Raw genomic sequence first — 56,453 nt, forward strand, 5'->3', positions numbered from 1 at the left:
CCCATGCCCTCCACGCCCCCCGCACCCACCCAACCCCCCTCCCACCAGGCGGCATCGGCCCCGGCACCCCGCGCCACCCCCTTCTCGCCCGACCCCGCCCTCTCCTGGAGCGCCTCGCTGCCCCCGCAGGCCGGGCCTCCCGGCAGCGGGCGGCCCGTCGTGTCGTTCGGGGAGCCCGAGGTCGGCTACCGGGAGCGGTCGTGGCTGTTGCGGATCCCGCCCAGGGTCGCCGCCGCTGCCGGGTCCGTCGTGCTCGGACTCGGTCTCATCGGCGGTGCCGTGACCGGGAGTTGGCTGATCGGGGACTCGGGCGAGGACGGCGGCGGCGATCGCTTCGCGCAGGCCGGTGAGCTCTGGCACAGCGTGCCCGTGGACCAGCTGTTCCCGCCGACCGTGGACGGCCAGGGCGCCGGCCCCGGCGGAGCCGACCGCACGTGGACGCGGATCGCCGTCGCCCCGGACAGCGGCTGCGCCGGCGCGTTCGACCCCCTGCTGCGCAAGGCCCTCGCGCCCGTCGGCTGCGAACGCCTGCTGCGCGCCACCTACACGGACGCCACCCAGAGCTACGTCACCACCGTCGGCCTTCTGTTCACCGACGGCGACGCCACCGCCATGCGCGAGCTCGACCAGCGCTTCACGAAAGAGGGCCTGGACAAGCGCACCGACCTGATGCCCCTCCCGTACGCCGCGAAGAACACCCTCGCCGCCGACTTCGGCGCACGGCAGCGGGGCTCGTGGACGATCTCCGTCCTCACCGAGGCCCCGGTCGTCGCCTACGCCGTCTCCGGCTGGGTGGACGGCCGAGCCGTCGACACCCCGGAGCCCGCCGCGCAGGCCATGGAGCCGGGCGACACCAGCCCCGCCGCGCAGGCCGGGCTCGGCAACGAGGCCAAGGGACTGGCCGACCGGGTGGAACGCGCCCTGCGCAAGACCGTCATCTCGCCCTCGGAGCAGCCCTCATGAGCCTCACGACCCACAGGGCAGGTCTCCGGAGTGTCACCACCCGCAGGGCAGGTCTCCTGAGCGTCCTCCTCGCCGCTTCCGTCGCCCTCGTCCCGCCCACCGCCGCGCACGCCGACGGCATCCGCGCCAAGCAGTGGGCCCTGGACGCCATGCACACCCAGCAGGCCTGGCAGACCACCAAGGGCGCCGGAGTCACCGTCGCCGTCCTCGACACCGGCGTCGAGAACGACCATCCCGACCTCGTCGGCAACGTCCTCACCGGCAAGGACATGATCGGCTTCGGAGCCGTACGGGGGCAGCGGCCCTGGGCCCGGCACGGCACCGCCATGGCCGGCATCATCGCCGGCCACGGGCACGGCGTCGGCAACGACGACGGTGTCATGGGCATCGCTCCCGAGGCCAAGATCCTCCCCGTCCGCGTGATCCTGGAGGACGACGACCCGGCCCGTGCCAAGGCCCGCAACACCCGGGGCAACGCGCTCGCCGAGGGCATCCGCTGGGCCGCCGACCACGGCGCCGACGTCATCAACCTCTCCCTCGGCGACGACTCGGCCTCCGCGCACCCCGAGGCCGGTGAGGACGACGCCGTCCAGTACGCCCTCAGGAAGGGCGCCGTCGTGGTCGCCTCGGCCGGCAACGGCGGCGAGAAGGGCGACCACATCTCGTACCCGGCGGCCTACCCGGGCGTCATCGCGGCCACGGCCGTCGACAAGTTCGGCACCCGCGCCTCCTTCTCCACCCGCCGCTGGTACGCCACGGTCGCCGCCCCCGGCGACGACGTCGTCATCGCCGATCCCGACCACAAGTACTACGAGGGCTGGGGCACCAGCGCAGCCTCCGCGTTCGTCTCCGGCGCGGTCGCCCTGATCAAGGCCGCGCACCCGGACCTGACGCCGGCCCAGATCAAGCGCCTCCTGGAGGAGACGGCCCGCAACGCCCCCGCCGGCGGCCGGGACGACTCCCGCGGCTTCGGCTTCGTCGACCCCGCGGCCGCGCTCAAGGCCGCGGCCCGGCTGCGGCCGTACGACCTCCAGTCGGCCGCCTACGGCAAGAAGTACTTCGGCTCGGGCCCGGACATCGCCACCTCGCAGGACGACACGGCCAGTTGGGCGGCCCCGCTGGCAGGAGGCGTCGGCGTCGGCCTGCTGGTCGTCGCGGTGGTCCTGTGGCGAGGCCGCCGACGCTCCCACGCGGACTTCTGACCGGGACCCCGATGCCTGCGTCCCTCAGGGGCGCGATCAGGCACCCGGCACCGCAGCCACCCGGCACCGCAGCCACCGGCACCAGTAGCCGCGCGGCACCCGCAGCCGCGCGTCAGCGCGAGACGGAGGCAGCCGACGCCCCGGCCCTCGCCTCCGCGGCGGTATCCGTATCCGTATCCGCCTCCGCATCCGTGAACACCGACACCGCCGCCTTCGCCGCCGCCTCCACCAGCGAAATCCCCTCCGCCTGCGTGGAGTTGCCGTTCGACAGCACGGCCACCAGATACGCCCGCCCGTCCACCGACACCCGGCCGATGCTGTTGACGTCCCACAGCCCGGTCGTACTGCGCGGCAGCCACCCGTTCTTCAGCGCGAACCCGGAGCCGTCGGCCGCGGCGGAGACCCCCCACCGCTGATCGGCCTCGATCTGCCCCATCAGCCCCTGGAGATACGACCGCGAGGCCCGGCTCAGTGCCGAGTCGTCCCCGAACACCTGCTGGAGCAGCGTGAGTTGATCGGCCGCCGTGGTCTGGGTCAGTCCCCACAGCGCGCCGTCACCCCCCTCGGTGCCGGTCAACCCGAACGTCTTGTTGGCGGCGTCGAGCCCCGCCGCCTTCCCGATCGCGTCCCACAGCGCCGACGCCGAGGCGTTGTCGCTGTTCTCGATCATCGAGGTGGCGTACGCCTTCTCCCCGGCGCTGAGCGGGGTCCCGGCCTCCTGGTGCCGGAGGAGCAGCGCGGCCAGGATGTCGACCTTCACGATGCTCGCCGTGTCGAAGGCGCTCTCGCCGTACACCGCGCTGTCGCCGGAGTCCATGTCGAGCACCGCCACCGACACCTTGGCCCGGCCCGTCACGGTCACCGACTTCATGGCACTCGCGAGCCGCTCGTCGAAGTCCACCACCGGCTCCGCCACGGCCGCCTCCTGAGTCGTGGTCGCCGGCGGCGGGGAGGCCGACGGCGTCGCGGCCGACGATACGGCCCCGCCCCCGGAGTGCGCCTGCGCCTTCATGCAGACCGTCCCCGCGGCCGTCGCACCGGCCACGACGACCGAGGCGAGCGCGAGGGACAGCAGGGGCCGGTGGGACCTGCGGGCGCGGCGACTGACGGCTCTGGAGGACTCCATGGCGCCGATGCTCGGGCCGCCGGCTGTGCGGGACGTTGGACGGACGTTAGAGCTGTGTCAGCGATCGCTGAAAAACCTGTGAAAGCCGTCACGGGCCGGTTTCCGGGCCCGCACAACAGCAAGAGCAACCCCCCGATAGGGTCGGTGACCGTGGCGAACAAGAACATTCCCGACCCCGGCTTCTCCGACGACGACGGCTCCGCCGATCCACGGCTGAGCGCGGCGCTCGCGGCCTGGGCCGGGGACCGCGCCGCCGTGGGCCCCGTCCTGGAGGCGCTCAAGGGCGCCCGGCTGCTCGTCCCGGTGGTCGCCGTGCTCGGCGAGGTCGAGGAGGACGAGAACGGACTGCGCCGCGAGAAGACCAGCGACATGGCCGTGCCGACGCTGAAGGCCGGATCCCGGACCGCGCTGCCCGCCTTCACGTCCACCGACTCCCTGGCCCGCTGGGACCCCGAGGCCCGCCCCGTCGCCGTACCCCTGCACCAGGCGCTCCAGGCGGCGGCGCACGAGAAGGCGGACACCGTCGTCCTGGACCTGGCCGGCCCGGTGCCCTTCGAGCTGACCGGTTCCGCCCTGCTCGCGCTCGCCGAGGGCCGCTCGAACGCCGATCCGCTGGCCGATCCGGCCGTGATCGGGGCCGTACGGGACGCCGTGGCCGCCGAGTCCGCCGTGCTGCGCGCGCACCTCGGGCCGGGGCAGGCGGACGGCACCCTCGCCCTCGTGCTGGAGCCGTCCGCGGCGCCCGCGGACGCCGTGCGGGCCGTCGCCGAGCGCCTGGCCGCCGACGAGACACTGAGGGCCCGCCTGGTACGCGGCCTCGACCTGGCAGTCCTGCCGGCCGGGGCCACGCCTCCGGGCGAGCCCTTGTACGTACGGGGATGAGCCGGTCGTAGGTCGGCCCGCCGGTGCGTACGGAGACGGGCCGTTCGGGGGTCGGCCCGCCGGTGCGTACGGCGACGGGTTCGTCATGTGCCGGCCCGGTCGCACGTAGGGAGACGGGTCGGTCGTGGGCCGGTCCGGTCGTACGTACGGGGACGACCTAGCCGTAGATCGGCCCGGTGTACTTCTCTCCGGGGCCCTGGCCCGGCTCGTCCGGGACCAGGGACGCCTCGCGGAAGGCCAGCTGGAGGGACTTCAGGCCGTCCCGCAGCGGGGCCGCGTGGAAGGAGCTGATCTCCGTCGTGGACGCGTCCAGGAGGCCGGCCAGGGCCGTCACCAGCTTGCGGGCCTCGTCCAGGTCCTTGTACTTGTCGCCCTCCTCGGTCAGACCGAGCTTCACGGCGGCGGCGCTCATCAGGTTGACGGCGACCGTCACGATCACCTCGACGGCGGGGACCTCCGCGATGTCGCGGGTCATCTCGTCGAAGCCGGGGGAGTCAGGGGACGCGGGAGGGGTGTCACTCATGTCCCACACGATAGGGCCCGGTGCAGGCCGGTTCGCACCACCCCCCGGATGCTGCTAACCTTGTGTGACGACCGGCCGGACACGCCTGTGTGAAAGTGTGACCGGCCCACAAGTGGAGGCTCCGATCTCCCACCCGACCGCCCTCCGGGGAGGCGGGTCACCCCGGTCAGGCGGCCACCATCGTTCCGTACGGACGATGGAGTCGCCCGAAAGCGCGCCCCGCGTCCTCGCGGCGGTGCTCCGGCAGTGTTTGGAGCCCCGTCTGTGATCGTCCGGGGCATTTTTTGTGCTTCGGCGCGGTTAGGTCTGTCGATAAGAGACAAACGCGGCTGTCCGCCAGACCGCCGTGTGGTGCTAACCGAGGAGGATCCATCAGCGCCGAGCCCCGCATCAACGACCGGATTCGCGTTCCCGAGGTGCGACTTGTCGGTCCCAGTGGCGAGCAGGTGGGCATCGTCCCGCTGGCCAAGGCACTGGAGCTTGCGCAGGAGTACGACCTGGACCTGGTCGAGGTCGCGGCGAACGCCCGTCCGCCCGTGTGCAAGCTCATGGACTACGGGAAGTTCAAGTACGAGTCGGCCATGAAGGCCCGTGAGGCGCGCAAGAACCAGGCGCACACGGTCATCAAGGAGATGAAGCTCCGGCCGAAGATCGACCCGCACGACTATGACACCAAGAAGGGTCACGTCGTCCGGTTCCTCAAGCAGGGCGACAAGGTCAAGATCACGATCATGTTCCGTGGTCGCGAGCAGTCCCGGCCGGAACTCGGCTACCGACTGCTTCAGCGTCTCGCGGAGGACGTGGCCGACCTCGGGTTCGTCGAGTCGAACCCGAAGCAGGACGGCCGGAACATGATCATGGTTCTCGGTCCGCACAAGAAGAAGACCGAGGCGATGGCCGAGGCCCGCCAGGCGCAGGAAGCCCGCAAGGCAGACGCGAAGGCCAACCCCGGCAAGTCGCAGAACGCCGCGGAGGCCGACCACGACGAGGTCGTGGCCGACGTCGAGGCCCCTGCCGAGGCATCCGCCGAGGCGTGATCCGAAGGGACGCGAGTCCCCGACGACATAACCGACACAACACGACGTTCCACCGTGCCCGGTTTCACGACCGGGCACCGGAACGCCACCGACGAGGAGAGAACGGCGCTATGCCGAAGAACAAGTCGCACAGCGGTGCCAGCAAGCGCTTCAAGATCACCGGCTCCGGCAAGGTGCTCCGCGAGCGCGCCGGCAAGCGCCACCTGCTCGAGCACAAGTCGTCCCGTGTGACGCGTCGCCTCACCGGCAACGCCGAGATGGCCCCGGGCGACGCCGCGAAGATCAAGAAGCTTCTCGGCAAGTGAGGCCGGGCGCCCAGCGCCTGAAGCACCTCTAGACCGGGACCCAATCGATACCGGGCCGTGTGAGTCCAACCACGGCCCCGCTACAAGGAGTTAACAAGTGGCACGCGTCAAGCGGGCAGTCAACGCCCACAAGAAGCGCCGGGCGATCCTCGAGGCGGCCTCCGGCTACCGCGGTCAGCGTTCGCGCCTGTACCGCAAGGCCAAGGAGCAGGTCACCCACTCGCTGGTCTACAACTACAACGACCGCAAGAAGCGCAAGGGTGACTTCCGCCAGCTGTGGATCCAGCGCATCAACGCTGCTGCCCGCGCCAACGGCATCACGTACAACCGCTTCATCCAGGGTCTGAAGGCCGCGAACATCGAGGTCGACCGCAAGATCCTGGCCGAGCTGGCCGTCAACGACGCGACCGCGTTCGCCGCGCTGGTCGAGGTGGCGCAGAAGGCCCTGCCGGACGACGTCAACGCCCCCAAGGCGGCCTGACGCCGCGCTGGGCCGAGGCCGAGTGACTGAACGGACCCGCGGGTTTTTTCCTGCGGGTCCGTTGCGTTGAGCAGCGGGTTCCTGCCTGCGGGTCCGTTGCGTCGAACCGATGGTGAGAGTGAGTCCGATGAGTGCTGCCCCCGAGCTGATCTCCCCCCGTTCCGCCCGCGTCTCGGCGGCCCGGCGGCTCGCCCGGCGGAACTTCCGGGGCAAGGAGCGGCTGTTCCTGGCCGAGGGGCCGCAGGCCGTGCGGGAGGCCGCGGGGCACGGACTGGTGGAACTGTTCGCCACCGTGGAGGCGGCGGAGCGGTACGCCGACATCATCGAGGCCGCGCGCGCCGTGGACGCCCGGGTGCACCTCGCCGCCGAGGACGTCATCGCCGACATCTCCACGACCGTCACCCCCCAGGGGCTCGTCGGGGTCTGCCGATTCCTGGACACCCCCTTCGAGGAGATCCTCGCCGCCCGGCCGAAGCTCGTCGCCGTGCTCGCCAACGTGCGGGACCCCGGCAACGCCGGCACCGTCCTGCGCTGCGCCGACGCCGCCGGCGCCGAGGCCGTCGTCCTGACCGACGCGTCCGTCGACCTCTACAACCCCAAGGCCGTACGCGCCTCCGTGGGCTCCCTGTTCCACCTGCCCGTCGCCGTCGGCGTGCCCGTGGAAGAGGCCGTCGAGGGGCTCAAGCGGGCCGGGGTGCGCATCCTCGCCGCCGACGGGGCCGGTACCGACGACCTCGACGACGAGCTCGACCAGGGCACCATGGGCGGCCCGACCGCCTGGGTGTTCGGCAACGAGGCCTGGGGGCTCCCGGAGGAGACCCGCGCCCTCGCGGACGCCGTGGTGCGCGTCCCGATCCACGGGAAGGCCGAGAGCCTGAACCTCGCCACCGCCGCCGCCGTATGTCTCTATGCGTCAGCCCGTGCACAGCGCGCCTCCGGAGGGTGCCGCTCCGTCACCGAGAACCAGTAGGGTGACCAGCTCGGGGGCCCCTCAGACGCCTGAGAGGTGGGGTGCTGGGATGAGTGTCGGCACGAGGAGCGCGCAAGGCGTGTCCGAGGCCAGCGCCGGTGGTCTCGTCGAGCTCGGCATCGATCCCGACCAGTTGCCCGACGGGCTGGTCGTCGCGGACGAGCAGGGCCGGGTGATCTGCTTCAACGCGGCCGCGGCCCGCATCACGGCCCTCCCCGCCGAGGACGCCCTCGGACAGCGGCTGGAGAAGGCCCTCCCCTTAGAGGACCTGGAGGGCCGGCGCTGGTGGCAGCTGACCGATCCCTACGGCGGTCTCGCCATCCGCAGCCGGCAGCCCGAGCGGAACCTGCTGCTGCCCGGCGGCCGTGAGGTCCTGGTCTGCGCGCAGTACGTGCGCACCGAGCCCACCGGACCCGTCCACCGGGTCGTCGTGACCCTCCGGGACACCGAGGCCCGCCGCCGTACCGAACGCAGCCACGCCGAGCTGATCGCCACCGTGGCCCACGAGCTGCGCTCCCCGCTCACCTCCGTCAAGGGCTTCACCGCGACCCTCCTCGCCAAGTGGGAGAGGTTCACCGACGACCAGAAACGGCTGATGCTGGAGACCGTCGACGCGGACGCCGACCGGGTCACCCGGCTCATCGCCGAGCTGCTCGACATCTCCCGCATCGACTCCGGGCGCCTTGAGGTGCGTCGCCAGCCCGTCGACATCGGCGCCGCCGTCGGCCGCCACATCCAGGCGTACGTCGCCGCGGGCCTCGCCGCCGACCGGTTCCTGCTCCGCCTGGAACAGCCGCTCCCCGCGCTCTGGGCCGATCCCGACAAGATCGACCAGGTGCTCAGCAACCTGCTGGAAAATGCGGTGCGGCACGGCGAGGGAACCGTCACGATTGACATCACGCCCACGGCGTCCCCCCGGGAGGGAGAGGACACCGGCACGTCGGTCACGGTGAGCGACGAGGGCCCCGGCATCCCGGAGGAGTCCATGAACCGCGTCTTCACCCGCTTCTGGCGGGGCAGCAAGCGCGGTGGCACCGGACTCGGGCTGTACATCGTCAAGGGCATCGTCGAGGCCCACGGCGGCACCATCACGGTCGGCCGCGCCCCCGAGGGCGGCGCGGAGTTCCGATTTACGTTGCCCGTGAGCGCTCCGGCCTATCTCACCTGAGATCCGCCCGAGCCGCCCGCGGGCTCATTCGTACACCCGGGTGCCGCTCTCGTACTGAGCGCCGGCCTGCGACGCCTGGCACCGCACCTCGCCGCGTTGCCGGAAGCCCCCAGTAGCTCCGCTACGAGGACCTTCCGGCGCCTTGCGACGCACGGCACCAGACGCCCCACGCTGATCGGACGCCCAGTCCGAGAGCGGCCCCCAACCCCGTTAGACTCGGCCTTTGGCACCCATGTGTCCTGCACACGGCCCTCTGCGCCGCTCACGGGGACCATCCGCCAGCCAACCGGAAGCACGGGAAGAGATGTCGGCACCGAATAAGTCGTACGACCCGGTAGAGGTCGAGGCCTTGAAACCGGAAGAGATCGAGCGCATGCGGGACGAGGCGCTCGCCGCCTTCGCCGCCGCGGACTCGCTCGACGCGCTCCAGGAGGCCAAGGTCGCCCACACCGGCGGTACCTCCCCGCTGGCCCTCGCCAACCGCGAGATCGGCGCCCTGCCCCCGCACGCCAAGGCCGCCGCCGGCAAGCTCGTCGGCCAGGCCCGGGGCGCGGTGAACAAGGCCCTCGCCGGACGCCAGTCCGAGCTGGAGGCCGAGCGGGACCAGCGCGTGCTGGTCGAGGAGGCGGTGGACGTCACGCTGCCGTACGACCGCGTACCGGCCGGCGCCCGGCACCCGCTCACCACCCTCTCCGAGCGCATCGAGGACGTCTTCGTGGCCATGGGCTACGAGGTCGCCGAGGGCCCGCAGGTCGAGGCCGAGTGGTTCAACTTCGACGCGCTCAACATCGGCCCGGACCACCCGGCCCGCGGCGAGCAGGACACCTTCTTCGTCCAGGCTGCACCTCATAGCGGCTCCGCCGCGGGCTCGCGCGGCACCGAGTCCGGTGTCGTGCTGCGCACCCACACCTCGCCCGTGCAGATCCGCTCGCTGCTCTCCCGTGAGCTGCCGGTCTACGTGATCTGCCCGGGCGTCGTCTACCGCACCGACGAGCTGGACGCCACGCACACCCCGGTCTTCCGCCAGGTCGAGCTGCTGGCCGTCGACGAGGGCCTGACCATGGCCGATCTCAAGGGCACCCTGGACCACATGGTCCAGGCGCTGTTCGGCGAGGGCATGAAGACCCGGCTGCGCCCGAACTTCTTCCCCTTCACCGAGCCGTCCGCCGAGATGGACATGGTGTGCTACGTCTGCCGCGGCGAGTCCGTCGGCAACCCCGACCGCCCCTGCCGTACCTGCTCCTCCGAGGGCTGGATCGAGCTCGGCGGCTGCGGGATGGTCAACCCCAAGGTGCTCACCGCGTGCGGCGTGGACCCGGAGAAGTACAGCGGCTTCGCCTTCGGGTTCGGCATCGAGCGGATGCTGATGTTCCGCCACAACGTCGAGGACATGCGAGACATGGTCGAGGGTGACGTCCGGTTCACCCGGCCGTTCGGGATGGAGATCTGATGCGGGTCCCGCTTTCTTGGCTGCGGGAGTACGTCGACCTGCCGGCGACCGAAACCGGCCGTGACGTCCAGGCCAAGCTCGTTTCCGCGGGTCTCGAGGTCGAGACCGTCGAGCACCTCGGCGCCGACCTCAAGGGCCCCCTGGTCGTCGGCCAGGTGCTGACCATCGAGGAGCTGGAGGGCTTCAAGAAGCCGATCCGCTTCTGCACGGTCGACGTCGGCCAGGCCAACGGCACCGGCGAGCCCCAGGAGATCGTCTGCGGCGCCCGGAACTTCTCCGTCGGCGACAAGGTCGTGGTCGTGCTCCCGGGGGCCACGCTGCCCGGCGGCTTCTCGATCTCCGCCCGCAAGACGTACGGCAAGACCTCCCACGGCATGATCTGCTCCGGCGACGAGCTGGGCATGGGCGACGACGGCAGCCACGGCATCATCGTGCTGCCCCCGGAGACCGAGGTCGGCAAGGACGCCATCGAGCTCCTGGAACTGGTCGACGAGGTCCTGGACATCGCCGTCACCGCCAACCGCGGCGACTGCCTGTCCATCCGGGGCGTGGCCCGCGAGGCCGCCATCGCCTACGGCCTGCCGCTGAGCGACCCCGCGCTGCTCGACGTCCCCGGCCCGAACGCCTACGGCTACCCGGTCGAGGTCTCCGACCCGCTCGGCTGCGACCGCTTCACCGCGCGCACCGTCACCGGTCTGAGCCCCGAGGCGCGCTCGCCGATCTGGCTCCAGCGCCGGCTCCAGAAGGTCGGCATGCGCCCGATCTCGCTCGCCGTCGACGTCACCAACTACGTGATGATGGAGCTCGGCCAGCCGCTGCACGCCTACGACCGTTCCCTGGTCCAGGGCACCATCGGCGTCCGCCGGGCGACCGAGGGCGAGCAGATCAAGACCCTCGACGGCGTCGAGCGGAAGCTGCACGCCGAGGACCTGGTCATCACGGACGAGCGGGGTCCGATCGGTCTCGCGGGTGTCATGGGCGGCGCCAACACCGAGATCGCCGACCACTCCGAGGCCGAGGGCACCACCGACGTCGTCATCGAGGCCGCCCACTTCGACGCGGTCTCCATCGCGCGTACGGCCCGTCGCCACAAGCTGTCCTCGGAGGCGTCCCGGCGCTTCGAGCGCGGTGTCGACCCGGCAGCCGCCGCGGCCGCCGCACAGCGCACCGTGGACCTCCTCGTGCTGCTCGCCGGCGGCACCGCCGAGGCCGGTGTGACCGAGGTCGTCGCCCCGTCGGCCCCGCACACCATCAGTGTCCCGGCGGACCACCCGGACAAGGTCGCGGGCGTCTCCTACGGCCGCGAGACCGTCGTACGGCGGCTCCAGGAGGTCGGCTGCGACGTGTACGGGCAGGACGAGCTGCTCGTCACCGTCCCGTCCTGGCGTCCCGACCTCCAGGAGATCAACGACCTGGCCGAAGAGGTCATCCGCCTGGAGGGCTACGAGAACCTGCCCTCCACGCTCCCCAGGCCTCCCGCGGGCCGCGGCCTGACCCAGCGCCAGCGGCTGCACCGCCGGGTGGGCCGGGTGCTGGCCGGTGCCGGGTACGTCGAGGCGCCGAACTACCCCTTCCTCGGTGAGCAGGTCTTCGACCAGCTGCTGCTGGACGCGGACGACCCGAAGCGCCGGGTGGTGAAGCTCACCAACCCGCTCAACGACGAGGAGCCCGCGCTCCGTACGTCCCTGCTGCCCGGCCTGTTCGGGGCGCTGCGCCGCAACGACGGGCGGGGCTCGCACGATCTGGCGCTGTTCGAGACGGGGCTGGTCTTCCTGCCGCGCGAGGAGCAGCGGATCGCCGCGGTGCTGCCGGTGGACCGGCGCCCCACCGACGAGGAGATCGCCGAGCTGGACGCCGCGCTGCCCGAGCAGCCTCGCCATGTGGCCGTGGTGCTCGCCGGTGCGCGCGAGCAGGCCGGCTGGTGGGGCAAGGGCCGTCCGGCCGACTGGGCCGACGCGGTCGAGGCGGCACGGGTGGTCGCCCGCGAGGCCGGGGCCGAACTGGTCGTCCGGGGTGGGCAGTACGGGCCGTGGCACCCGGGCCGGTGCGCCGAGCTGGTGGTCGGCGACACCGTCGTCGGTCACGCCGGTGAACTGCACCCGCGGGTCGTGAAGGCGTTCGGGCTGCCCGCGCGCACGTCGGCGATGGAGCTGGACCTGGACGCCCTGGAGGCGGCCGGCGACGACACCCCGCAGGCGCCGCGCATCTCCACGTTCCCGGTGGCCACGCAGGATGTCGCGCTGGTCGTGGACAAGTTCGTGCCGCATGCCGAGGTCGAGGCGGCGCTGCGTGACGGGGCGGGTGAACTCCTCGAGGGCATCCGGCTGTTCGACGTGTACGAGAACGAGGAGCAGCTGGGCGACGGGAAGAAGTCGCTGGCTTATGCGCTTCGGTTCAGGGCCGGTGACCGGACTCTGACCGTGGATGAGGCGTCGGCTGCTCGGGATGCGGCCATTGCGCTGGCGGGGGAGCGAACCGGGGCGGTGCTGCGCGGCTGAGCGCCGTGGGGGTTCTGCCGGTGGCCGGCCGCGGCGCCGTCGTGGCTGGTCGCGCAGTTCCCCGCGCCCCTATGGGGGGCTGCGCCCCCATATCCCCGATATCAGGTCACCTCACTCGATAGAGTGAGTTCTGCTGGTGATCTGGTCCTTTTGGTCCACGCGCTCGACAGAATCGGACCGGCCTTTCGAGGCCGGTCCGATTGCGTGTGCAGGGCCTAGTTGGGGGGCCATCGGCATGATGCGCTTCAAGGCTGCGGTTCCCCGGCGGGGATTGCTGCGCCGTGTGCTCTCGATGGGGCTGCCCACCATGTGGGGTGCCGTCGCGATCACCTACAAGCTGACCTGCCCGCTCGCCCAGGAGAACGGCCTCGGGGCACGGGTCGCCACCAGCGCCGTGTTCTTCGCCGTGGGCACCGGGTTGATCATCCATGTCCGACGTGCCCTGCTCCGCGAACTGCGGCAGGCCCGGCAGATCGCGGGTGCCGCCCAGAGCGCGCTGCTGCGGCCGCTGCCCCCGCGCGTCGACGGCCTCACCGTCGCCGCCGCCCAGCTGTCCGCCGACCGGGGCGCCACCATCGGCGGCGACCTGTACGAGGTCGTCGCCACCGAACACGGCGTACGGGTCGTCATGGGCGACGTCCGCGGCCACGGCCTCGCCGCCATCGGTACGTCGGCCGCGGTCCTCGGCAGCTTCCGCGAGGCCGTCCACGACGAACCCGACCTCGGCGGAGTGCTCCGCAGACTGGACCGCGCACTCGCCCGCCACCTCCGCGACCGTGCCGAGCGGGACAGCACGGCCGCGGAGGACTTCGTGACCGTGCTGATGCTGGAGATCGCGCGGGACGGTGAGCTCAGGGCTCTGAACTGCGGTCACCCGTGGCCGTACCTGCTCAGCGGGTCGGTCGTCGAGCCGCTCTCCTGCGCGGACCCGATGCCGCCTCTGGGACCGTTCCCCCTGCCCGCCGACTTATCGGGCCTCCAGTGCGGCCACCTGCTGCCGGGCGAGACCCTGGTCCTGCACACGGACGGCGCGGAGGACGCCAGGGACACCGGTGGCCGGTTCTTCTCGCTGCGTGAAGCACTCGGTGGTTCCGCGGGAAGGCCCCCTCAAGCCGTACTGGGCAGGGTCTTCACAGCACTGCTGGACCACACGGCCGGCACACCGAAGGACGACGTGGCCTTACTCGTCCTGAGGAACGAGGGTCAACCGCATCCCGCTCAAGGGGCGCGGAGAACTGCGCGACCAGCCACGACCCACCCGCAGCCGACAACGCACCTCTAGCCGCACCCAGATGTTCCACCGTCAAGCCGCCGGCCAGGCCACCGCACTGTACGAGGGGGAGCCGGCGGCCCGGCCGAGGCCTCTTGCGAGGCATTTCAGTCAACCGGCCCGAAACTCTCCGCAACAGTGCGCACACCCTGCGGATTCGCGCACTCCGATCACACCCCGTGTGAAGGCGGACCCACTAATCTGACGGCACCGAGCCACCCGGGGGGCATTCATGCAGCCCAACACTCTGCTCGACGCGATCCTGGACGAAGCCGGGATCTCGCACGCCGGGCTTGCCGCACATGTGAACCAGGCCGGCCGGGCGCGCGGCCTCGCACTCAGGTACGAACACACCGCCGTGGCGCGGTGGTTGAAGGGCCAGCGCCCGCGAGGCCAGGTGCCCGACCTGATCTGCGAGGTGCTCGCCCGCCGGCTCCGACGCCCCGTCACCCTCGACGACATCGGCCTCGGCGTGCCCGGTGAACCCTCCGCCCCGCACGGCACCTCCCTGTCCGGCTTCGTGGAGCGGGCCACCGCCCTGTGGCGCTCCGACGAACAGCAGCGCCCGCACATCCTGGGCGCCCCCGCGGTCACCGGCACACCCGCGGTCATGCCGGTGTGGGAGTGGGAGAACCCGCCCGAGGACGTCGACGTCTCCCGCGGCGGCCGGCACCGGGTCACCCGCGCCGACCTCGAGATGCTGCGCGCGGCCCGCACCCACTACGAGCAGATGTACCGCAAGGCCGGCGGGGTGGCGACCCGGAGCCGGATCGTCGGCTTCCTCAACGCCGAGGCGGCCCCGCTGCTGCGCGGCAGCTACACCGACGAGACGGGCCGCCAACTGCACCGGGCCACCGGAGGGTTGGTGGCCGTGGCCGGTATCTGCGCCTACGACTCCGACGCGCACGGCCTCGCCCAGCGCTACTTCCACCAGGCCCTCAGGCTCGCCAAGGCCAGCGGCGACCGGGGACTCGGCGCCTATGTGATCGCGCTGCTGGTCAACCAGTCCCTGTTCATGCGGGAGTACCGCCAGGCGGTCGCCTTCGCCGAGGCCGCGCTCCGGGCCGCCGGCAAGCACATCACCCCCGCGCTCGCCTGCGATCTCTACGCGATGCAGGCCAAGGCGTACGCCCACCTCGGCGACGGCACGACCGCGCTGTCCTGCATCCGGCGGGCCGAGCAGGCCGCCGAACGCATCCGGCGCGGATACGAACCCGACGAGACGGGCTATGTCCAGCCGGGACTCGTCAACGTCCAGGTGGCGGAGGCGCTGCTCAGTCTCGGCGAACTCGCGGCCGCCGCCGCGCACGCCGCGGCCGCCGTCGACAACCCTGCCCACGACCGGGGCCGGGTGCACCGGCTCGCGATGCTCAGCACGATCGAACTGCGCCAGGGCAACGCAGACAAAGCGGTGGCCACCGCCGTGCAGATGGCGGAACAGGCGCGGGGAATGGAGTCCCAGCGCCTGCGCGACAGACTCAGAGCGGTCCGTGAGCATCTGGTCCGGAGCGGCTGCGCGGGCACGTCCGAGGCAGCCGAACTGATCGACGGCGCACTGCGCGTGCCCCTGTAGGTCGGCACGCGGACGCCGACACCCCACAGTCCCTGCTGCGATATTGCCACTTACTCGACGGAAGGTGGCAGAACCGTGCAGTGGACGAAACAGAACGAACAAACTGTGTATGAAAACCGCTGGTTCAGCGTCAATCTCGCCGATGTCGAGCTGCCGGACGGCCGGCATCTCGACCACTTCCTGATACGGCTGAGGCCGGTCGCGGTCGCCACGGTGGTGAACGAGGCCAACGAGGTCCTGCTGCTGTGGCGGCACCGCTTCATCACCGACAGCTGGGGCTGGGAGCTAGCCGCGGGGGTGGTCGAGGACGGAGAGGACATCGCCGTGGCGGCCGCCAGGGAACTCGAGGAGGAGACCGGCTGGCGGCCGGGGCCGCTCCAGCACCTGTTGAGCGTGGAGCCCTCCAACGGGCTCACCGACGCCGTGCACCACATCTACTGGGCCGACGAGGGCGAGTACATCGGGCACCCCGTGGACGACTTCGAGTCGGACCGCCGGGAGTGGGTCCCGCTGAAGGTCGTTCCCGACATGGTCGCCCGTGGGGAGGTCCCGGCCGCCAACATGGCGGCCGCGTTACTGCTGTTGCACCATCTCAGGCTCGGTCAGGACATCCTGTCCTGATCCCCCACCCGGCTGTCCCGAGGGCTCAGTGTCCGAAGGCCTGCCAGATCGCCACGACGAGCGCGCCCACGGCGGTGATCGCCGCGACCGCGGGGAGCGGCCAGCGGGCGTGCTCCAGGGCGATGATCCGTGCGCTCAGATCGTCGATCTCCTTGTCCGTCTCCTCCGTACGATGACTGAGAAGGGCGAGGCCGCCCTCGACCCGTGCGTACGCGACGTCGAGGCGACGTCGTAACTCTGCGAGTTCTCCATGGACCACGGGATGCTCCGGTTCGGCGGTCACAGGTCCGCTCCTTTCCGTAGTCGTCACATCCCTTGCATGCGCATGAAGAGTCAACTCGCCTGGTGGGTGCGTGGGGAGAGTGTGCGACGGGCATATGCGGGCCCGGGGCGCACACGGTGTGTGAATGACACGGGCCCGGCGCTCCGAGGAGAGCCGGGCCCGTGGCCGTAGCACTGTGTCATCGGCACCCTGGAACGGACAGGGTGCCGGTCGGACGCAGGTGATACGGGTCAGTTGTAGGTGTAGAAGCCCGAGCCGGACTTGCGGCCCAGCCGGCCCGCGTCGACCATGCGCTGGAGGAGCGGGGGAGCGGCGTACAGCGGCTCCTTGTACTCCTCGTACATCGAAAAGGCGACCGAGGCGACGGTGTCCAGGCCGATCAGGTCGGACAGCTTCAGCGGGCCCATCGGGTGGGCGCAGCCGAGCTCCATGCCGTTGTCGATGTCCTCGCGGCTCGCGATCCCCGACTCGAACATCCGGATCGCGGACAGCAGGTACGGGATCAGCAGCGCGTTGACCACGAAGCCGGAGCGGTCCTGGGCGCGGATGGCGTGCTTGCCGAGGAGCTTCTCGGCGAAGGCCTGGGCGCGGGCCAGGGTGCCCTCGGACGTGGTGAGCGCCGGGATCAGCTCGACGAGCTTCTGCACCGGGGCCGGGTTGAAGAAGTGGATGCCGACGACCTGGTCGGGCCGCGAGGTGGCCACCGCCAGCTTCACCAGCGGGATGGAGGAGGTGTTGGAGGCCAGGATGGCGTCCGGGCGGGTCACCACCTGGTCGAGCACCTGGAAGATCTCCGTCTTCACCTGCTCGTTCTCCACCACGGCCTCGATGACGAGGTCGCGGTCCGCGAACTCGCCGAGATCGGTGGTGAAGGAGAGCCGGGCCTGGGTGGCGGCCAGCTCGTCCGCGCTGATCTTGCCGCGTTCGGCGGCCTTGGTGAGGGAGTTGAACAGCCGGGTACGGCCGATCTCCAGGGCCTCGCCGGTGGTCTCGGCGACCTTCACGTCCAGACCGGCGCGGGCGCACACCTCGGCGATGCCCGCCCCCATCTGGCCGCAGCCCACCACTCCGACGCGCGCGATGTCTCCCGCCGGGAAGTCCGTCACTTCGTACCTTTCGCTGGTCTTCGCCTGCCGGCAGGTTCGCCGTGGTCCGGCTCCTGCTCCGTTCGAGCACGTTACTCCCAAGTATCGATGATCGATCGCCTGGGGCGGTCATCCGTCGGGCATTCTGGGGCGCTGAGACGATCCGTGACCGAGCGGATCCATGGTGTTGGGGGAGTGTGCACATGGGACGTCTGTCGCGCCGGGCCTTCACGCTGGCCGCGTTGTCGACCCTCACGACGGCCTCGGGAGCGGCGGCCACGCCCCGGCGCCCGTGGTGGCTGCCGACCGAGATGCGGGGCGTGTGGCTGGCCACCGTGTCCAACCGGGACTGGCCGTCGAAGCCCGGGCTGACCGCCGCGCAGCAGCGCGCCGAGCTGATCGCCCACCTCGACCGGGCCGCGGCGGACCGTCTGAACACGGTCATCCTCCAGGTACGGCCCACCGCCGACGCCCTGTGGCCCTCGCCCTACGAGCCCTGGTCGCAGTACCTCACCGGGACACAGGGCAAGAACCCCGGCTGGGACCCGCTGGGCACGGCCGTCACCGAGGCGCACCGGCGGGGCCTGCAACTGCACGCCTGGTTCAACCCGTACCGCGTCGCCAACCACACGGACCCGACCAAGCTGGCCGCCTCCCACCCCGCCCGCAGGCACCCGGACTGGGTGGTCCCGTACGGCGGGAAGCTCTACTACAACCCCGGGCTGCCGGAGGTGCGCGCCTTCGTCGAGAACGCGATCCTCGACGCGGTCCGCAAGTACCCCGTGGACGCGGTCCACTTCGACGACTACTTCTACCCGTACCCGGTGGCCGGCCAGACCTTCGACGACGACGCGGCCTACGACCGCTACGGCGGCGCCTTCGTCAACCGGGCCGCCTGGCGACGGGACAACATCGACAAGCTGGTCCGGGAGACGGCGGCGGCCGTCCGGCGGATCCGGCCCACCGCGCAGTTCGGCATCAGCCCGTTCGGGGTCTGGCGCAACGCCGCCACCGACCCGCTGGGCTCGGACACACGCGCGGGCGTGCAGTCGTACGACGACAACTTCGCGGACACCCGCAAGTGGGTGCGTGAGGGCTGGATCGACTACCTGGTGCCGCAGCTCTACTGGAACATCGGGTTCGCCGCCGCGGACTACGCCAAGCTGGTGCCCTGGTGGGCGGAGCAGGCGCGCGGGAGCAGGACGAAGCTGTACCTGGGCGAGGCCCTCTACAAGGCGGGGGATCCGGCGCAGCCCGCTGCCTGGCAGGACCCCGCGGAGCTGTCCCGGCACCTCACGCTGGCGCAGCAGTACGCACAGGTGCGCGGACATGTCTTCTTCGCCGCGCGCGAGATCGCCTCCGACCCGATCGGGGCGATGGCCCGCGTGGTGGCCGACCACTACCAGGTGCCGGCGGTGCCACCGCGCTGAATCAGCGGCCCGTCCGGTGCAGGCGGTGCCTGATCTCGGTGTCGGGGCCCGGTGAGCACACGCCCTCGTGCCCGTCCTCGAAGCGGACGCGGTACGGGGGGTTGCCCTCCTGTCCCATCACCTCGACGATCTCGCCGACCTTGTCCTGCTGTCCGACCACCCTGCCGTGCTGGACGAGCTCGTCGCCCACGGTTGCGCGCATCAGCCGTGCCTCCTCACCGAGTGAGCGGTCCGTGGCCTGATTTTACGGCGCGGGGGCCCACCGGGAGCCGGCGCGTACGCGCCGCTCAGCCCCGCGCCCGCTGGGTGACCGCGATGCACACCAGCACCGCCGCGGCCGTCAGCGGGGCGGCCACCGTCAGGTGCTCGCCGAGCAGCAGCACCGACCACACCAGTGTGAGCAGGGGCTGGGCAAGCTGCAACTGGCTGGCCTTGGGGATGCCGATCGCCGCCATGCCCCGGTACCAGACGACCAGACCGACGAACTGCGAGCCTGCCGCCACCCACAGCAGCCCGGCCACGCTGTGCGCGGTGAGGTGCACCGGCTCGTGGGACAACGCGAGCGCCGCCGCGGGCACGCTGAGCGGCAGGCACAGCACCAGAGCCCAGGCGATGACCTGCCAGCCGGGCATGGTCCTGGCGAGCCGGCCGCCCTCGGTGTAGCCGGCCGCGCACACCAGCAGCGCGGCGAAGAGATACAGGTCGGCGGTGGTCAGGGCGCCGCCGCTCTGCTGCACGGTGAAGGCCACCACCGCGGCCGCGCCGGCGAGCGCCGCCGCCCAGAAGGTCCGCGAGGGGCGGGTGCCGACGCGCAGGGCGGACAGCAGCGCGGTCGTCAGGGGGAGCAGACCGACCACGACGGCCGCGTGTGCGGTGGTCGACGTCCGCAGGGCCAGCGTGGTCAGCAGCGGGAACCCGACGACCACCCCGGCCGCGACGACCGCCAGCCCTGGCCAGTGCGCGCGGGCCGGCAGCGGGATCCGCAGCGCCAGCAGACAGCCGCCCGCGACGAGTGCCGCGAGAACGCTGCGCACCGCGACCAGGGACCAGGGCCCGAACCCCTCCAGGCCCCACGCGGTGGCGGGGAAGGTGAGGGAGAACGCGGCGACTCCGAGGGCGGCCTGGACGGTGCCGAAGGTCCTCGCGGGGGCGGGAACCGCTATCCGGGTCGGCGCAGTAGCGCTACTCTGTACTCTCATGCAAGAGCGTAGCAGCGTCGATGAACTGGCGGAACGGCTGAGGCGGGAGCTGGACCGCTACTCACCTGGTGGAAAGCTCCCGTCGAGCCGGGTCCTCGTCGATCGCTTCCGGGTCAGCCCCGTGACCGTCTCCCGCGCCCTCGCCCAGCTCGCCGCCGAGGGGCTGGTGGTGACCCGCCCGGGCGCCGGTGCCTTCCGTGCCCGGGCCCGTACCGTCTCCACCGCGACCGGGGACACCTCCTGGCAGGAGGTCGCGCTGAGCGCGGACGGCGCCGCCGACCTCGTACCGCGCTCGGTCGACGCGTCCGGCGTCCTGGTGTCGCTGGCCGCCCCGCCGCCCGGCGTGATCGAGTTCAACGGCGGCTATCTGCACCCCTCCCTCCAGCCCGAGCGCGCGATGTCCGCGGCCCTGGCCCGCGCGGGCCGCCGCCCCGGCGCCTGGGGCCGACCGCCCACCGAGGGTCTGCCCGACCTGCGCGAGTGGTTCGCGCGCACCATCGGCGGAGCCGTCACCGCGGCCGAGGTGCTGATCACCGCGGGCGGCCAGTCCGCGCTCACGACCGCCCTGCGCGCCCTGGCCCCGCCCGGCGCCCCCGTCCTGGTCGAGTCGCCCACCTACCCCGGCATGCTGGCGATCGCCCGGTCGGCGGGTCTGCGTCCCGTCCCCGTCCCGGTGGACGCGGACGGGGTGAAGCCTGCCCTCCTCGCCGACGCGTTCCGGGCGACCGGTGCCCGGGTCTTCGTCTGCCAGCCGCTCTTCCAGAATCCGACCGGCGCGGTGCTGGCCCCCGAGCGCCGCGGCGAGGTGCTGCGGATCGCCCGCGAGGCCGGCGCGTTCGTCGTCGAGGACGACTTCGTACGGCGGCTGGTGCACGAGGACGCCGGGCCGCTGCCGCGCCCGCTGGCCGCTGACGACCCCGACGGAGTCGTGGTCCATGTCAGCTCGCTGACCAAGGCGACCTCGCCGAGCTTCCGGGTCAGCGCCCTGGCCGCGCGCGGGCCGGTGCTCCAGCGCCTGCGCGCGATCCAGATCGTCGACACGTTCTTCGTGCCCCGCCCGCTCCAGGAGGCGGCCCTGGAACTCGTCGGCTCCCCGGCCTGGCCCCGCCATCTGCGGTCGATCTCCACCGAGCTGAAGGCCCGCCGCGACACCATGACCACCGCGCTCCGGCTGGAGCTCCCCGAACTGTCCCTCCCGCACGTCCCGTCGGGCGGCTACCACCTGTGGCTGCGGCTGCCCGACGGCACGGCCGAGACCGCTCTGACGACGGCCGCCCTCCGTGCGGGCGTCGCGATCACCCCCGGCCGCCCCTACTTCAGCGCCGAACCCCCGGCCGGACACCTCCGCCTGAGCTTCGCCGCGGTGGCGGGTCCCCAGGAGATCCAGGAGGGCGTACGACGGCTCCGTACGGCCTGCGAGGAGGTGCTCTAGCCGCGCGGGACCGGCGCGACACCGCACAGGAACTCCGCGCCGGCGAACAGCTCCGGGGTCAGGCGTATGCCGGTGAGGCGGTGGGCCAGGGCGAAGGAGGCGCCGGTCAGGGAGGCGTAGTAGTCGTTGTCGTCGTCCTCGTCACGTTCGCTCAGGTCGAAGCCCGACTCCCGCATCTCGGCGACGAGTTCGTCGGGGTGGCTGCCGTAGCGCGTGTCGGCGAAGAGCGGTTCGAAGTGCAGCCGCAGATCGCCGTCCTCGTACCAGCAGAAGCGGTCCACCGCGTTGACGTTGAGGAAGTGCGAGACGATCCGGCGGCCGCGCGAGAGCGGCAGCATCGCCTCGTCGGTGACGCCGAGGTAGCCGTTGCACTCGACCATCAGCGTCCAGTCCCGTATCGCCGTGGCCCCGACGAAGAGCTGGAAGGGCGTATGGACCTCGTACGAGGGCTCGCCCAGCGCGTCCACGCCGGTGATCCGCTGCCCTCCCTCGGCTCCCAGCTCCCGCAGCAGCTCCGCGGGCGTGAGGCCCCGGACCAGCGTGAGGCAGTACGCCTCCATCAGGAGTTCGTACCCGTCCTCGAGCCACGCGTAGTCCGTGGCTGTCGTCATCCCCGTCATGTCCGCAGCATCGCACCCGGCACTGACAACACCCTCCGGGCCCCGGAAAACCGTTCGACGCCAACGGCCGTGACCTGGGAATCTCCCGGCATGAACGACATTCCGCCCCTCGCCCCGGGCTACGAGATCTCCACCGACCCCGAGCGGCTCGACGCCGACCTGGTGCACCACTGGCTGTCCACCGACGCGTACTGGGCGATCGGTCGCTCCCGGGAGAAGCAGGACCGGGCGATCGCCGGGTCGCTCAACTTCGGGGTGTACGACACGGCCTCGGGGGAGCAGGTGGCCTACGCGCGCGTGGTCACCGACATGGCCACCTTCGCCTGGCTCTGCGACGTCTACGTGGACCGTGCCGCACGCGGCAAGGGGATCGGCGTGGCGCTCGTCGGAGCCGTGCGGGAGCATCTGCGGCCGTACGGCCCGAGGCGGATCATGCTCGCCACCCGGGACGCGCACGGCGTGTACGAGAAGCTCGGGTTCGCCCCGCTCGCCCAGCCGGACATCTGGATGGCGCTGACCGATCTGTGACCGTAAGCCCGCGGGCACCCAGGGTAAATCCCGGGTAACGCCTCTTGACCTGCGCACTTCCGCGGCTCACGATCACCGCATGCAACTTCGGGTCACGTTCGTCGCCGCCGCGCGGAGCTCCTCGCTGCTCACCGAGCGGTTCGAGGACGACCGTCCGCTCGACCAGGCCGGCTGGGACCAGGTGCTGGCCGTGGCGCCCGAGCTGCTGCCGCTCGCGGCGGCCGAGCTGCGGTACTGCTCGCCCACGCCCCGCAGCCGTGCCACCGGGGACGCCCTCGGGTACGCGCCCCTCGTCCAACTCGCCCTGCGGGACTGTGACATGGGGCGCTGGCGTGGGCTGACCCTCGGCGAGGCGATGGCCCGCGAGCCGGAGTCCGTGGACGCCTGGCTCGCCGACCCGCGGTCCACCCCGCACGGCGGCGAGTCGCTGCTCGCATTCGTCGCCCGGGTGGGGGAGTGGCTCGACACCCGGCCGATGGAGGACCGCGGCCGGGTCGTCGCCGTCGTGGAGCCGGCTGTGGTCCGGGCCGCGCTGGTGTACGTCCTGAAGGCGCCGCCGTCGACGTTCTGGAACATCGACGTCCGCCCCCTGTCGGCCATCACGGTGACCGGCCGCGCCGGCCGCTGGAACCTCCGCTTCGAGGGGGTCTCGGAGCAGCACGCGCGCGCGTAGAGCAGTCACGAGCGGCGGGGCGTTCCGCCCACGCGTGTGTACTCCGTCCTCAGGACCAGGTCCTTCGCCGGGCCGCCGACCCGCCACACCGTGCGCCAGTGCTCGTGGTCCAGGACGGTGAACTCGCCGCGGTACAGGTCCGCCGCGCACGGGTGGTCGGCGACATGGCGGCCGGAGCCCAGGTCCAGGTCGTGGAAGGGCCGTCCGTCGGAGAAGCGGACGTCCGCCGTGCCAGGTGTCGTGCCCGGCAGGAACCGGAGCGTCCGTTCGGCGGGGCGCGGCACGCCCTGCCAGACGAAGGTGCCCGACTCCCGGGACAGCAGCCCGCCGCCCTCCAGTCGGCCGAAAGCGGTGGTGCCGGAGAACGTGCCCTCCGTCCCGCTCGTCAGGTCCCGCACGGTCCGCTCGGTCCGCCACTCCCCGGCCAGGTAGGCCAGAACGTCCGGCACTGGCCAGAACCTGCCCATGTGCCCCTCGCTTCCGATCACTTCCGACACTTTCGGTACCGCGCGACCCGTTGACGCTCCGGAATCCCCCTCCCTATGTTGCCGTTCGATGTGCTGATCAGCGTCCGATATTTCGAACCTACGTCGGTAGAACCCCGCTTCGACAGAACCCCGCTCCCGTAGAACCCCACTTCGACAGAGCCGCGGAGTATCCATGTCACGCACCCGCTGGAGACTCGGTCTCAGCGCCACCGCCCTGCTCGTGGCGGCAGGAACGATCTCCCCGTCCGCCCATGCCGAGGACGTCACCGACTACGCGATCACCGTCGACCCGAGCGCCAGGGGCGCGACGATCGACGACACCATGTACGGCGTCTTCTTCGAGGACATCAACCGGGCCGCCGACGGCGGTCTGTACGCCGAACTCGTGCAGAACAGGTCCTTCGAGTACTCCACCGCCGACAACGCCTCCTACACCCCGCTCACCTCGTGGACGGTCGACGGCACCGCTCGGGTCGTGGACGACGGCGGCCGCCTGAACGAACGCAACCGCAGCTATCTCGACCTGGGCGCCGGTTCGTCCGTGACGAACGCCGGATACAACACCGGCGTCCACGTCGAGTCGGGCAAGAAGTACGACTTCTCGGTGTGGGCCCGTGCGGACGCCGGCACCACCCTCACCGTCTCGCTCCAGGACTCCGGCGGCACGCTCGCCACCGCCCGCAAGGTGAACGTCACCAAGAGCGGCTGGACCCAGTACCGGGCCACCCTGACCGCGACCCGGACCAGCAGCGACGGCCGCCTCACCGTGGCCTCCTCGGCGGCTGCCGCACTCGACATGGTCTCCCTGTTCCCGCGCGACACCTACCGCGGCGAACCCAACGGCCTGCGCAAGGACCTCGCCGAGAGGATCGCCGCCCTGCATCCCGGCTTCGTGCGCTTCCCCGGCGGCTGCCTGGTCAACACCGGCTCGATGGAGGACTACAGCCAGACCTCCGGCTACCAGCGCAAGCGGTCCTACCAGTGGAAGGACACCGTCGGGCCGGTCGAGACGCGCGCGACAAACTCCAACTTCTGGGGCTACAACCAGAGTTACGGCCTCGGCTACTACGAGTACTTCCGGCTCGCCGAGGACATCGGCGCCATGCCGCTGCCCGTCGTCCCCGCCCTGGTGACCGGCTGCGGCCAGAACAAGCCCGTCGCCGACGACGCCCTGCTCAAGCGGCACGTCCAGGACACCCTCGACCTCATCGAGTTCGCCAACGGCCCGGCGAGCTCCACCTGGGGCAAGGTGCGGGAGAGGATGGGCCACCCCGAGCCCTTCCACCTCACCCACATCGAGGTCGGCAACGAGGAGAACCTGCCGAACGAGTTCTTCGCCCGCTTCAAGGAGTTCCGGGCCGCCGTCCAGGCGAAGCACCCGGACATCCAGGTGATCTCCAACTCCGGCCCCGACGACTCCGGTACGACCTTCGACACGGCCTGGCAGCTCAACAGGGACGCCGAGGTCGACATGGTCGACGAGCACTACTACAACAGCCCGCAGTGGTTCCTCCAGAACAACGACCGCTACGACTCCTACGACAGGCACGGCCCGAAGGTCTTCCTCGGCGAGTACGCCTCCCAGGGCAACACCTTCAAGAACGGGCTCACCGAGGCCGCGTTCATGACCGGCCTGGAACGCAACGCGGACGTCGTGAAACTCGCCTCCTACGCACCGCTGTTCGCCAACGAGGACTACGTCCAGTGGCGCCCGGACCTGATCTGGTTCAACAACCACGCCTCCTGGAACTCCGCCAACTACGAGGTCCAGAAGCTGTTCATGAACAACGTCGGCGACCGCGTGGTGCCCTCGACGGCCACCGGCACGCCCTCGCTGCTCACCCCGATCACCGGCGCCGTGGGCCTCTCGACGTGGGCGACGACGGCGGCGTACGACGACGTGAGGGTCACGGACGCCGACGGCCGGGAGCTGCTCACCGACGACTTCTCCTCCGGCGCCTCGAAGTGGACGCACACCGGAGGCGGCTCCTGGAGCATTCAGGACGGGCAGTACGTGCAGACCGACGTGAACGCCGAGAACACCATGGTCTCGGCCGGTGACCCGTCCTGGCACGACTACGACCTGAAGGTGAAAGCCACCAAGAAGGCGGGCAAGGAGGGCTTCCTCGTCGCCTTCGGCGTCAAGGACACCGGCAATTACTACTGGTGGAACATCGGCGGCTGGAACAACACCCAGAGCGCCGTCGAACAGGCCGTGGGCGGAGGCAAGTCGACGCTGATCTCCAAGGCGGGCTCGGTCGAGACGGGCCGCGCCTACGACATCGACGTCAAGGTGCGCGGCCGCCAGGTCACCCTCTACCTCGACGGTCAGGAGTGGGGCAGCTTCCGGGACGACAAGCCCGCCGAGCCGTTCCGCCAGGTCGTCACCGAGGACCGCAGGACAGGTGAGCTGATCGTCAAGGTCGTCAACGCACAGGACTCGGCCGCCCGTACGGCCGTCGACCTGGGGCGCGCCAAGGTCGCGTCCAAGGCCCGGGTCACCACACTGGCCGCCGCACCGGACGCCGTGAACAGCGAGACGTCGACGGCGGTCGCCCCGGTGCGGTCCACCTTCGACGGGGTCGCCGGGAAGTTCACGTACACCTTCCCGGCGAACTCGGTCACCTTCCTGAGGATCAGGCAGAAGTAGCCGAGGGGTCGGCGGGCTGCTGTCCGACGGGCAGCAGCCCCCGCTCGTCGAAGACCTTCCGTGCCACGGCCGTGGCGTTGAGGGCCCTCGGGAATCCGCAGTAGCCGGCCGACTGCAACAGCGCCTCGACGATCTGCTCGGGGGTCAGACCCACGTTCAGGGCCGTGTTGATGTGCACCTCCAACTGGGTCTCGCAGCCGCCGAGCGCGGTGAGCATGCCCAGCGTGACCAACTGGCGGTCGCGCGGCGCGAGCTGCGGCCGTGCGTAGATCTCGCCGAATCCCCAAGCGATGACCTGGTGGCCCAGCTCCGGGCTGATGTCGGCGAGCGAGTCGACGACCAGCTGCCCCACCTCGGGGTTGACGCTGCCCAGCATCTCCAGGCCCCGTGCGAAGCGCTCCTCGCGGGTGGTGCTCTCGCTCATGTCAGCTCCTTCTGTCCGCACGGTCTCCCTCGGCCTCCGTCGCCTGCGGGTCGTACGGAATTCACTTCACCGCCATCGGCGGTCGGACAACCAACCGTATGCACCCCCTGTCTAAATCGACGCAGTGACAACGCACGGGGCTGACGTCCCGGACGGGGGCTTGAATTGACCAGTGGACAAGGCGTGCGACTGACCGTCCCGCCCGAACCGAGGACCGCGGACGACCTGAGGGACGACCGGCCGTCCGGACCTGTCGCGGCCCCACCGCCGGGACCGGCGCGGGCCGCCCTGCTCGCCGCGGCGATCACCGTCGCGGTGCTCTGCGCCGCCGACGCCGTCGCCCGCAGTTACCCCTTCGGCCCGCGCACCCGGAACGTCAGCGACCTCGGCAACCAGTACGTGCCCTTCCATGCGCACCTGTGGGACCTGCTCCACGGGCGCGGCAGCGGCGGGCTCCTCGTCAACTGGCAGTCGGGGTACGGCGTCGGCTTCCTGCCCGACCTCGGGACCTATCTCACCAGCCCGTTCGCCCCGCTCGTGGCGGTGTTCCCGAGGAACGAGATCGACCTTGCGGTGTACGTGATCACCGTGCTGAAGATCGCGGGTGCCGCGGCCGCCATGACCTGGCTGCTGCTGCGACTGCGTCCCGGGCGCTGGTGGGCGGCCGGTCTGCTGGGCGCGTCGTACGCCCTGTGCGGCTGGACCGTGGCGACCGCGTCGTACAACCTCATGTGGCTCGACGGACTGATCGCCCTGCCGCTGCTCTGCCTGGTCGGTGAGTGGGTGCTGACCGGCCGGCGCTTTTTGCTCGGGGTGCTGGTGGTCACGGCAGCCTGGATCGCCAACTTCTACACCGCGTACATGGCCACCCTCGCCGCCGCCCTGGTGTTCCTGCTGCGGCTGTGCCTGGCCGACCTCCCGGCCCGCCGCAGGCTCACCGCCGCAGGCCGGGCCGCCCTGACCTTCGTCCTCGGCATCGGCCTGGCCGCGCCCCTGGTCACGGTCGTGTACTTCGGCAGCGCGCACGCCTCCCCGGGCCGCTTCACCCAGTTCGCGCGGGTGGACACCGAGGACCTGCTGGCCCGGCTGCTGCCGACGACGTACAGCTTCGGCTCCCCAGCGCTCTTCGTCGGCACCACGGCCCTGCTGCTCGCCCTCGCGCTGCCCTTCCACCGGGCGGCCCCCCGCCGGGTGCGCGCCGGGTGGACGCTGCTGGTGGTCGCGGTGACCCTGTCGATCCAGTGGGGCCCGACCCATCTGCTCTGGCACGCCTTCGCCGCCCCGCAGGGCAGCTCGTACCGCCAGGCCTTCGTGGTGTGCGCCCTGCTGGTGATCGCCGCCTGGCACTCCCTGTCGTACCGCCCGCTCGACCGCCGGGCACTGGCGGCGGCGGCCGGACTGCTCGCGCTCGTCGCGCTCGTGGCGAGCGGCAGTCACCTGGTGCGCTTCTTCGCCTGGCCCGTCTTCCTGACGGCGTTCGTGGGCGCCCTGCTCGGGCTGCTCCTGCTCGGCCGGCGGCGCCCCTTCCTGCGCACGGCCCCCGCCGCGCTCGCCGCCGTGCTGCTCATCGGCACGCTGGCCGGCGAGGCCACCGCCACCTCCGCCGTGGCCACCCGGATGCGGCTCGGGCACATGGACGACTACGCCCCGTGGGGGGACCGGCAGCAGGAGCAGGCGGACGCGATCGCCCAGGCCGGCGGCTGGCCCCGCTACCGCACCGACCCGGGCCGGGAGCAGACCGTCGGCAACGACCCTCTGGAGGTCGGCGGCGAGGGCGCGCAGTACTACAGCAGCCACACCTCCGCCGTGTTCAGCAGCACCCTCACCGCCCTCGGGTACGGCTGGACCTCGGGCGGGCGCAGCCTCCAGAGCCTCGACAACGCGGTCACCGACGCGATCTTCTCCGTGGGTGCCCGGGTGCACTCCCCGCCGGACCCGCACCAGGACTGGTTCCCGCAGGACGGCAGCGGGGTGACCGTGACCAGGCAGGACGTACCGCCCCTGGTGACCGTACGGCCGTCCCCGGCGACCGGCGCCTTCGGTCCCTCGCCCTACCGCAACCAGGAACTCCTGCTCGGCGCTCGTGTCTACACCGTGCCCCGGGTCACCGTCCTGAACGGCGCAGGGAGACCGGCGGACCGCAGCAGGGACCAGCGCCGGGGCGTGCGCGTGGGAGGGCGGGCGACGCTCACCGCCCGGTGTCCCGGGGGCGACGAGGTCTACCTCTGGGCGCCGCACTTCGGGGGCAGCGCCCGGCTCGCCGGGCCCTCCGCCGACGGTCTGACCGGCCGGTTCCGCGCCGACTGGCCCGTCACCAAGATCGCCGCCATGCAGCGCCTCGGCAGGGTCCCGGACTCCGGGCGCCTCACCGTCGAGCTGTCGCCGTACCGGATGGGTGTCGTGCCGGACCGGGCGATCGGCTGCCTGGACACAGGCCGGCTGCGGTCCGCCGTACGACAGCTCGAGGCCACCGGCGCGACCGAGGTGACCGTCTCAGGCTCCGGGGGCTCGATCCACGCGGAGCTTCCGGCGGGCAGCAAGGGGGTCGCGGTCGTCGCGGCGCCCCGGATCGCCGGCTGGCGCTGCGCCGCCGGTGCCGCCGACGCCGTACCCGCGAAGCAGTACCACGGTCTGATCGCCGTACCGCTGGACGGCACCTCGACGAGTGTCACCTGCGACTTCCGTCCCCCGGGACTGCGGCTCGGCTCCACGGTCGGGGCCGGGGCGCTGGTCTGCCTCCTCGGGATCGGCGCGTTCGGGGTGGTGCGCCGGAGGAGGGGCGTGAGTATGCACGTGGTTGCATAAACGTGCAGCGAAACGTATAGTCATGCCATCCAGGAGGAGGATGACATGGCGGTACGTGCGGCAGTGGCCGGGGCGAGCGGATACGCGGGCGGTGAGGTCCTGCGGCTGCTCCTGGCGCACCCCGAGGTCGAGATCGGCGCCCTGACCGGCAACTCCAACGCCGGACAGCGCCTCGGCTCGCTCCAGCCCCACCTGCTGCCGCTCGCCGACCGGGTGCTCCAGGAGACCACGGCCGACGTCCTCGCCGGCCACGACGTCGTCTTCCTCGCCCTGCCGCACGGCCAGTCCGCCGCCGTCGCCGAACAGCTCGGCCCGGACGTCCTCGTCGTCGACATGGGTGCCGACTTCCGGCTGAAGGACGCGGCCGACTGGGAGACGTTCTACGGCTCCGCGCACGCCGGCACCTGGCCCTACGGCCTCCCCGAACTGCCGGGTGCCCGCACCGCGCTGGAGGGGGCCAAGCGCATCGCGGTCCCCGGCTGCTACCCCACCGCCGTCACCCTCGCCCTCTTCCCGGCCTACGCCGCCGGCATCGCCGGGGACCAGGCCGTGATCGTCGCCGCCTCCGGCACCTCCGGCGCGGGCAAGGCACCGAAGCCCAACCTGCTGGGCAGCGAGGTCATGGGCTCCATGTCGCCGTACGGCGTCGGCGGCGGGCACCGGCACACGCCGGAGATGATCCAGAACCTCAGCGGGGTGGCGGGCGAGACGGTCTCCGTCTCCTTCACGCCGACCCTCGCGCCGATGCCCCGCGGCATCCTCGCCACGTGCAGCGCCGCCGCCAAGCCCGGTGTGACCGCGGAGAGCGTCCGGGCCGTCTACGAGAAGGCCTTTGCCGACGAGCCCTTCGTCCACCTGCTCCCCGAGGGCCAGTGGCCCGCCACGGCGTCCGTCTACGGTTCGAACGGCGTTCAGGTACAGGTCGCCCTCGACGAGGCCGTGGGCCGCATCATCGCGATCAGCGCCATCGACAACCTGACCAAGGGCACCGCGGGCGGTGCCGTCCAGAGCATGAACATCGCCCTCGGACTCCCCGAGGAGCTGGGTCTTTCCACGATCGGAGTCGCACCGTGAGCGTCACGGCAGCCAAGGGATTCCAGGCGGCGGGCATCGCCGCCGGAATCAAGGAGAACGGCAACCCGGACCTGGCCCTCGTGGTCAACACCGGGCCCCGCCGCGCCGCCGCCGGCGTCTTCACCTCCAACCGTGTGAAGGCCGCGCCGGTGGTGTGGTCCGAACAGGTACTCAAGGACGGCGAGTTGACGGCCGTCGTCCTCAACTCCGGCGGCGCCAACGCCTGTACGGGCCCGAAGGGCTTCCAGGACACCCACGCCACCGCCGAGAAGGCCGCCGAGGTCCTCGGCATCGGCGCCATCGAGGTCGCCGTCGCCTCCACCGGGCTCATCGGCATGCTGCTCCCGATGGACAAGCTGCTGCCGGGCGTCGGGACCGCGGCCGCCCAGCTCTCCGAGCACGGCGGCGAGAAGGCCGCCATCGCCATCAAGACCACCGACACCGTCCACAAGACGTCCGTCGTCACCCGGGACGGCTGGACCGTCGGCGGCATGGCGAAGGGCGCGGGCATGCTCGCGCCGGGGCTGGCCACCATGCTGGTCGTCCTCACCACGGACGCGGACCTTCCGAGTGACGTACTCGACAAGGCCCTCAGGGCCGCCACCCGGACCACCTTCGACCGCGTCGACTCCGACGGCTGCATGTCCACCAACGACACCGTGCTGCTGCTCGCCTCCGGCGCCTCCGAAGTCACCCCGGACCACGCGGAGTTCGCGGAAGCCGTACGGCAGGTCTGCGACGACCTCGGCCAGCAGCTCATCCGGGACGCCGAGGGCGCCAGCAAGGACATCAAGGTCGAGGTCGTGAACGCGGCCAGCGAGGACGACGCCGTCGAGGTCGGCCGCTCCATCGCCCGCAACAACCTCCTCAAGTGCGCCATCCACGGCGAGGACCCCAACTGGGGCCGCGTGCTCTCCGCCATCGGCACCACGCAGGCCGCCTTCGAGCCGGACCGGCTGAACGTCGCCATCAACGGCGTCTGGGTCTGCAAGAACGGCGGCGTCGGCGAGGACCGCGACAAGGTCGACATGCGCTACCGCGAGGTGCACATCGTCGCCGACCTCGCGGCCGGCTCCGAGACCGCCACCATCTGGACCAACGACCTCACCGCCGACTACGTCCACGAGAACAGCGCGTACTCGTCATGAGCAATGTGACCCGCAAGCACACCGCGCTCCCCAAGGCGCAGATCCTCATCGAGGCGCTGCCCTGGCTGGTCCGCCACAACGGCAAGACCGTCGTCATCAAGTTCGGCGGCAACGCCATGATCGACGAGGACCTCAAGGCCGCCTTCGCCCAGGACGTCGTCTTCCTGCACCACGCCGGGCTCAAACCGGTCGTGGTGCACGGCGGCGGCCCGCAGATCAGCGCCGCACTCGACAAGCACGGCATCGTCAGCGAGTTCAAGGCCGGCCTGCGCGTCACCACCGAGGACGCCATGGACGTCGTACGGATGGTGCTCGCCGGGCAGGTGCAGCGCGAGCTGGTGAACCTGCTCAACGAACACGGGCCGCTCGCCGTCGGGTTGACCGGCGAGGACGCCCACACCATCACCGCCACCAAGCACCAGCCCGAGATCGACGGCGAGTTGGTCGACATCGGGCGGGTGGGCGAGATCACCGCGATCGACACGGGCGCGATCGAGGCACTGCTCGCCGACGGCCGGATCCCGGTCGTCTCCTCGATCGCCCGGAGCCAGGACGACGGACATGTCTACAACGTCAATGCTGACACGGCGGCTGCGGCACTCGCTGCTGCTCTTGGAGCGGAGACTCTCATGGTCCTCACGGACGTCGAGGGCCTCTATGAGGACTGGCCGCACAGCGACGAGGTGATCAGCCGCCTCACCGCTTCCCAACTGGAGAAGCTGCTGCCGGAGTTGAGCTCCGGCATGGTCCCGAAGATGGAGGGCTGCCTGCACGCCGTGCGCAACGGCGTCACCACGGCCCGGGTCATCGACGGGCGGGTCCAGCACTCGATCCTGCTGGAGATCTTCACCGACGAGGGCATCGGCACGATGGTCGTGCCGGACGCGCAAGAGGGGGATGCCGTATGACCGACAATCAGGAGCTCACCCAGCGCTGGCAGGGCTCGCTCATGAACAACTACGGCACCCCCCGGCTGCCTCTCGTACGCGGTGCGGGCACCAGGGTCTGGGACAGCGAGGGCAACCAGTACCTCGACTTCGTCGGCGGCATCGCCACCAACGCGCTCGGCCACGCCCACCCCGCGATCGTCGAAGCGGTCAGCCACCAGATCGCGTCGCTCGGCCACATCTCCAACTTCTTCATGGCGGAGCCGACCGTCGCCCTCGCCGAGCGGCTGCTCCAGCTCTTCGGCCGGGACGGCAAGGTCTTCTTCTGCAACTCCGGCGCCGAGGCCAACGAGGCCGCCTTCAAGATCGGCCGGCTCACCGGACGCGGCCACATGGTCGCCACCGAGGGCGGCTTCCACGGCCGGACCATGGGCGCCCTCGCACTCACCGGCCAGCCCGGCAAGCGGACCCCCTTCCTGCCCCTGCCCGGTGACGTCACGCACGTGCCCTACGGCGACGCGCAGGCCCTGGCCGCCGCGGTCACCGAGGACACCGCGCTCGTCGTCATCGAGCCCATCCAGGGCGAGAACGGCGTCGTGGTGCCCCCGGCCGGCTACCTCAAGGCGGCCCGGGCGATCACCGCGGCCAAGGGCGCCCTGCTGGTCCTCGACGAGGTGCAGACCGGCATCGGCCGCACCGGGCACTGGTTCGCGTACCAGGCCCACGAAGGCGTGCTGCCGGACGTGGTCACCCTCGCCAAGCAGCTCGGCGGCGGGCTGCCGCTCGGCGCGACCGTCGCCTTCGGCCGGACCGCGGAGCTGCTCCAGCCGGGGCACCACGGCACGACGTTCGGCGGCAACCCGGTCGCCTGCGCGGCCGGACTCGCCGTCCTCGACACCATCGGGACCGACGGGTTGCTGGAGAACGTCAAGCGGCAGAGCGAGAAGCTGCGGGACGGAATCGAGTCGCTGGGACACCCGTTGATCGGCCATGTCCGGGGTGCGGGGCTCCTCCTGGGTATCGTGCTCACCGAGCCGCTGGCACCACAGGTGCAGCAGGCGGCTCAGGACGCCGGTCTCCTGGTGAACGCGCCCGCCCCCGATGTCGTACGACTGATGCCGCCGCTGAACCTCGGCGACGACGAAGTGGACGCGCTTCTTCAGGCTCTCCCCGGCATCCTGGGTGCCGCCGAGGGAGACGGATGATCCGGAGAATGAGACGACGATGAGTCATGCGCAGGAGCACGAGCACAACGGGGGCGCCGGGCCTGCCGTGCCGCAGACGCGTACCGCGCGCCACCGCCGGATCGTGGACATCCTCAACCGGCAACCGGTGCGGTCGCAGAGCCAGTTGGCCAAGCTGCTGTCCGACGACGGGCTGAGCGTCACGCAGGCGACGCTCTCCCGGGACCTCGACGAGCTCAACGCGGTGAAGATCCGCAACACCGACGGCGACCTGATCTACGCGGTGCCCAGTGAAGGGGGTTTCCGGACTCCCCGTGCTCCGCTGGGGGAGTCTGCGAAGGAGGAGCGGATGCGGCGGCTCTCGCAGGAGCTGCTGATCTCTGCGGAGGCTTCGGCGAACCTGGTGGTCTTGCGTACGCCGCCTGGGGCTGCGCAGTTCTTGGCCTCGGCGATTGATCAGGCTGAGCTGCATGACATTCTCGGGACCATTGCCGGTGATGACACGTTGATGCTGATCAGCCGGAACCCTACGGGGGGTCAGGCACTCGCCGAGCATTTGTTGCGGTTGGCTCAGAACGGGCACTAGAGGTTGTCGGTCGGGTGCGGGTTTGTGGGGGCTGGTCGCGCAGTTCCCCGCGCCCCTGACCGTCTCACCCGAGCCTAGCTGCCAAGCCCCCGGTGATCAGCACCTCGTCGCCTGCCGTGATCAGGAGGGCCTCCGTGTCCGGGAGGGACTCCAGCCAGGTCAGGCCCTCCCGGGAACCCATGGCGAAAGCTGCTGTCGCCCAGCAGTCCGCCCAGGTCAGGGTGGGGGCCACTACCGTGACCGCCACCAGGTCCGTGACCGCCGAGCGGCCCGTTCTGGGGTCGACGATGTGGGCGCCGCGTTCGGCCGAGCCCGAGGTCGCCACCGCCAGTTCCGCCGCTCCCGCCGCCGAGACCACGGCCGCCAGGCCGCCCGGGCGCAGGGGGTCCGAGACGCCCACGCGCCACGGGCGTTCGGGGCCCGGGACGCCCAGCAGCTGGACGTCCCCGCCGCCGTTGACGCTCACCCCGGTCGGGCCCGCGAGAGCGACCCGGCGGGCCGCGCGTTCCACCGCCCAGCCCTTGACGATGCCGGTCGGGTCGAGGCGTCCCTCGTAGCGCATGCTGAACCAGCCGTCGCTCAAGTGCTCGGCCTCGGAGCCGAGTTCGAGGACCTCGGCGACCTCGGGGTCGCACTCGGCGACCGTCAGCTCACCGCGGGCCAGCCGGGAGACCTGGCTGTCGTCGCGGTAGGTGCTGAACACCTCGTTCACGCGGTGCAGTTCCGCCACCGCCTCCCGCACCGCCGTCTGTACGGCGACGGGTTCCCCGCCGCGGACGTCGAAGGAGAAGACCGTCCCCATGACCTCCTCCACGTGACGTACCGCGGCGGGAGCTTGTGCCGGCTCGGCCACCGTGTCAGCCACCGGCCTGGTCCAGCGCGGACTGGAGCGACTTCTTGTAGCCCTCGCTGGTGTAGGTCGCCCCGGACACCGAGTCGATGTCCGCGCTGCCCGCCGCCACCGCCTCCTGGTTGAGCTTCGGGATCGACAGCTCCGTCTTCTGGTCGCTGGTCCCGCCCTTGGGCGCCTGGACCGCCTCGGCGTTGGTGATCTTGCCGCCGCTGACCGTGATCCGGACCTGGACCGGCCCGTACTGCGTCTGGGCCACCGTGCCGGTGACCGTCTTGGCCGCCGCCGCTCCACCGCCGCCCGCCGGCTTGGAGGGCTGCGCCGACGGCTGGGCCTGCTGGGCTGCCGCGTTCGCCTTGTCGATCGCCGACTGGAGCGACTTCTTGTAGCCCTCGCTGGTGTACGTCGCCCCGGAGACCGTGTCGATCTGCGGGCTCTGCTTGGCGACCACGGCCTGGTTGAGCTTGGGGACGGAGAGGGCGGTCTTCTGGTCGCTGGTCCCGCCCTTCGGCGCCTGGACCGCCTCCGCCTTGGTGATCCTGTTGCCGCTGACGGTGATCCGGACCTGGACCGGGCCGTACTGCGTCTGGACCACGTCACCGGTGACCGAGCCGCCGGCGGCCGCCCCCGTGCCGCCCTGGGCCGACTCCTGCGCCGCCGCCGTCTGCTGCGGCAGCGTGCCGCCCGCCTGGGCGGACGCCGGGTCCGAGGAGGGCTTCAGCGACAGCATCAGCACGACACCGGAGACGGTGGCGGCGGTCGCGAGCACGACTCGACGGACGGGGTGAGACTTCCTCATCGCTTCAACAGCTCCTGGATTCCCGTCGCTCACATCTCGAACGACTCGTGATGGATGCGGCGGGCGGGCACACCCGCCCCGCGCAGTGCTTCGTACACGGCCTGCGCGAAGCCGTTCGGCCCGCACATGAACACGTCGTGCTTGTCGATGTCGGGGAGCTTGCGCTGGAGGGACTCCGCGGAGATGTCCGGGCGCTCCCCGTCCGGACTGTTGACCGCGTACATCAGCCGGGCCCCGCGCTCCTCCGCGATGACGGCGAGCTCGTCCCACAGGGCCAGGTCCTGGGTGGTGTTGGCCCGGTACAGGAGGGTGATGTCACCTGCCGCGCCCGGCAGCGTCTCGAACAGGGCCCGCATCGGCGTGATGCCGACACCGCCGGCCACCAGCAGGACCTTGCCGCGGCTGCGGCGCTGGGCGGTCATGGCGCCGTAGGGGCCCTCGGCCCACACCTTGGTGCCCGGCTCCAGCTCGCGCAGCCGTTCGCTGTGGTCGCCGATCGCCTTCACCGTGATCCGCAGCATGCCCGGTCGGGGCGCCGCGGACAGCGAGTAGGGGTGGGAGCTGAACCGCATGCCCGGCGCGAGGAACCGCCAGCGGAAGAAGTGGCCCGCCTCCGCGCCCATCCGGTGCAGCTTGCGCCCGCCGATCAGGACCGACACCACGCCGGGCGTCTCCTCGATGACCGCCTCGACGTACATGCGGTGCCGCAGGTTCAGCCGGATCGGGGTGAGGATGCGGTACCAGACGACCAGGGCGGTGACCGAGCCGTACAGCCCGTACCAGACGGTCTTGGCGACCGGCTCGACCGCGAAGTCGTTGCCGGTGGTCAGCTGGTGCCAGAAGGTCAGGAAGACCGCCGCGTACGTCAGCAGGTGCACGTGGTACCAGGTGTCGTACGGAATCCGCCGGCGCACCCCGCCGATCGAGATCAGTCCGATGAGGAACAGCAGACCGGTGCCGATGGCCGCCTTGCCCATGTCCGGCAGCTGGTTGATGGAGTCCATCGTCTGCTGGACGATGTCGCCGAGGCCCTTGCCCGCCTGGAGGGCGTAGCCCCACATGATCAGGAAGACGTGGGCGACGACCAGGCAGAGCGTGTAGCGGCCGGTCATCGCGTGCCAGCGGGCGACCCGGTCGGATCCCACCCGGCGCTCCAGCGCGGGCACCCGGGCCATCTGGAGTACCACGAGCGCCATCAGATAGCCCGCCAGCAGACCGGTGATCCGGCCCGCGTTGAGGATCTTGCTGTTGTCGTCGGCCACGGACGGCGTGTTGTGCCACCACAGCCACAGCACACCGGCCGCGCCCGCCCATACGGCGATCAGCAGGACGGTCGCCGGGGAACGGCGCGGGCGGATGCGGCGCATCGTCTGGCGGCGGGCGGCGCGGCCGCCTGCGAGCGTCGTGGTCACGTTTCCTCCGGATACGGGGGCAAGGGGGGTGGGCGTGGTCCCTTGGTCCTTGGATACGTGCCGTGACGCCGGTGTGTTCAGCTGCCGGCCGAGTCCAGTGCGGACTGGAGTGACTGGCGGTAACCGTCGCTCGTGTACGTGGCCCCGGAGACCGTGTCGATGTCCGCGCTCTGGGCCTGGAGGGCCTCGCTCCGCAACCGGGGCAGGGCGTAGCTGTTGATCTCCTGGTCCCGCGGGTTGTCCGTCGGGTAGCTGACCGCGGTGACCTCGGTGAGCCTGCCGTCCTTGATGGTGACGCGGACCTGGACCGGACCCCAGCGGGTCTGGATCGTGTCGCCGGTGACGGTCTTCGTGCCGGTGGTGGCCGAGCCACTGCCGCTCGACGCGCTCGCGCTGCCCGAGGGCGCGGGCAGCGCCAGGGCGGCCTGTGGCGAGGCATGCGGCTTCAGCGACAGCAGCATCACCATCCCGGAGACGGTGGCGGCGCTCGCCAGCACGATCCGGCGCAGCGGACGGTTCTTCTTCAGCGCGTGCACTTCTACGGCCTCACAGGTCTCAGAGTTCGAACGACTCGTGGTGGATCCGGCTGTCCGGGACCCCGGCGGCCCGTAGTTCCTCGTACAGGTCCCGGGCGAAGCCGTGCGGGCCGCAGATGTAGACGTCGTGACCCGCGAGGTCCGGGACGGCGGACCGCAGGGCGCGGGCGCTCAGATCCGGGCGGCGGCCGTCCGGTCCGTTGAGCGCGTACAGCACCTTCGCGCCGCGCCAGCGGGCCAGGGCCTCCAGCTCGCCCCCGAGGGCCAGGTCCTCGGCGGTGCGGGCCCGGTAGAGCAAGGTGACCTCGCCCGGGAGGGTCTCGAACAGGGCCCGCATCGGGGTGATGCCGACACCGGCGGCCACGAGCAGCGACCTGGGCGAGGACTGCCGGTCCCCGGTCAGCGAGCCGTACGGCCCCTCCGCCCACACCCGGGTGCCCGGCCGCAGCAGTGCGACGGCCGTACTGTGGTCGCCCAGTGCCTTGACGGTGATCCGCATGCGGTCACGGCGGGGCGGCGCCGACAGGGAGTACGGCGTCGAGGTCCATCCCATGCCCTCCCCGAGGAACCGCCAGCGGAAGAACTGCCCCGCCTGCGCGCCCAGTTCGTCCAGGCGGCGGCCGTGCACCACGACTGAGTACACGCCGGGCGCCTCCCGGTGCACGGACTCCACGCGCAGCCGGTGCCGCAGGTTCAGCCGCACCGGGGCGAGGATCCGGAACCACAGCACCAGCGCGGCGACGCCCAGGTACAGCGCGTACCAGGCCGCGGTCGCCGCCGTGTTTCCGTTGAAGTCGTTGCCGAGGGCCAGCTGGTGGCCGAAGGAGAGGAACACGGCCGCGTAGGTGAGGAGGTGGACGTAGTACCAGAACTCGTGGCTGGTGCGGCGACGCACCGCCCGCGCCGAGGTGACGCCGACGGCGAGGAGGATCACCGTACCGGCGGTGGCCTTGAGCATCTCCGGATAGTCGAGGACCACCGTGAGCGTCTCGTGCCACAGCGAGGCGCCGTCCTGGGCCGCGTACCCGGCGAGGATCAGCCCGACGTGCGCGAGCAGCAGGCAGACGGTGTACCGGCCGGCCATCGCGTGCCACCGGGCCACCCGGTCCGAGCCGACCCGCCGCTCCAGCAGCGGGACCCGTGCCATCAGCCCGACCAGCACCGCACAGGCGTACCCGCACAGCAGCCCGGCGATCCGCCCGGCCCCGGTCAGCCACCCGGCCGTACCGACCACGGACCCGGTGTCCGTCCACCACAGGGCGAGCACGGCCGCCGCCCCCGCCCAGAGCAGGGCCAGTACGACACCCGCGGGTGATCGTCGCGCGGGCGGCGCCACGGCCGGTGCGGCCCGCCGCTCGTACACGGTGGTCATAGGGGTGTCCTTTCGCCTGTCCTGGCACCACTGTGCGAGGGCAACCTCTGAGGACCCTCTGAACGGGCACGCGCTGAGCCCACTCAGAGGAAACTCAGAGCATCCCGCGCTGTCCGACTCGCGCGCCGGGGGAGATCCTGGAGAGGCCATGAACACGACCCGCTCCGGCCGCCCCGCCCTCACCCGCCCCGACGGCACCCCGCTGCGCGTCCTCGTCGTCGATGACGACCCGGACCTCGCCGAGGTACTCTCCGGCGCCCTGCGCTACGAGGGCTGGCAGATCCGCACGGCCGGGGACGGCGCCTCGGCGGTGGCCGCCGCCCGGGAGCTGCTGCCGGACGCCGTGGTCCTGGACGTGATGCTCCCGGACACCGACGGCTTCGCCGTCCTGCGGGACCTGCACACCGTGAAGGCGGACGTCTGCGTGCTCTTCCTGACCGCCCGGGACGCCGTCGAGGACCGCATCAAGGGCATCACGGCGGGCGGCGACGACTACGTCACCAAGCCGTTCAGCCTGGAGGAGGTGGTCGCCCGGCTGCGCGGACTGCTGCGCCGCGCGGGCATGGCCCGCCAGCTGGACGAGGGCCCGCGGCTGACCGTCGGCGACCTGGTCATGGACGAGGAGGCCCGTGAGGTCACCCGCGGCGGCGAGCTGATCGAACTGTCCCCGACCGAGTTCGAGCTGCTGCGCTTCCTCATGCGCAACCCGCGGCGGGTGCTCAGCAAGACGCAGATCCTCGACCGGGTCTGGTCCTACGACTTCGGGGGCCGCGCCCACGTCGTCGAGCTGTACATCTCCTACCTGCGCAGAAAGGTGGACGCGGGCCGCGAACCGATGATCCACACCGTGCGCGGGGCGGGCTACGTGCTCAAACCGGTGACGTCGTGAGGATCCCGTGGCCGCACACCCTGCGGGCCCGGCTCACCCTCGGCCTCGTGGTGCTGCTGGCGGTCAGCTGTGCCGCGGTCGGCGGCGCCGCGGTGCTCGGCCTGCGGGGCTTCCTCACCAGCCGCCTCGACGAGCAGCTGGCGGAGGCCGGGAACAGGTTCGCGGTGAGCCTGGAGCACCGGGGGCAACCGGTGAAGGACGACCACGACGGCGACGAGCACGGCGACACCCGGAGGCAGGCCACCGGCACCTTCGGCGCCCGGCTGGTGGACGGCAGCGTCACCAACGCGGCGGTGGTCCGCTCCGCCGGCACCCTGAACGTCGACCTCACCGCCGCCGACCGCGCCCGGCTCGCCGCGATCCCGGCCGACGGCCGGGGCCACAGCGTCGACCTCTCCGCGCTGGACGACTACCGCATGCTCGCCTCCCACGGCCTGGACGGCGACGTTCTGGTCACCGGCCTGCCCCTGGAGCCCGTCGAGGCCACCGTCCACCGCCTCGTTCTGGTCGCCGGGATCGTCTTCGGAGCCGCCCTCACCGCCACCGGCGTCGCTGGCGCCCTGTGGGTGCGCTGGGCCCTGCGCCCGCTCAGCCGGGTCGCCGCGACCGCCACCCGGGTCAGCGAACTCCCGCTGGCCAGCGGGGAGGTGGCCCTGCCGCCCCGGGCCCCCGAGTCCGACCCGCGCAGTGAGGTGGGCCGGGTCGCGGGCGCCTTCAACCGCATGCTCGGCCATGTCGAGGACGCCCTGACCAAACGGCACGCGAGTGAGGAGCGACTGCGCAGCTTCGCCGCCGACGCCAGCCACGAACTGCGCACCCCGGTCGCCTCGGTGCGCGGTCACGCCGAACTCGCCCTGCTGCACCCCGGCCCGGTCCCGCCCGAGGTCACCCGGGCCCTGGAACGCATCGCCGCCGAGTCCACCCGCATGGGCGCGATGGTCGACGACCTGCTCCTGCTGGCCCGCCTGGACGCGGGCCGTCCCCTGGAGTCCGCCCCCGTCGACCTCACCCGGCTGGTCCTCGACGCCCTCTCGGACGCGCGGGCCACCGGTTCCGGTCACCGCTGGGAGCTGGACCTCCCCGAGGACCCGGTCACGGTGACGGGCGACGAACACCGCCTCCACCAGGTCCTGGCCAACCTGCTGGCCAACGCCCGTCTGCACACCCCGGCGGGCACCAAGGTGACGGTTGCCCTGGAGACCGACGGCACCACGGCCACGCTGACGGTCCACGACGACGGCCCCGGCATCCCGGACGACATCCGGCCGGGCGTCTTCGAGCGCTTCACCCGGGCCGACCGCAGCACCAAGGCCCCCACCGGCGGCGCGGGGCTCGGTCTGTCGATCGTGGCCGCGGTGGTCGAGGCGCACGGGGGAGAGGTGACCGTGGAGAGCGGGCCGGGATCGACGACGTTCACGGTCCGGCTCAGGAGCGGGTGAACGTCAGACCGTGGAAGGTGCCAACGGGTCACACCGTGGAGGGCGGCAACGGCAGCGGCAGTCCGGGGAGCCCGTCCAGGCTCGTGGCGATGTGCTCCTTCTTGGCGAAGTACGCACTCAGGGAGTCGTCGTCCTCGCGCGCGAAGCGCTTGCCGTGCAGCTCGCGGTCGCCGTCGTACGACATGTAGGGCACCGCGTAGCCGCAGGAGTCCCGGACCACCTCGGCCGTCACGACGACGATCGCCCGCAGGCCGTGCCGGGTCGGGTCGATGTCCGGGAAGTGGGAGAGCAGGTCCGTGAAGCGCGGGTCGTCCCGGAAGACGGGCTCACCGCGTCCGTGCACCCGCACGATGTTCGGCGGTCCCTGGAACGCGCACCACATCAGGGTGATCCGGCCGTTCTCCCGCAGATGCGCGATCGTCTCGGCGTTGGATCCGGCGAAGTCGAGGTAGGCCAGGGTGAGTTCGTCGAGGACCACGAAGGAGCCGCGCAGACCCTTGGGGGAGAGGTTGACCGTGCCCTCGCCGGAGAGCGGGGCGGTCGCGGTGAAGAAGAGGGGCTGCGCCTCGATGAAGGTGCGCAGCCGGCCGTCTATGCGCTCATAGGTCTTTCCCATGTCTAAGCATTATGGGTGCAAACCTTTTGCCTGTCTAAGGAATTCGGGCGTCCACTTGCGCGGACGTGCCCGTGGCCGCCCCGGCCGGCGCTCACACGGGGCGGCCACAGCGCCTGTCACGTCACTTGGTGAGCGTGCAGGCGGCCAGGGAGTCGAGGCCCTGGGGCTTCGCCGCGGTACGGCCGATGGAGATGGCGATGCGGTCGATGGTCGACTTCCGCTTGTCGGCCAGCGGGCCGAGGATGGCGTTGTTGACGAAGTTGGGGCCGCCCTGTCCGACGGTGTCGACGAGGCGCTTGTTGGCCTCGTCGATCTGGGTCTGGAGCAGTCCCCTTGCCGGCGTTGGCGTTGCCACCCGCGTTGGCGTTCGCGTTGCCGTTGTTGGCGCCCGCCGCGCCGGCGCCGTTCAGCGTGCAGGGCGCGAGCGCGTCCAGGCCCTGCGGCTTGGCCGCGGTACGGCCGATGGCCGTGGCGATGCGGTTGACCGTGGCCACGCGCTTGTCCTTCAGCGGGCCGAGGATGGCGTTGTTGACGAAGTTGGGGCCGCCCTGTCCGACGGTGTCGACGAGGCGCTTGTTGGCCTCGTCGATCTGGGTCTGGAGCAGGTGGTGGTGCTGCCGCTCTTGGAGGTCTCCCCGGCGAGGGCGGTACCGGCGACGATCGCGCCGGTCAGTGCCACGGCGGCGGCGCCACCGATGATCGCCACGCGGCGCTGGTTGTACTTCGGAAGAGCCCTGGACATGCGGATGCCTCACTCGGGGTCGGGAGTGGTCTTCGTTGACAAACGCGGCGCCTGCGTTCGGCGTGAAGTACGGGCAAGCGGTTTCAGGTGTTCAAAGGGACCGCAAATTCTCCGCCCCTCGGTCCCGAATTGACGAATCATGCAGAGCTCTGCATAATCATGCATAACGTTGAGTGCAGCGGTGAGGAGCAACGCAAGTGAGCAGCAACAGCGGTGACGTCCGGCTCTGGGGCGGTCGTTTCGCCGACGGCCCCGCCGAGGCCCTGGCCAAGCTGTCCGCGTCCGTCCACTTCGACTGGCGGCTCGCGCCCTACGACATCGCCGGTTCGCGGGCCCACGCGCGCGTGCTGCACAAGGCGGGTCTGCTGAGCGAGGACGAACTCCAGCGCATGCTCGCCGGACTCGACCAGCTGGAGGCCGACGTGGCCGACGGCTCCTTCGTGGGCACCATCGCCGACGAGGACTGCCACACCGCCCTGGAGCGGGGCCTGCTGGAGCGCGTCGGCCCCGACCTCGGCGGCAAGCTGCGCGCAGGCCGCTCCCGCAACGACCAGATCGCGACCCTCTTCCGCATGTACCTGCGGGACCACGCCCGGATCATCGGCGGCCTGATCGCCGAGCTCCAGGACGCACTGGTCGGTCTCGCGGAGGCCCACCCGGACGTGGCGATGCCCGGCCGCACCCACCTCCAGCACGCCCAGCCGGTGCTGTTCGCCCACCACGTCCTGGCCCACGTCCAGTCCCTGTCCCGGGACGCGGAGCGGCTGCGCCAGTGGGACGAGCGCACGGCGGTCTCGCCGTACGGCTCGGGAGCGCTCGCAGGCTCCTCCCTCGGCCTCGACCCGGAGGCGGTGGCGAAGGACCTCGGCTTCGAGCACGGCTCCGTCGGCAACTCCATCGACGGCACGGCCTCCCGTGACTTCGTCGCGGAGTTCGCCTTCATCACCGCGATGATCGGCGTCAACCTCTCCCGGATCGCCGAGGAGATCATCATCTGGAACACGAAGGAGTTCTCCTTCGTGACCCTGCACGACGCCTTCTCCACGGGCTCGTCGATCATGCCGCAGAAGAAGAACCCGGACATCGCGGAGCTGGCCCGGGGCAAGTCCGGCCGCATGATCGGCAACCTGACGGGCCTCATGGCCACCCTGAAGGCCCTGCCCCTCGCCTACAACCGCGACCTCCAGGAGGACAAGGAGCCGGTCTTCGACTCCTGCGACCAGCTGGAGGTCCTGCTCCCCGCCTTCACCGGCATGATGGCCACCCTCACGGTCAACCGGGAGCGCATGGAGGAACTGGCTCCGGCCGGCTTCTCCCTCGCCACCGACATCGCCGAGTGGCTGGTCAAGCAGGGCGTGCCCTTCCGGGTCGCCCACGAGGTCGCCGGCGAGTGCGTCAAGGCCGCCGAGGCCGAGGGCAAGGAACTGAACGACCTGACGGACGAGCAGTTCGCGAAGATCAGCGCCCACCTGACCCCGGAGGTCCGCTCGGTCCTCAACGTCCCCGGCGCCCTGGCCTCCCGCAACGGCAGGGGCGGCACGGCCCCGAGCGCGGTGGCGGTACAGCTGGCGGAAGTGAAGAGGGACCTGGCAGCTCAACACCGGTGGGCAGAACGCAGCTAGGGGCGCGGGACTGTATCGATGTGCGGCTCCGCCGCGTGGGCGCGACCGGCCGCAAAGGACCCGCACCCGCCGAAACACCCGCACAACCCACCCCCTGAAGCGAAGGGCATCCCGCGTTACGTTGGCGGCATGCCCTTCGCCCGCCTCGCCACAGCAACCACCCCCACCTCCCACATCGGCCTCGGCCTCGCCGCGGTAGGCCGCCCCGGCTACATCAACCTGGGCCGAGACGAAGACCTGGGAGACGACCGGAGCGTCGAGACGCTGCGAGCCCGCACGCACGAACTCCTCGACGCCGCCTACTTCCAAGGCGTCCGCTACTTCGACGTGGCCCGCTCCTACGGCCGCCGGCCGCAGCGAGGAGTTCCTCGCAACCTGGCTCCAGAACAATCCCGGCCGAAACGACGTGGTCATCGGCAGCAAGTGGGGCTACACCTACACCGCCGGCTGGACCACCGACGCCGAGAAGCACGAGGTCAAGGACCACAGCGTCCGGACGTACGACCGTCAGCGCGCCGAGTCCGCCGAACTCCTCGGCGACCACCTGGACCTCTACCAGATCCACTCGGTGACCCCGGACAGCCCGGCCCTCACCGACAAGGAACTCCACGCGAGGCTCGCGGAGGCGGCGGCCGGCGGCACCACCATCGGCTTCTCGACCAGCGGCCCCGCCCAGGCGGACGCGATCCGCGCCGCGCTGGAGGTGACGGTCGGCGGCGAACCCCTCTTCCGTACGGTCCAGTCGACGTACAACGCGCTGGAGACCTCGGCCGCCCCCGCCCTGGCCGAGGCCCACGACGCCGGACTCACGGTGATCGTCAAGGAGGGCATGGCCAACGGCAGGCTCGCCGCACCCCACGCGCCGGACGTCCTGAAGGCCGTCGCCGAGGAGACGGCGCTCGGCTGTGACTCGGTGGCCCTCGCGCTCGTCCTCCGGCAGCCCTGGGCCGGAGTGGTCCTGTCCGGCGCGGCCACGACGAGTCAGCTCGCCTCCAACCTCCACGCCGCCGTGGTCGACCTGGACGACGAACAGCTGTCCCGGCTCGCACAGCTGGCGGAGGAGCCGCAGGCCTACTGGCAGCGGCGCGGGCAGCTGCCCTGGCACTGAGAGAAATCCGGCTCCGGTCGACGTAGATGAGACCTCCGTACCTCGCATGAGACACAAACGTCTCATGCGAGGTATTCTTGTCTCATGGCTGTCGATCGTGACCACGTGCTGCGCAGTGCCGCGGCCCTGCTGACCCGCAAATCCACCGCGACCATGGACGAGGTCGCGAAGGCCGCCGGGATCAGCCGGGCCACCCTGCACCGCCACTTCGCCGGACGGGACGCTCTGGTGAAGGCGCTGGAGGAGCACGGCATCGCAGAGTGCGAGGCGGCGCTCGACGCCGCCCGCCTCGACGAGGGGCCCGCCAGCGAGGCCGTCGGCAGGCTCGTCCACGAGATCGAGCCCGTCGCCGGCCTGCTGGCCTTCCTCTACGGCGAGAACGAACTGTGGGAGGACGGCGGCAGCGACCCCTGGTCCCGTCTGGACCTGCGGATCGCCTCGGTGTTCGTGCGCGGCCAGCAGAGCGGCGAGTTCCGCATCGACCTCAGCCCGGTCTGGCTCACCGAGGCGCTCTACGGTCTGGTCGCCTCGTGCGCCTGGGCCACCCAGGCGGGCCGCGTCGCCCCCAAGGACTTCACCCACATGATCACCGAGCTGCTGCTCGGCGGCGCACTACGGAGAGAGGAATCATGACCAGCACCCTGCGGCCGGCGACCACGACCGAGGCGGTGCAGCGGCCGGGCCGGTGGCTCGCGCTGTCCGTCCTGGTGCTCGCCGTGCTGCTGGTGGCCGTCGACGCGACCGTCCTCGGTCTCGCGACCCCCTACATCAGCGAGGACCTGGAGCCGACCGGCACCCAGCTCCTGTGGATCGGCGACGTCTACTCCTTCGTCATCGCGGGCCTGCTCGTCTCGATGGGCAGCCTGGGCGACAGGATCGGCCGCAAGCGGATCCTGCTGCTCGGCGCGACGGCGTTCGGCGCGATGTCCGTCCTCAACGCCTATGCGACGACACCGGAGTTGATGATCCTGGCCCGGGCCCTGCTCGGCGTCGCCGGCGCGACCCTCATGCCCGCCACCCTGGCCCTGATCCGCAACATCTTCCACGACCCGCGCGAGCGCAGCCTCGCCGTCGGCATCTGGGGCGCGACCGCGTCCGCCGGTACGGCGGTCGGCCCCATCGTGGGCGGCTTCCTCCTCGAACACTTCTGGTGGGGCTCGGTCTTCCTGATCAACCTGCCGGTGATGGCGGTCCTGGTCCTCGTCGGCATCAAGCTGCTGCCGGAGTCCCGCAACCCGAACCCGGGTCCCTGGGACATGATCAGCGTCGTCCTGTCCCTGGTCGGCATGATCGCCGTCGTCTACGCGGTCAAGGAGGCCGCTTCCCACGGCGTCACCGGGGAGCCGATCGCCGCGGGCCTCCTGGGCGCGGCGGCCCTCTACGCCTTCGTGCGCCGCCAGTTGACCCTGCCGACCCCGCTCCTCGACATGCGGCTCTTCCGCAACCGCGGCTTCAGCGGAGCCGTCCTGGCCGACCTGCTGACCATCCTCGGCCTCTCCGGCCTGGTCTTCTTCCTCTCCCAGTACCTGCAACTCGTCCAGGAAAGGCCCCCGTTGGAGGCGGGTCTGGCCGAACTCCCGGCAGCGGTGGGTGCGGTGGCGGCCGGTTTGGTGGCCGGAGCGACGGCCCGCCGCTACTCGGTGCGCGCGGTGGTCTCGGGCGGCCTCGCGGCCATCGGCCTGGCCCTGGCGTCCCTGACCGTGCTCGACGAGTCCACGGGCTACCCGGTCCTGGGTGCGGCCCTGCTGGTCGTGGGTGTGGGCGCGGGCTTCTCGTTCACGGTGACGGCCGACGTGATCCTGTCGAGCGTCCCGAAGGACCAGGCGGGCGCGGCCTCGGCGGTCTCGGAGACGGCGTACGAACTGGGTGCGGCTCTGGGCATCGCGGTACTGGGCTCGATCGTGACGGGCGTGTACCGAGGCTTCACGGCGCCCGCAGGCACGCCTGAGGGTGCGCACGAGTCGTTGGGCGGCGCGGTGGAGGCGGCTTCGGCGATGCCGACGAGCACCGCTCAGGAGATGCTGTCGTCAGCGAGGGAGTCCTTCGTGGACGGTCTTGCGATCGGAGCGGGAGCCGGAGCAGCGGTCCTGCTGGCAACGGCGATCGCAGCGTGGTTCATGCTTCGCGACCAACGGTTGGGCTTTTAGGTGCGCGGGGAACTGCGCGAGAACCCCCCCACGCACCCGCACCCGACAACGAACCCTTACGCGGCCTTCGCCTTCGTCGCATACATGTCCACGTACTCCTGCCCCGACAACCGCATGACCTCGGCCATCACGGAGTCCGTCACAGCCCGCAGCACGTACCGGTCCCGGTCCATCCCGTCATAGCGGGAGAACTCCATCGCCTCACCGAACCGCACGGTGACCCGCCCAGGACGCGGCATCCCCGAACCGCCCGGCTGCAACTTGTCCGTGCCGATCATCGCGAAAGGCACGACGGGCGCGCCCGTCATCAGGGTCAGCCGGGCGATCCCGGTACGGCCCCGGTACAGCCGGCCGTCGGGCGACCGGGTCCCCTCGGGGTAGATGCCGAAGATCTTCCCCTCCTCCAGGACCCGTCGGCCCGTCATCAGCGCGGCCACGCCACCGCGGCCACCGTCGCGGTCCACGGGGATCATGCCGACCCCGGTGAAGAACCAGGCCATGAGGCGGCCCTTGAGCGACGTGCCCGTGACGTACTCGTCCTTGCCGATGAAGAACACCTGCCGGTCGCACACCAGCGGAAGGATCATCGAGTCGATGAAGGTGAGGTGGTTGCCGGCGAGGATGACGGGACCGTCGCCCGGGATGTGCTCCGCGCCCTCCACCTGCGGGCGGAACATCAGGCGCATGATCGGTCCGAGCACTGCCTTGATGAACACGAAGCGGGACAACGGGCCCTCCGATGTCAAGAGAACGGCCAAGGAAACTGTATGAGTCTGTGCAGGTGAGGACATTACTCGCGGCTCGGGGAATCGTGCACATCGAGCACCGCGGGTTCACCGAGGTCTTACGCATTGTTGACGCTCGTTTACCTGCGGCGAGGTCGCGTTGCCTGCCGGAAACCCGGTCGGAACGATGTGACGCACATCCCCCCGACGGACGCGTATCCCGGCTCCCTGCCCCGATGCCGACGGGTTGTCAGACGTCTGTTCCCATGCGACATCCCGCGTCACCCGCGTGTTCCGCCGCAGGTCTCCCGTCCGTCACGGAGGCCGACCTACGATCGGCCCGCATCGAAGAGGCGACGGAAGAAGGGGTCCACATGGGATCGCAGGACGCGCACACGGACGGCACCGGACGACGGGCGCTTCTCGGAGCCGCGATGCTCGGCGCCGGGGGAGCGGTCCTGGGCCTGTCGGGTACGGCGAGAGCGGCGGCCGGGGGAGCCGCCGGGTACGGCAGGGGCGGCGGGCTGAACAGCCTTCCCGTACCGACGATCATCGGCCACCGGGGCGCCAGCGGCTACCGCCCCGAGCACACCTTCGGCTCCTACCAGCTCGCCCTCGACCTGGGCGCCGACATCGTCGAGGCCGGCGACCTCGTCCCGACTAGGGACGGCCACCTGGTCTGCCGTCACGAGCCGGAGATCGGCGGCACGACCGACGTCGCCGACCACAAGGAGTTCGCCGACCGCAGGACGACCAAGGTCCTCGACGGCGTCTCCGTCACCGGCTGGTTCACCGAGGACTTCACGCTCGCCGAACTGAAGACGCTCCGCGCGATCGAGCGCATTCCGGCCAACCGCCCGCACAACACGCTCTACGACGGCCGCTGGGAGATCCCCACCTTCGAGGAAGTCCTCAGGTGGCAGGACGAGCAGACCCGCAGGCGCGGCAAGCAGGTCTGGATCTACCCCGAGACCAAGCACCCCACCTACTTCCGCAAGCTCGGCCTGGGCCTCGAGGAGCGGGTCGCCAAGCTCCTCCACAAGCACCGCAAGGACCGGCGCAACTCCCCGGTCATCCTCCAGTCCTTCGAGCCCACCAGCATCCAGCGCCTGAACAAGCTCGTCGACAACCCCCTCGTCGTGCTCCTGTCCGCGGCGAACACCCGCCCCTTCGACTTCGTCGAGACCGGTGACCCGCGCACGGTCGCCGACCTGATCACCCCCAAGGGCCTCAGGGAGATCGCCGGCTACGCCCAGGGCATCGGCCCGACTCTGGACCTCGTGATCACGAAGAAGGCGGACGGCAGCCTCGACAAGGAGACCACCCTGGTCGCCGACGCCCACAAGGTCGGGCTGATCCTGCACCCCTACACCATGCGCAACGAGAACCCCTTCCTGCCCGCCGAGTACCGCAAGGGCAGCGACCCGGACGCCTACGGAGACGTCTTCGGCGCCTTCCAGCGGTACTTCGCCACCGGCATCGACGGCGTCTTCACCGACAACGCCGACACCGGCGTCCTGGCCCGCCAGGACTTCGTCAACGGCTGAGACACCAGCCCCCGATGGGGGTGACTTACGGCCGCCCGGGCAACCCACGACCCGGGCGGCCGTGTCGTACCGCATATGACGCACGACTTGGTCACCACCCTGCGCCCGCTGCTCACCGCCGAGGCATCCGCGGAGGCACATGCCACCGGTACGGAACCGGGTGACCTCGAGCAGGCGGTCTGGGTCCGACTCCTGGAACACCTGGAGACCCAGGGCCCGCCTCTCGACCCGCCCGGCTGGCTCCGCCGGGCCGTCCGCTCCGAGTCCCGCCGCAGCCGTCGTACGACCCGTCTCGAACGGCCCTACGACACCGAGCCCGTGGCCGACGACGACCACACCCCCGAGCAGCTCACCCTCGCCGCGGCCCGCCGGAGGGCCGTCCATGACGCGGTCCGCCGGCTGCCCGGTCGATGCCCCTCTCTCCTGGCCGCCCTCCTCTCCCCGAAGGACCTCACGTACCGGGAGATCGCGGGGGAGTTGGGTATCTCACAGGGCAGTCTCGGTCCGGAACGTTCCAGATGCCTGGGATGTCTACGACGACTGCTTGCACCGGAGGTTGCGACACGCCGAACACGGGGATAGGAGTGGGGGACAACAGGCGATCAGGTGAGCGGGAGGCGTGCGCACATGGGCATGAGCGTGACCATCTCTGCGGCGGCCGAGCAGGACGCGGAGCAGATCTTCAGGCTGCAGTACCTGTGCTTCCAGAGCGAGGCGGCGCTGTACGGCAACTACCGCATCGACCCGCTCGTCCAGACCCTGGACTCGGTCCGTGCGGAGGTGGCTTCGGACTGCGTCTTCGTGGCCCGCCTGGGCGACGAGGTGGTCGGCTCGGTCCGCGGTCGCGTCACCGAGGACGGCTCGGCCGCCATCGGCAAACTCTGCGTCCACCCCCGCCTCCAGGGCCACGGCATCGGGGCCCGTCTCCTGCGGGCGGCCGAGTCGGCCCTGGCCGAGCAGCGGGGTGCCACCAGTTTCCGCCTCCACACCGGCCACCGCAGCGAGGGCAACCTCCGCCTGTACCGCAAGGTCGGCTACCAGACGGTCGGCACGTCGGAGGGCGAGGACGGGGTACCGATGATCGTCCTGGAGAAGCCGGCCGGTACATACGCAGCGACGGCCTGATCACCCACCCAGGGGCGCGGGGAACTGCGCGACCAGCCACGATGGGCCGGATGCCGCCACTCGACCTCAGGCGGCATCCTTCGTGGGCGCACCCTTCCGCAACCAGTAGATGGCGGAAAGCGGCAGCAGCACGGGGATGAACAGATACCCCATCCCGAAGTCCGACCACACGGTCGCATCCGGAAACGCGGACGGCTCGATCAACGTCCACGTGCCGACGGTCAGCACCCCCACCAACTCGGCACCACAGCACGCGAGCGCCACCTTGCGAGCCGTCTCTCCGCCCCGAACCAGCGTGTACGTGATGAATCCGTACACGACCCCCGCCACCGCGGACAGCGAATACGCCAGCGGCGCCCGGTCGAACTCGGTGGAGATCTGGTACGCCGACCTCGACACCGCTCCGACGACCATCACGCCGTACAGCCACACGAGAAGCGTCCCCGGTCCGCTGGCCAAGCTCCGCCGCCGAGTCACCTCAGCCTCCCCAGATGTCATAGAGCCGCACCTCCAGAACGGCCAGCACCACCCCGCCGGCGGCAACCGTCACCGACCCCCACCGCGTCCGCTCCGCGAGCGACATGAACCCCGCCGCCGGCACACACGCGAACGCCCCCAGCAGATAGGCGACGAAGATCGTCGTGCCCTGCTCCGGCTTCTCGCCCCGCGCGAGCTGCACGATCCCGATCACCAGCTGGACCAGCGCCAGCACCGACACCGCGGCCATCCCGATGAAGTGCCAGTCCTTGGTCGGCTGATCTCGGTACGCGGCCCAGCCGCACCAGGCGGCCAGCAGCAGCGCGGCGACGCCGGTCACCAGCGTCAGGGCATCAAACATGCGGCGAGCCTATTACGGCCCAAAAGACCTGATGCGGCCGCCCCCGCCCGGCACCGTAGGGTCGAAGCCATGAAGATCCATGCCGAAGCCCTTCTGTTCGACAACGACGGAACCCTCGTCTCCTCCCTCGAATCCGTCCACCGCTGCTGGACGCGCTGGGCCGAGGAGTTCGGCATCACCCCCGAGGCCTTCGCCCGGGTCGAACTGCACGGGCGTCCGGCCGTCGAGATAGCCGCCGAACTGCTTCCCGCCGACGTGGTGCCGCAGGCTCTCGCCCGGATCGAGCAACTGGAGGTGGAGGACGTGCCGAACGGGGGTGTCCATCTGCTCCCCGGGACCAGGGACCTCCTCGGCTCGCTGCCCCCGCACCGCTGGGCCGTCGTCACCTCCGCCACCCGCCGGCTCGCCGAGGCCCGTCTCGAAGCCGTCGGCATCCTCCCCAAGACGCTGATCGCCGCCGACGACGTCAGCCGCGGCAAGCCCGACCCCGAGCCCTACCTGCTCGCCGCCAGGGAGCTCGGTGTGGACCCGGCCCGCTGCGTCGTCTTCGAGGACGCCCCCGCCGGCCTGCGGGCAGGACGCGCCGCCGGAATGACCACCGTGGCGTTGACCACAACCCACGCGTCCCACGAACTGGACGCCGATCTCGTGGTCGAGAACCTGTCGGCCCTGTCCGCGCTGGTGACGTCCGGCGGAGTGGAGATCGCCCCGCGCCACTGACCTGTCCGCCGCTGTCCAGCATGTGGACAGCGGCGCTTTGTCAGGACCGTACTTCTGCTTTACTGATCGCATGACCACGACGAGCTGCCGCACCCTTGCGACCGAGGCGACCCTGACGCCCGGTGCTCGTTGTATGTGTCGAATGCGCGCCTGTTAGAGGGCCCCCGCACCACCCCTGTGAGCCTCGCGCCCCGAAGCGAGCCGCCCCGGCACGTCCGTACGCCGTGAACATCCCGTACGTGACCCCTGTGCCCGCGCACGACTTCCTCCCGTACCAGGGCACACCCACGCCCTGCGCTACTCGACAGTGATGGAAACCCAGTGATCACGACATCAGGCCTCACGAAGGTCTACCGCTCGCGCGGCCGTGAGGTCACCGCCCTGGACGGCGTCGATCTCCATGTCCGCGAAGGCGAGGTGTACGGCGTCATCGGCCAGTCCGGCGCCGGCAAGTCCTCGCTCATCCGCTGCGTCAACCTGCTGGAGCGCCCCACCGCCGGCACCGTGACCGTCGCCGGGCGGGACCTCACCGCCCTCGCCGGGCGCGGACCGCGGGCCGGCCGGGAACTGCGGCAGGCGCGCAGCCGGATCGGCATGGTCTTCCAGCACTTCAACCTGCTCTCCACCCGGACCGTCCAGGACAACGTCGAGCTGCCGCTCGAGATCCTCGGCACCTCCGGCAAGGAGCGCTCCCGCAAGGCACTCGAACTGCTGGACCTGGTCGGGCTCGCCGACAAGGCCAAGGCGTACCCCGCCCAGCTCTCCGGCGGTCAGAAGCAGCGCGTCGGCATCGCCCGCGCCCTCGCCGGCGACCCCAAGGTGCTGCTGTCCGACGAGGCGACCAGCGCGCTCGACCCGGAGACCACCCGCTCGATCCTCCAGCTGCTGCGCGACCTGAACCGGCAGCTCGGGCTGACCGTGCTGCTCATCACCCACGAGATGGACGTCGTGAAGTCGATCTGCGACTCGGCCGCCCTGATGGAGAACGGGCGCATCGTCGAGTCCGGGACGGTGAGCGAACTGCTCGCCACCCCCGGCTCCGAACTCGCCTCCGCGCTCTTCCCCGTGGGCGGCGAGGCGACCGGCGAGGACCGCACCGTCCTCGACGTCACCTTCCACGGCGAGGCGGCCACCCAGCCCGTCATCTCCCAGCTGTCCCGCACCTACAACATCGACATCTCGATCCTCGGCGCGGCCATCGACACCGTCGGCGGCCTCCAGGTCGGCCGGATGCGCATCGAACTGCCCGGCCGCTACGAGGACAACGTCGTACCGGTCGGCTTCCTGCGGGAAAAGGGCCTCCAGATCGACGTCGTCGGTGAGTCCCAGCTGGTGAAGGAAGGTGCCAAGTGACGTGGTCCGAGATGCAGCCCCTGCTGGAGCAGGCGTGTTGGGACACCCTCTACATGGTCGGCTGGTCCACGGTCATCGCCGTCGTGGGCGGCCTTCCGCTCGGTGTGCTCCTCGTCCTCACCGACCGGGGCGGACTCCTCCAGAACGTCGTCGCGAACAAGGTGATCGGGCAGGTCGTGAACGTCGCCCGCTCGATGCCGTTCATCATCCTGATGGTCGCGCTCATGGGCTTCACCCGCTCCCTCACCGGGACGACCATCGGCCGCGAGGCGGCCATCGTGCCGCTCGCCATCGGCGCCATCCCGTTCTTCGCACGCCTCGTCGAGACGGCGGTCCGCGAAGTGGACGGCGGACTGGTCGAGGCCGTGCAGTCGATGGGCGGCAACACCTGGACCATCGTCCGCAAGGTCCTCGTCCCGGAGGCGCTGCCCTCGCTGATCGCCAGCACCACCACCACGATCGTCGCGTTGATCGGCTATTCCGCGATGGCCGGCACGGTCGGCGCCGGCGGCCTGGGCGACATCGCCATCCGGTACGGCTACCAGCGTTTCGAGACTCAGCTCATGTGGATCACGGTCGCGATCCTCGCCGTCGTCATCTCGCTCATCCAGTTCGCCGGCGACTACGCGGCCCGCTCGCTGCACCGCCGGGGCGGACGCTCCGGACCGGCGCCGAAGCTGCGGCTGCTGAAGGCGGCCACGGCGGACACCAAGACCGTTTGAGCCGACCCCTGTTCGTCCCGTGCACCCCATCACGGGATCGCTGCACCCAAAAGGAAAGGCACTTTTCGTGCGTAACACCGTAAAGCTCACCACCGCCGCGCTCGCCGCCGGAGCCCTCACCTTCGGGCTCAGCGCCTGCGGTTCGTCCGGCTCGGGCTCCGCCTCGGACACCAGCGGCCCCCTCGTCGTCGCCGCGAGCCCCACCCCGCACGCCGAGATCCTGAACTACGTCAAGGAGAACCTGGCGAAGAAGGCGGGCCTCGACCTGGAGGTCAAGGAGTTCACGGACTACGTGACCCCCAACACGGCCACCGAGGACGGCTCGGTCGACGCCAACTACTTCCAGAACCAGCCGTACCTCGACGACTTCAACAAGAAGCGCGGCACCCACATCGCGCCCGTCGTCACGGTCCACCTGGAGCCGCTCGGCCTCTACTCCCACAAGGTCAAGAGCGCCGACGCCCTCAAGAGCGGCGCCACGATCGCCGTCCCGAACGACAGCGTGAACGAGGCCCGCGCCCTCAAGCTGCTCGCCGCCAACGGCCTGATCACCCTCAAGGACGGCGTGGGCAACGAGGCCACCCCCTCCGACATCACCAAGAACCCGAAGAACCTCAAGTTCAAGGAGCTGGAGGCGGCCCAGACCCCGCGCTCCCTCGACGACGTCGACGCCGCGGTCGTCAACGGCAACTACGCCATCGAGGCCGACCTCAAGCCCGCCAAGGACGCCCTGGTCCTGGAGTCCGCGAAGAACAACCCCTACGGCAACTTCCTCGCGGTGAAGGAGGGCAACCAGGACGACCCGCGCGTGAAGAAGCTCGCCGAGCTGCTCACCTCGCCCGAGGTCAAGAAGTTCATCCAGGACAAGTACGCCGGTTCAGTCATCGCGTCCTTCTGACCTCCGCAGGGCCGCCCGGCGCGTATACGACGTATCGCCACGCACGGGGTCCACTCGCTCACCATGTGTGGACCCCGTGATGCGGTGCGGTGCTCTGATGCTGCATGCTGGGCAGTTCAGCAGGCACTGAGGCAGACACTGAGGCAAGCCCTGAGGTTTCCGACGGTTACGGAGCGGCGCATGACAGGCACCTTCCCCAACATCTCCATCAGCACGGAGCGGTTGGTGCTGCGCCCCCTCGACGAGGACGACGTGCCCGCGCTGGCCGAGATGATGAACGACGAGCAGGTCGGGGCCTGGACCGACGTCCCGCAGCCCTACTCCGAGGAGCAGGCGCGCGGCTGGATCACCCGGTACGCGCCCACCGAGCGGGAGTCCGGCCGCGGACTCGACCTCGCCGTCACCGAGTTCCTCACCCAGCGCCTGGT

Annotated in this window: 54 protein-coding genes and 3 pseudogenes (1 of these 57 running past the window's edge); 38 read left to right on the forward strand and 19 right to left on the reverse strand. The window is 71.0% G+C overall.

The window, feature by feature from the left end:
* Positions 1–159 precede the first annotated feature (159 nt).
* Complete coding sequence (locus tag IF54_RS0121925) at positions 160–963, forward strand: hypothetical protein (RefSeq protein ID WP_030321262.1); 804 nt, start codon at positions 160–162, stop codon at positions 961–963.
* Positions 960–2,165, forward strand: a complete 1,206-nt coding sequence (gene mycP / locus IF54_RS0121930; protein WP_030321264.1) for a type VII secretion-associated serine protease mycosin — start codon at positions 960–962, stop codon at positions 2,163–2,165. The genes IF54_RS0121925 and mycP overlap by 4 nt, the downstream gene beginning before the upstream one ends.
* Positions 2,166–2,277: 112 nt before the next feature.
* Here the strand turns inward: mycP and IF54_RS0121935 are convergent, their stop codons facing one another.
* Entirely contained in the window at positions 2,278–3,291 is a 1,014-nt protein-coding gene (locus IF54_RS0121935) for a serine hydrolase (RefSeq protein ID WP_030321265.1), read from the reverse strand.
* 150 nt (positions 3,292–3,441) lie between these two features.
* Between IF54_RS0121935 and IF54_RS0121940 the strand changes: the two genes are divergently transcribed.
* Entirely contained in the window at positions 3,442–4,173 is a 732-nt protein-coding gene (locus IF54_RS0121940) for an SseB family protein (RefSeq protein ID WP_030321267.1), read from the forward strand.
* A gap of 157 nt (positions 4,174–4,330) precedes the next feature.
* Here the strand turns inward: IF54_RS0121940 and IF54_RS0121945 are convergent, their stop codons facing one another.
* Complete coding sequence (locus IF54_RS0121945; protein ID WP_030321270.1) at positions 4,331–4,696, reverse strand: DUF1844 domain-containing protein; 366 nt, start codon at positions 4,694–4,696, stop codon at positions 4,331–4,333.
* A 346-nt stretch (positions 4,697–5,042) separates the two neighbouring features.
* Here IF54_RS0121945 and infC point away from each other — a divergent pair.
* From infC to IF54_RS0121995, 10 genes and pseudogenes are all read left to right on the forward strand, one after another.
* Positions 5,043–5,733: pseudogene (infC, locus tag IF54_RS0121950) on the forward strand (translation initiation factor IF-3).
* A gap of 110 nt (positions 5,734–5,843) precedes the next feature.
* Positions 5,844–6,038 (forward strand): 50S ribosomal protein L35, encoded by a 195-nt coding sequence (gene rpmI / locus IF54_RS0121955; protein WP_003977225.1) that lies wholly within the window; start codon positions 5,844–5,846, stop codon positions 6,036–6,038.
* Between the two features lie 97 nt (positions 6,039–6,135).
* The gene (rplT, locus tag IF54_RS0121960; protein WP_020137982.1) at positions 6,136–6,519 is read left to right on the forward strand and encodes a 50S ribosomal protein L20; all 384 of its coding nucleotides are present in this window, start codon (positions 6,136–6,138) and stop codon (positions 6,517–6,519) included.
* Positions 6,520–6,646: 127 nt separating this feature from the next.
* Positions 6,647–7,489 (forward strand): TrmH family RNA methyltransferase, encoded by an 843-nt coding sequence (locus IF54_RS0121965; protein WP_030321276.1) that lies wholly within the window; start codon positions 6,647–6,649, stop codon positions 7,487–7,489.
* A gap of 49 nt (positions 7,490–7,538) precedes the next feature.
* Complete coding sequence (locus tag IF54_RS0121970) at positions 7,539–8,657, forward strand: sensor histidine kinase (RefSeq protein ID WP_030321278.1); 1,119 nt, start codon at positions 7,539–7,541, stop codon at positions 8,655–8,657.
* A gap of 304 nt (positions 8,658–8,961) precedes the next feature.
* Complete coding sequence (pheS, locus tag IF54_RS0121975) at positions 8,962–10,107, forward strand: phenylalanine--tRNA ligase subunit alpha (RefSeq protein ID WP_030321279.1); 1,146 nt, start codon at positions 8,962–8,964, stop codon at positions 10,105–10,107.
* Complete coding sequence (gene pheT, locus IF54_RS0121980; RefSeq protein WP_030321280.1) at positions 10,107–12,605, forward strand: phenylalanine--tRNA ligase subunit beta; 2,499 nt, start codon at positions 10,107–10,109, stop codon at positions 12,603–12,605. The genes pheS and pheT overlap by 1 nt, the downstream gene beginning before the upstream one ends.
* A 235-nt stretch (positions 12,606–12,840) precedes the next feature.
* Positions 12,841–13,887, forward strand: a complete 1,047-nt coding sequence (locus IF54_RS0121985; protein ID WP_030321282.1) for a PP2C family protein-serine/threonine phosphatase — start codon at positions 12,841–12,843, stop codon at positions 13,885–13,887.
* Between the two features lie 220 nt (positions 13,888–14,107).
* Positions 14,108–15,448: a hypothetical protein gene (locus tag IF54_RS0121990; protein WP_030321284.1), complete on the forward strand. Its 1,341-nt coding sequence runs from the start codon at positions 14,108–14,110 to the stop codon at positions 15,446–15,448.
* 75 nt (positions 15,449–15,523) lie between these two features.
* A complete protein-coding gene (locus IF54_RS0121995) occupies positions 15,524–16,069 on the forward strand; it encodes an NUDIX hydrolase (protein ID WP_030321286.1) in 546 nt (181 codons plus the stop codon).
* A 25-nt stretch (positions 16,070–16,094) separates the two neighbouring features.
* Here the strand turns inward: IF54_RS0121995 and IF54_RS0122000 are convergent, their stop codons facing one another.
* Together IF54_RS0122000 and IF54_RS0122005 are read right to left on the reverse strand one after the other, a co-directional pair.
* Complete coding sequence (locus IF54_RS0122000; RefSeq protein WP_030321291.1) at positions 16,095–16,352, reverse strand: hypothetical protein; 258 nt, start codon at positions 16,350–16,352, stop codon at positions 16,095–16,097.
* A 230-nt stretch (positions 16,353–16,582) separates the two neighbouring features.
* Positions 16,583–17,458, reverse strand: a complete 876-nt coding sequence (locus tag IF54_RS0122005; RefSeq protein ID WP_030321293.1) for a 3-hydroxybutyryl-CoA dehydrogenase — start codon at positions 17,456–17,458, stop codon at positions 16,583–16,585.
* Positions 17,459–17,640: 182 nt separating this feature from the next.
* Here IF54_RS0122005 and IF54_RS0122010 point away from each other — a divergent pair, with 182 nt between their 5' ends.
* Entirely contained in the window at positions 17,641–18,867 is a 1,227-nt protein-coding gene (locus IF54_RS0122010; RefSeq protein WP_030321296.1) for a glycoside hydrolase family 10 protein, read from the forward strand.
* Position 18,868: 1 nt separating this feature from the next.
* Here IF54_RS0122010 and IF54_RS0122015 read toward each other — a convergent pair whose 3' ends face one another.
* Together IF54_RS0122015 and IF54_RS0122020 are read right to left on the reverse strand one after the other, a co-directional pair.
* Entirely contained in the window at positions 18,869–19,069 is a 201-nt protein-coding gene (locus IF54_RS0122015; protein ID WP_030321299.1) for a DUF1918 domain-containing protein, read from the reverse strand.
* An 85-nt stretch (positions 19,070–19,154) separates the two neighbouring features.
* On the reverse strand, positions 19,155–20,066 hold the full coding sequence (locus IF54_RS0122020) for a DMT family transporter (RefSeq protein ID WP_030321302.1): 912 nt from the start codon (positions 20,064–20,066) through the stop codon (positions 19,155–19,157).
* On the opposite strand from IF54_RS0122020, the gene IF54_RS0122025 reads away from it, so the two are divergent.
* Entirely contained in the window at positions 20,065–21,498 is a 1,434-nt protein-coding gene (locus tag IF54_RS0122025; protein ID WP_030321305.1) for a PLP-dependent aminotransferase family protein, read from the forward strand. The genes IF54_RS0122020 and IF54_RS0122025 overlap by 2 nt on opposite strands.
* Here IF54_RS0122025 and IF54_RS0122030 read toward each other — a convergent pair.
* The gene (locus tag IF54_RS0122030; RefSeq protein WP_030321307.1) at positions 21,495–22,118 is read right to left on the reverse strand and encodes a DUF6461 domain-containing protein; all 624 of its coding nucleotides are present in this window, start codon (positions 22,116–22,118) and stop codon (positions 21,495–21,497) included. The two genes, IF54_RS0122025 and IF54_RS0122030, sit on opposite strands and share 4 nt — an antisense overlap.
* Before the next feature lie 90 nt (positions 22,119–22,208).
* On the opposite strand from IF54_RS0122030, the gene IF54_RS0122035 reads away from it, so the two are divergent.
* Together IF54_RS0122035 and IF54_RS0122040 are read left to right on the forward strand one after the other, a co-directional pair.
* A complete protein-coding gene (locus IF54_RS0122035) occupies positions 22,209–22,646 on the forward strand; it encodes a GNAT family N-acetyltransferase (protein ID WP_030321308.1) in 438 nt (145 codons plus the stop codon).
* Between the two features lie 79 nt (positions 22,647–22,725).
* Positions 22,726–23,319 (forward strand): histidine phosphatase family protein, encoded by a 594-nt coding sequence (locus IF54_RS0122040; protein WP_030321310.1) that lies wholly within the window; start codon positions 22,726–22,728, stop codon positions 23,317–23,319.
* Between the two features lie 5 nt (positions 23,320–23,324).
* Here IF54_RS0122040 and IF54_RS0122045 read toward each other — a convergent pair whose 3' ends face one another.
* Positions 23,325–23,786, reverse strand: a complete 462-nt coding sequence (locus tag IF54_RS0122045) for a DUF6314 family protein (protein ID WP_030321312.1) — start codon at positions 23,784–23,786, stop codon at positions 23,325–23,327.
* 193 nt (positions 23,787–23,979) lie between these two features.
* Here IF54_RS0122045 and IF54_RS0122050 point away from each other — a divergent pair, with 193 nt between their 5' ends.
* Positions 23,980–26,457: an alpha-L-arabinofuranosidase C-terminal domain-containing protein gene (locus IF54_RS0122050; protein ID WP_030321314.1), complete on the forward strand. Its 2,478-nt coding sequence runs from the start codon at positions 23,980–23,982 to the stop codon at positions 26,455–26,457.
* Here the strand turns inward: IF54_RS0122050 and IF54_RS0122055 are convergent.
* The gene (locus IF54_RS0122055) at positions 26,444–26,881 is read right to left on the reverse strand and encodes a carboxymuconolactone decarboxylase family protein (RefSeq protein WP_030321316.1); all 438 of its coding nucleotides are present in this window, start codon (positions 26,879–26,881) and stop codon (positions 26,444–26,446) included. The genes IF54_RS0122050 and IF54_RS0122055 overlap by 14 nt on opposite strands.
* A gap of 183 nt (positions 26,882–27,064) precedes the next feature.
* Between IF54_RS0122055 and IF54_RS0122060 the strand changes: the two genes are divergently transcribed.
* Genes IF54_RS0122060 through IF54_RS0122085 form a run of 6 tightly spaced genes read left to right on the forward strand, consistent with a single transcriptional unit; the run spans position 27,065 to position 34,565 of the window.
* Positions 27,065–29,686 carry a YfhO family protein gene (locus IF54_RS0122060; protein ID WP_107047871.1) on the forward strand — a complete coding sequence of 874 codons (2,622 nt, stop codon included), beginning with the start codon at positions 27,065–27,067 and terminating at the stop codon, positions 29,684–29,686.
* A 45-nt stretch (positions 29,687–29,731) separates the two neighbouring features.
* Entirely contained in the window at positions 29,732–30,760 is a 1,029-nt protein-coding gene (argC, locus tag IF54_RS0122065) for an N-acetyl-gamma-glutamyl-phosphate reductase (RefSeq protein WP_030321320.1), read from the forward strand.
* Entirely contained in the window at positions 30,757–31,908 is a 1,152-nt protein-coding gene (argJ, locus tag IF54_RS0122070; RefSeq protein ID WP_030321323.1) for a bifunctional glutamate N-acetyltransferase/amino-acid acetyltransferase ArgJ, read from the forward strand. The genes argC and argJ overlap by 4 nt, the downstream gene beginning before the upstream one ends.
* Positions 31,905–32,816 carry an acetylglutamate kinase gene (gene argB, locus IF54_RS0122075; RefSeq protein ID WP_030321325.1) on the forward strand — a complete coding sequence of 304 codons (912 nt, stop codon included), beginning with the start codon at positions 31,905–31,907 and terminating at the stop codon, positions 32,814–32,816. Before argJ ends, argB begins: the two co-directional genes overlap by 4 nt.
* Positions 32,813–34,000, forward strand: a complete 1,188-nt coding sequence (locus IF54_RS0122080; protein WP_030321328.1) for an acetylornithine transaminase — start codon at positions 32,813–32,815, stop codon at positions 33,998–34,000. The genes argB and IF54_RS0122080 overlap by 4 nt, the downstream gene beginning before the upstream one ends.
* Positions 34,001–34,019: 19 nt before the next feature.
* Entirely contained in the window at positions 34,020–34,565 is a 546-nt protein-coding gene (locus IF54_RS0122085; RefSeq protein ID WP_020138005.1) for an arginine repressor, read from the forward strand.
* Between the two features lie 64 nt (positions 34,566–34,629).
* On the opposite strand, the gene IF54_RS0122090 is transcribed toward IF54_RS0122085, so the two are convergent.
* The 5 genes from IF54_RS0122090 to IF54_RS0122110 form a co-directional block, all read right to left on the reverse strand.
* Entirely contained in the window at positions 34,630–35,430 is an 801-nt protein-coding gene (locus IF54_RS0122090) for an FAD:protein FMN transferase (protein ID WP_234439032.1), read from the reverse strand.
* Complete coding sequence (locus IF54_RS0122095) at positions 35,423–36,214, reverse strand: FMN-binding protein (RefSeq protein ID WP_030321333.1); 792 nt, start codon at positions 36,212–36,214, stop codon at positions 35,423–35,425. The genes IF54_RS0122090 and IF54_RS0122095 overlap by 8 nt, the downstream gene beginning before the upstream one ends.
* 29 nt (positions 36,215–36,243) lie before the next feature.
* Entirely contained in the window at positions 36,244–37,626 is a 1,383-nt protein-coding gene (locus IF54_RS0122100) for a ferric reductase-like transmembrane domain-containing protein (RefSeq protein WP_030321336.1), read from the reverse strand.
* A gap of 77 nt (positions 37,627–37,703) precedes the next feature.
* Positions 37,704–38,162 (reverse strand): FMN-binding protein, encoded by a 459-nt coding sequence (locus IF54_RS0122105; RefSeq protein ID WP_030321339.1) that lies wholly within the window; start codon positions 38,160–38,162, stop codon positions 37,704–37,706.
* A 19-nt stretch (positions 38,163–38,181) separates the two neighbouring features.
* Positions 38,182–39,534 (reverse strand): ferric reductase-like transmembrane domain-containing protein, encoded by a 1,353-nt coding sequence (locus tag IF54_RS0122110; RefSeq protein WP_030321340.1) that lies wholly within the window; start codon positions 39,532–39,534, stop codon positions 38,182–38,184.
* Positions 39,535–39,682: 148 nt separating this feature from the next.
* Here IF54_RS0122110 and IF54_RS0122115 point away from each other — a divergent pair, with 148 nt between their 5' ends.
* Together IF54_RS0122115 and IF54_RS0122120 are read left to right on the forward strand one after the other, a co-directional pair.
* Positions 39,683–40,423 (forward strand): response regulator transcription factor, encoded by a 741-nt coding sequence (locus IF54_RS0122115; RefSeq protein WP_030321341.1) that lies wholly within the window; start codon positions 39,683–39,685, stop codon positions 40,421–40,423.
* Positions 40,420–41,862: a sensor histidine kinase gene (locus IF54_RS0122120; protein WP_030321343.1), complete on the forward strand. Its 1,443-nt coding sequence runs from the start codon at positions 40,420–40,422 to the stop codon at positions 41,860–41,862. Before IF54_RS0122115 ends, IF54_RS0122120 begins: the two co-directional genes overlap by 4 nt.
* Positions 41,863–41,890: 28 nt before the next feature.
* Here IF54_RS0122120 and IF54_RS0122125 read toward each other — a convergent pair whose 3' ends face one another.
* Together IF54_RS0122125 and IF54_RS39715 are read right to left on the reverse strand one after the other, a co-directional pair.
* Positions 41,891–42,478: a pyridoxamine 5'-phosphate oxidase family protein gene (locus IF54_RS0122125; RefSeq protein ID WP_030321345.1), complete on the reverse strand. Its 588-nt coding sequence runs from the start codon at positions 42,476–42,478 to the stop codon at positions 41,891–41,893.
* A gap of 121 nt (positions 42,479–42,599) precedes the next feature.
* A pseudogene (locus IF54_RS39715) lies at positions 42,600–43,220 on the reverse strand (hypothetical protein).
* Between the two features lie 197 nt (positions 43,221–43,417).
* Between IF54_RS39715 and argH the strand changes: the two are divergent.
* The 4 genes and pseudogenes from argH to IF54_RS0122150 all read left to right on the forward strand — a co-directional run bounded on the left by argH (position 43,418) and on the right by IF54_RS0122150 (position 48,097).
* The gene (gene argH / locus IF54_RS0122135) at positions 43,418–44,842 is read left to right on the forward strand and encodes an argininosuccinate lyase (RefSeq protein WP_030321348.1); all 1,425 of its coding nucleotides are present in this window, start codon (positions 43,418–43,420) and stop codon (positions 44,840–44,842) included.
* A 129-nt stretch (positions 44,843–44,971) separates the two neighbouring features.
* Positions 44,972–45,950 (forward strand): annotated as a pseudogene (locus IF54_RS39720) (aldo/keto reductase).
* 84 nt (positions 45,951–46,034) lie between these two features.
* The gene (locus tag IF54_RS0122145) at positions 46,035–46,583 is read left to right on the forward strand and encodes a TetR/AcrR family transcriptional regulator (protein ID WP_030321350.1); all 549 of its coding nucleotides are present in this window, start codon (positions 46,035–46,037) and stop codon (positions 46,581–46,583) included.
* Entirely contained in the window at positions 46,580–48,097 is a 1,518-nt protein-coding gene (locus tag IF54_RS0122150; RefSeq protein WP_030321352.1) for an MFS transporter, read from the forward strand. Before IF54_RS0122145 ends, IF54_RS0122150 begins: the two co-directional genes overlap by 4 nt.
* A gap of 56 nt (positions 48,098–48,153) precedes the next feature.
* On the opposite strand, the gene IF54_RS0122155 is transcribed toward IF54_RS0122150, so the two are convergent.
* On the reverse strand, positions 48,154–48,825 hold the full coding sequence (locus IF54_RS0122155) for a lysophospholipid acyltransferase family protein (protein ID WP_030321356.1): 672 nt from the start codon (positions 48,823–48,825) through the stop codon (positions 48,154–48,156).
* 371 nt (positions 48,826–49,196) lie between these two features.
* Here IF54_RS0122155 and IF54_RS0122160 point away from each other — a divergent pair, with 371 nt between their 5' ends.
* From IF54_RS0122160 to IF54_RS0122170, 3 genes are all read left to right on the forward strand, one after another.
* Complete coding sequence (locus IF54_RS0122160; protein WP_030321357.1) at positions 49,197–50,369, forward strand: glycerophosphodiester phosphodiesterase; 1,173 nt, start codon at positions 49,197–49,199, stop codon at positions 50,367–50,369.
* A 75-nt stretch (positions 50,370–50,444) separates the two neighbouring features.
* Positions 50,445–50,951, forward strand: coding sequence for a sigma-70 family RNA polymerase sigma factor (locus IF54_RS0122165; protein ID WP_030321360.1), 507 nt, complete (start codon positions 50,445–50,447; stop codon positions 50,949–50,951).
* A 45-nt stretch (positions 50,952–50,996) separates the two neighbouring features.
* Complete coding sequence (locus IF54_RS0122170) at positions 50,997–51,494, forward strand: GNAT family N-acetyltransferase (RefSeq protein ID WP_020138022.1); 498 nt, start codon at positions 50,997–50,999, stop codon at positions 51,492–51,494.
* A gap of 66 nt (positions 51,495–51,560) precedes the next feature.
* Here the strand turns inward: IF54_RS0122170 and IF54_RS0122175 are convergent, their stop codons facing one another.
* Complete coding sequence (locus IF54_RS0122175) at positions 51,561–51,992, reverse strand: hypothetical protein (protein ID WP_030321363.1); 432 nt, start codon at positions 51,990–51,992, stop codon at positions 51,561–51,563.
* Entirely contained in the window at positions 51,973–52,332 is a 360-nt protein-coding gene (locus IF54_RS0122180) for a hypothetical protein (protein WP_030321366.1), read from the reverse strand. Before IF54_RS0122180 ends, IF54_RS0122175 begins: the two co-directional genes overlap by 20 nt.
* A gap of 69 nt (positions 52,333–52,401) precedes the next feature.
* Between IF54_RS0122180 and IF54_RS0122185 the strand changes: the two genes are divergently transcribed.
* The 5 genes from IF54_RS0122185 to IF54_RS0122205 form a co-directional block, all read left to right on the forward strand.
* The gene (locus tag IF54_RS0122185) at positions 52,402–53,052 is read left to right on the forward strand and encodes an HAD family hydrolase (protein ID WP_030321368.1); all 651 of its coding nucleotides are present in this window, start codon (positions 52,402–52,404) and stop codon (positions 53,050–53,052) included.
* Positions 53,053–53,373: 321 nt separating this feature from the next.
* Positions 53,374–54,405, forward strand: coding sequence for a methionine ABC transporter ATP-binding protein (locus IF54_RS0122190; protein ID WP_030321370.1), 1,032 nt, complete (start codon positions 53,374–53,376; stop codon positions 54,403–54,405).
* Positions 54,402–55,127: a methionine ABC transporter permease gene (locus tag IF54_RS0122195; RefSeq protein ID WP_030321372.1), complete on the forward strand. Its 726-nt coding sequence runs from the start codon at positions 54,402–54,404 to the stop codon at positions 55,125–55,127. The genes IF54_RS0122190 and IF54_RS0122195 overlap by 4 nt, the downstream gene beginning before the upstream one ends.
* Positions 55,128–55,194: 67 nt before the next feature.
* Positions 55,195–56,025: a MetQ/NlpA family ABC transporter substrate-binding protein gene (locus IF54_RS0122200; protein ID WP_030321375.1), complete on the forward strand. Its 831-nt coding sequence runs from the start codon at positions 55,195–55,197 to the stop codon at positions 56,023–56,025.
* A gap of 180 nt (positions 56,026–56,205) precedes the next feature.
* A protein-coding gene (locus IF54_RS0122205) for a GNAT family N-acetyltransferase (protein ID WP_030321377.1) crosses the window boundary here: on the forward strand, positions 56,206–56,453 show its 5' portion. The gene runs 391 nt beyond the window's last position; the window shows 248 of its 639 coding nt (coding positions 1–248); the start codon lies at positions 56,206–56,208; the stop codon falls past the right edge of the window.

The organism is Streptomyces sp. NRRL B-3229, assembly GCF_000719505.1.
Taxonomy (GTDB): Bacteria; Actinomycetota; Actinomycetes; order Streptomycetales; family Streptomycetaceae; genus Streptomyces; species Streptomyces griseorubiginosus.

Bases quoted from the DNA above. Each gene is read 5' to 3' on its own strand.
- argB (WP_030321325.1), top strand. From the start codon at position 31,905: ATGAGCAATGTGACCCGCAAGCACACCGCGCTCCCCAAGGCGCAGATC.
- IF54_RS0121935 (WP_030321265.1), bottom strand. From the start codon at position 3,291: ATGGAGTCCTCCAGAGCCGTCAGTCGCCGCGCCCGCAGGTCCCACCGG.
- IF54_RS0122055 (WP_030321316.1), bottom strand. From the start codon at position 26,881: ATGAGCGAGAGCACCACCCGCGAGGAGCGCTTCGCACGGGGCCTGGAG.
- IF54_RS0122145 (WP_030321350.1), top strand. From the start codon at position 46,035: ATGGCTGTCGATCGTGACCACGTGCTGCGCAGTGCCGCGGCCCTGCTG.
- argC (WP_030321320.1), top strand. From the start codon at position 29,732: ATGGCGGTACGTGCGGCAGTGGCCGGGGCGAGCGGATACGCGGGCGGT.
- IF54_RS0122160 (WP_030321357.1), top strand. From the start codon at position 49,197: ATGGGATCGCAGGACGCGCACACGGACGGCACCGGACGACGGGCGCTT.
- IF54_RS0122010 (WP_030321296.1), top strand. From the start codon at position 17,641: ATGGGACGTCTGTCGCGCCGGGCCTTCACGCTGGCCGCGTTGTCGACC.
- IF54_RS0121970 (WP_030321278.1), top strand. From the start codon at position 7,539: ATGAGTGTCGGCACGAGGAGCGCGCAAGGCGTGTCCGAGGCCAGCGCC.
- IF54_RS0122095 (WP_030321333.1), bottom strand. From the start codon at position 36,214: ATGAGGAAGTCTCACCCCGTCCGTCGAGTCGTGCTCGCGACCGCCGCC.
- IF54_RS0122040 (WP_030321310.1), top strand. From the start codon at position 22,726: ATGCAACTTCGGGTCACGTTCGTCGCCGCCGCGCGGAGCTCCTCGCTG.
- IF54_RS0122125 (WP_030321345.1), bottom strand. From the start codon at position 42,478: ATGGGAAAGACCTATGAGCGCATAGACGGCCGGCTGCGCACCTTCATC.
- IF54_RS0122150 (WP_030321352.1), top strand. From the start codon at position 46,580: ATGACCAGCACCCTGCGGCCGGCGACCACGACCGAGGCGGTGCAGCGG.
- IF54_RS0122165 (WP_030321360.1), top strand. From the start codon at position 50,445: ATGACGCACGACTTGGTCACCACCCTGCGCCCGCTGCTCACCGCCGAG.
- IF54_RS0122170 (WP_020138022.1), top strand. From the start codon at position 50,997: ATGGGCATGAGCGTGACCATCTCTGCGGCGGCCGAGCAGGACGCGGAG.
- IF54_RS0122085 (WP_020138005.1), top strand. From the start codon at position 34,020: ATGAGTCATGCGCAGGAGCACGAGCACAACGGGGGCGCCGGGCCTGCC.
- IF54_RS0122020 (WP_030321302.1), bottom strand. From the start codon at position 20,066: ATGAGAGTACAGAGTAGCGCTACTGCGCCGACCCGGATAGCGGTTCCC.
- IF54_RS0122080 (WP_030321328.1), top strand. From the start codon at position 32,813: ATGACCGACAATCAGGAGCTCACCCAGCGCTGGCAGGGCTCGCTCATG.
- IF54_RS0121990 (WP_030321284.1), top strand. From the start codon at position 14,108: ATGCAGCCCAACACTCTGCTCGACGCGATCCTGGACGAAGCCGGGATC.
- IF54_RS0122035 (WP_030321308.1), top strand. From the start codon at position 22,209: ATGAACGACATTCCGCCCCTCGCCCCGGGCTACGAGATCTCCACCGAC.
- IF54_RS0122175 (WP_030321363.1), bottom strand. From the start codon at position 51,992: ATGACATCTGGGGAGGCTGAGGTGACTCGGCGGCGGAGCTTGGCCAGC.
- IF54_RS0122045 (WP_030321312.1), bottom strand. From the start codon at position 23,786: ATGGGCAGGTTCTGGCCAGTGCCGGACGTTCTGGCCTACCTGGCCGGG.
- IF54_RS0122115 (WP_030321341.1), top strand. From the start codon at position 39,683: ATGAACACGACCCGCTCCGGCCGCCCCGCCCTCACCCGCCCCGACGGC.
- IF54_RS0122025 (WP_030321305.1), top strand. From the start codon at position 20,065: ATGCAAGAGCGTAGCAGCGTCGATGAACTGGCGGAACGGCTGAGGCGG.
- IF54_RS0122185 (WP_030321368.1), top strand. From the start codon at position 52,402: ATGAAGATCCATGCCGAAGCCCTTCTGTTCGACAACGACGGAACCCTC.
- IF54_RS0122110 (WP_030321340.1), bottom strand. From the start codon at position 39,534: ATGACCACCGTGTACGAGCGGCGGGCCGCACCGGCCGTGGCGCCGCCC.
- pheT (WP_030321280.1), top strand. From the start codon at position 10,107: ATGCGGGTCCCGCTTTCTTGGCTGCGGGAGTACGTCGACCTGCCGGCG.
- IF54_RS0122030 (WP_030321307.1), bottom strand. From the start codon at position 22,118: ATGACGGGGATGACGACAGCCACGGACTACGCGTGGCTCGAGGACGGG.
- rpmI (WP_003977225.1), top strand. From the start codon at position 5,844: ATGCCGAAGAACAAGTCGCACAGCGGTGCCAGCAAGCGCTTCAAGATC.
- IF54_RS0121945 (WP_030321270.1), bottom strand. From the start codon at position 4,696: ATGAGTGACACCCCTCCCGCGTCCCCTGACTCCCCCGGCTTCGACGAG.
- IF54_RS0121965 (WP_030321276.1), top strand. From the start codon at position 6,647: ATGAGTGCTGCCCCCGAGCTGATCTCCCCCCGTTCCGCCCGCGTCTCG.
- mycP (WP_030321264.1), top strand. From the start codon at position 960: ATGAGCCTCACGACCCACAGGGCAGGTCTCCGGAGTGTCACCACCCGC.
- IF54_RS0121985 (WP_030321282.1), top strand. From the start codon at position 12,841: ATGATGCGCTTCAAGGCTGCGGTTCCCCGGCGGGGATTGCTGCGCCGT.
- IF54_RS0122180 (WP_030321366.1), bottom strand. From the start codon at position 52,332: ATGTTTGATGCCCTGACGCTGGTGACCGGCGTCGCCGCGCTGCTGCTG.
- IF54_RS0122015 (WP_030321299.1), bottom strand. From the start codon at position 19,069: ATGCGCGCAACCGTGGGCGACGAGCTCGTCCAGCACGGCAGGGTGGTC.
- pheS (WP_030321279.1), top strand. From the start codon at position 8,962: ATGTCGGCACCGAATAAGTCGTACGACCCGGTAGAGGTCGAGGCCTTG.
- IF54_RS0122050 (WP_030321314.1), top strand. From the start codon at position 23,980: ATGTCACGCACCCGCTGGAGACTCGGTCTCAGCGCCACCGCCCTGCTC.